At 68.3% G+C, this 57,671-nt stretch carries 43 protein-coding genes, 5 tRNA genes and 1 pseudogene (1 of these 49 running past the window's edge); 13 read left to right on the top strand and 36 right to left on the bottom strand.

Going from position 1 to position 57,671, the window contains the following annotated elements; genetic code table 11:
- Both edd and VGN58_RS00240 read left to right on the top strand, forming a co-directional pair.
- Positions 1-1,060: the 3' portion of a phosphogluconate dehydratase gene (gene edd, locus VGN58_RS00245; protein WP_327480468.1), read on the top strand. It extends 851 nt beyond the left edge of the window; only the last 1,060 of its 1,911 coding nucleotides appear in the window; its start codon lies beyond the left edge, outside the window; it ends in the stop codon at positions 1,058-1,060.
- Positions 1,061-1,209: 149 nt separating this feature from the next.
- Entirely contained in the window at positions 1,210-1,866 is a 657-nt protein-coding gene (locus tag VGN58_RS00240; RefSeq protein ID WP_327480466.1) for a bifunctional 4-hydroxy-2-oxoglutarate aldolase/2-dehydro-3-deoxy-phosphogluconate aldolase, read from the top strand.
- Positions 1,867-1,995: 129 nt separating this feature from the next.
- On the opposite strand, the gene VGN58_RS00235 is transcribed toward VGN58_RS00240, so the two are convergent.
- The 11 genes from VGN58_RS00235 to VGN58_RS00185 all read right to left on the bottom strand — a co-directional run bounded on the left by VGN58_RS00235 (position 1,996) and on the right by VGN58_RS00185 (position 18,073).
- Positions 1,996-2,703, bottom strand: coding sequence for a hypothetical protein (locus VGN58_RS00235; protein ID WP_327480464.1), 708 nt, complete (start codon positions 2,701-2,703; stop codon positions 1,996-1,998).
- A 142-nt stretch (positions 2,704-2,845) separates the two neighbouring features.
- Positions 2,846-6,043, bottom strand: a complete 3,198-nt coding sequence (locus tag VGN58_RS00230; RefSeq protein ID WP_327480462.1) for a discoidin domain-containing protein — start codon at positions 6,041-6,043, stop codon at positions 2,846-2,848.
- A gap of 33 nt (positions 6,044-6,076) precedes the next feature.
- Positions 6,077-6,898, bottom strand: a complete 822-nt coding sequence (locus VGN58_RS00225) for a carbohydrate ABC transporter permease (protein WP_327480460.1) — start codon at positions 6,896-6,898, stop codon at positions 6,077-6,079.
- A complete protein-coding gene (locus VGN58_RS00220) occupies positions 6,895-7,779 on the bottom strand; it encodes a sugar ABC transporter permease (protein WP_327480458.1) in 885 nt (294 codons plus the stop codon). The genes VGN58_RS00225 and VGN58_RS00220 overlap by 4 nt, the downstream gene beginning before the upstream one ends.
- Positions 7,776-8,996 carry a sugar ABC transporter substrate-binding protein gene (locus VGN58_RS00215; RefSeq protein ID WP_414710717.1) on the bottom strand — a complete coding sequence of 407 codons (1,221 nt, stop codon included), beginning with the start codon at positions 8,994-8,996 and terminating at the stop codon, positions 7,776-7,778. Before VGN58_RS00215 ends, VGN58_RS00220 begins: the two co-directional genes overlap by 4 nt.
- Before the next feature lie 144 nt (positions 8,997-9,140).
- Positions 9,141-10,778 carry a glucoamylase family protein gene (locus tag VGN58_RS00210; RefSeq protein WP_327480454.1) on the bottom strand — a complete coding sequence of 546 codons (1,638 nt, stop codon included), beginning with the start codon at positions 10,776-10,778 and terminating at the stop codon, positions 9,141-9,143.
- 93 nt (positions 10,779-10,871) lie between these two features.
- Positions 10,872-13,847 (bottom strand): TonB-dependent receptor, encoded by a 2,976-nt coding sequence (locus VGN58_RS00205; RefSeq protein ID WP_327480452.1) that lies wholly within the window; start codon positions 13,845-13,847, stop codon positions 10,872-10,874.
- A gap of 95 nt (positions 13,848-13,942) precedes the next feature.
- Positions 13,943-14,971, bottom strand: a complete 1,029-nt coding sequence (locus VGN58_RS00200) for a LacI family DNA-binding transcriptional regulator (RefSeq protein WP_327480450.1) — start codon at positions 14,969-14,971, stop codon at positions 13,943-13,945.
- Positions 14,972-15,165: 194 nt separating this feature from the next.
- Positions 15,166-17,424 carry a beta-glucosidase BglX gene (gene bglX / locus VGN58_RS00195; protein WP_327480448.1) on the bottom strand — a complete coding sequence of 753 codons (2,259 nt, stop codon included), beginning with the start codon at positions 17,422-17,424 and terminating at the stop codon, positions 15,166-15,168.
- Positions 17,425-17,507: 83 nt separating this feature from the next.
- Entirely contained in the window at positions 17,508-17,777 is a 270-nt protein-coding gene (locus VGN58_RS00190) for a BolA family protein (RefSeq protein WP_327480446.1), read from the bottom strand.
- Positions 17,774-18,073, bottom strand: coding sequence for a YciI family protein (locus VGN58_RS00185; protein ID WP_327480444.1), 300 nt, complete (start codon positions 18,071-18,073; stop codon positions 17,774-17,776). Before VGN58_RS00185 ends, VGN58_RS00190 begins: the two co-directional genes overlap by 4 nt.
- A gap of 376 nt (positions 18,074-18,449) precedes the next feature.
- On the opposite strand from VGN58_RS00185, the gene VGN58_RS00180 reads away from it, so the two are divergent.
- The 6 genes from VGN58_RS00180 to VGN58_RS00155 all read left to right on the top strand — a co-directional run bounded on the left by VGN58_RS00180 (position 18,450) and on the right by VGN58_RS00155 (position 24,617).
- Complete coding sequence (locus tag VGN58_RS00180) at positions 18,450-19,355, top strand: ScpA family protein (protein WP_327480442.1); 906 nt, start codon at positions 18,450-18,452, stop codon at positions 19,353-19,355.
- 46 nt (positions 19,356-19,401) lie between these two features.
- Positions 19,402-20,244 carry an SMC-Scp complex subunit ScpB gene (gene scpB / locus VGN58_RS00175; RefSeq protein ID WP_414710714.1) on the top strand — a complete coding sequence of 281 codons (843 nt, stop codon included), beginning with the start codon at positions 19,402-19,404 and terminating at the stop codon, positions 20,242-20,244.
- Positions 20,241-21,899: a pseudouridine synthase gene (locus VGN58_RS00170; RefSeq protein WP_327480440.1), complete on the top strand. Its 1,659-nt coding sequence runs from the start codon at positions 20,241-20,243 to the stop codon at positions 21,897-21,899. Before scpB ends, VGN58_RS00170 begins: the two co-directional genes overlap by 4 nt.
- A gap of 138 nt (positions 21,900-22,037) precedes the next feature.
- Complete coding sequence (locus VGN58_RS00165; RefSeq protein WP_327480438.1) at positions 22,038-23,150, top strand: NAD(P)/FAD-dependent oxidoreductase; 1,113 nt, start codon at positions 22,038-22,040, stop codon at positions 23,148-23,150.
- 68 nt (positions 23,151-23,218) lie between these two features.
- Positions 23,219-23,998 carry a ferredoxin--NADP reductase gene (locus VGN58_RS00160; protein WP_327480436.1) on the top strand — a complete coding sequence of 260 codons (780 nt, stop codon included), beginning with the start codon at positions 23,219-23,221 and terminating at the stop codon, positions 23,996-23,998.
- A 67-nt stretch (positions 23,999-24,065) separates the two neighbouring features.
- Positions 24,066-24,617, top strand: coding sequence for a TlpA disulfide reductase family protein (locus VGN58_RS00155; protein WP_327480434.1), 552 nt, complete (start codon positions 24,066-24,068; stop codon positions 24,615-24,617).
- On the opposite strand, the gene VGN58_RS00150 is transcribed toward VGN58_RS00155, so the two are convergent.
- The 3 genes from VGN58_RS00150 to VGN58_RS00140 form a co-directional block, all read right to left on the bottom strand.
- Complete coding sequence (locus VGN58_RS00150) at positions 24,596-24,997, bottom strand: hypothetical protein (protein ID WP_327480432.1); 402 nt, start codon at positions 24,995-24,997, stop codon at positions 24,596-24,598. The two genes, VGN58_RS00155 and VGN58_RS00150, sit on opposite strands and share 22 nt — an antisense overlap.
- A gap of 7 nt (positions 24,998-25,004) precedes the next feature.
- Positions 25,005-25,487: a glutathione peroxidase gene (locus VGN58_RS00145; protein WP_327480430.1), complete on the bottom strand. Its 483-nt coding sequence runs from the start codon at positions 25,485-25,487 to the stop codon at positions 25,005-25,007.
- A gap of 86 nt (positions 25,488-25,573) precedes the next feature.
- Complete coding sequence (locus VGN58_RS00140) at positions 25,574-25,774, bottom strand: hypothetical protein (RefSeq protein WP_327480428.1); 201 nt, start codon at positions 25,772-25,774, stop codon at positions 25,574-25,576.
- 100 nt (positions 25,775-25,874) lie between these two features.
- Here VGN58_RS00140 and VGN58_RS00135 point away from each other — a divergent pair, with 100 nt between their 5' ends.
- Positions 25,875-28,061, top strand: coding sequence for a M3 family metallopeptidase (locus tag VGN58_RS00135; protein ID WP_327480426.1), 2,187 nt, complete (start codon positions 25,875-25,877; stop codon positions 28,059-28,061).
- 219 nt (positions 28,062-28,280) lie between these two features.
- On the opposite strand, the gene VGN58_RS00130 is transcribed toward VGN58_RS00135, so the two are convergent.
- Together VGN58_RS00130 and VGN58_RS00125 are read right to left on the bottom strand one after the other, a co-directional pair.
- Positions 28,281-29,168, bottom strand: a complete 888-nt coding sequence (locus VGN58_RS00130) for a DnaJ C-terminal domain-containing protein (RefSeq protein WP_327480424.1) — start codon at positions 29,166-29,168, stop codon at positions 28,281-28,283.
- A 138-nt stretch (positions 29,169-29,306) separates the two neighbouring features.
- Positions 29,307-29,750: an Hsp20/alpha crystallin family protein gene (locus tag VGN58_RS00125; protein ID WP_327480422.1), complete on the bottom strand. Its 444-nt coding sequence runs from the start codon at positions 29,748-29,750 to the stop codon at positions 29,307-29,309.
- A gap of 148 nt (positions 29,751-29,898) precedes the next feature.
- Between VGN58_RS00125 and VGN58_RS00120 the strand changes: the two genes are divergently transcribed.
- Positions 29,899-30,378, top strand: a complete 480-nt coding sequence (locus tag VGN58_RS00120) for a peroxiredoxin (protein ID WP_327480420.1) — start codon at positions 29,899-29,901, stop codon at positions 30,376-30,378.
- A gap of 3 nt (positions 30,379-30,381) precedes the next feature.
- Positions 30,382-31,128, top strand: coding sequence for a hypothetical protein (locus VGN58_RS00115; RefSeq protein WP_327480418.1), 747 nt, complete (start codon positions 30,382-30,384; stop codon positions 31,126-31,128).
- A 3-nt stretch (positions 31,129-31,131) separates the two neighbouring features.
- Here VGN58_RS00115 and pbpC read toward each other — a convergent pair whose 3' ends face one another.
- From pbpC to VGN58_RS00090, 5 genes are all read right to left on the bottom strand, one after another.
- Entirely contained in the window at positions 31,132-33,483 is a 2,352-nt protein-coding gene (gene pbpC / locus VGN58_RS00110) for a penicillin-binding protein 1C (RefSeq protein ID WP_327480416.1), read from the bottom strand.
- 141 nt (positions 33,484-33,624) lie between these two features.
- Positions 33,625-38,520: an alpha-2-macroglobulin gene (locus VGN58_RS00105; protein WP_327480587.1), complete on the bottom strand. Its 4,896-nt coding sequence runs from the start codon at positions 38,518-38,520 to the stop codon at positions 33,625-33,627.
- A 135-nt stretch (positions 38,521-38,655) separates the two neighbouring features.
- Positions 38,656-41,346 carry a DNA gyrase subunit A gene (gyrA, locus tag VGN58_RS00100; protein ID WP_327480414.1) on the bottom strand — a complete coding sequence of 897 codons (2,691 nt, stop codon included), beginning with the start codon at positions 41,344-41,346 and terminating at the stop codon, positions 38,656-38,658.
- Between the two features lie 290 nt (positions 41,347-41,636).
- Positions 41,637-41,711: transfer RNA gene (locus VGN58_RS00095), tRNA-Val, on the bottom strand.
- Between the two features lie 60 nt (positions 41,712-41,771).
- Positions 41,772-43,394 (bottom strand): FMN-binding glutamate synthase family protein, encoded by a 1,623-nt coding sequence (locus tag VGN58_RS00090; protein WP_327480412.1) that lies wholly within the window; start codon positions 43,392-43,394, stop codon positions 41,772-41,774.
- Positions 43,395-43,552: 158 nt separating this feature from the next.
- Between VGN58_RS00090 and VGN58_RS00085 the strand changes: the two genes are divergently transcribed.
- Positions 43,553-43,699, top strand: coding sequence for a hypothetical protein (locus VGN58_RS00085; protein WP_327480410.1), 147 nt, complete (start codon positions 43,553-43,555; stop codon positions 43,697-43,699).
- Between the two features lie 16 nt (positions 43,700-43,715).
- On the opposite strand, the gene VGN58_RS00080 is transcribed toward VGN58_RS00085, so the two are convergent.
- The 15 genes and pseudogenes from VGN58_RS00080 to VGN58_RS00010 all read right to left on the bottom strand — a co-directional run bounded on the left by VGN58_RS00080 (position 43,716) and on the right by VGN58_RS00010 (position 56,744).
- Positions 43,716-43,802: transfer RNA gene (locus tag VGN58_RS00080), tRNA-Leu, on the bottom strand.
- A gap of 111 nt (positions 43,803-43,913) precedes the next feature.
- Positions 43,914-43,989 (bottom strand) — tRNA-Gly (locus VGN58_RS00075).
- A 31-nt stretch (positions 43,990-44,020) separates the two neighbouring features.
- Positions 44,021-44,094, bottom strand: a tRNA-Cys gene (locus VGN58_RS00070).
- Between the two features lie 123 nt (positions 44,095-44,217).
- Positions 44,218-44,293 (bottom strand) — tRNA-Gly (locus tag VGN58_RS00065).
- Positions 44,284-44,931 carry a CDP-diacylglycerol--glycerol-3-phosphate 3-phosphatidyltransferase gene (gene pgsA / locus VGN58_RS00060; protein WP_327480408.1) on the bottom strand — a complete coding sequence of 216 codons (648 nt, stop codon included), beginning with the start codon at positions 44,929-44,931 and terminating at the stop codon, positions 44,284-44,286. The genes VGN58_RS00065 and pgsA overlap by 10 nt, the downstream gene beginning before the upstream one ends.
- A 7-nt stretch (positions 44,932-44,938) precedes the next feature.
- Positions 44,939-46,786, bottom strand: a complete 1,848-nt coding sequence (gene uvrC, locus VGN58_RS00055; RefSeq protein WP_327480406.1) for an excinuclease ABC subunit UvrC — start codon at positions 46,784-46,786, stop codon at positions 44,939-44,941.
- Entirely contained in the window at positions 46,783-48,198 is a 1,416-nt protein-coding gene (locus tag VGN58_RS00050; RefSeq protein ID WP_327480404.1) for a hypothetical protein, read from the bottom strand. The genes uvrC and VGN58_RS00050 overlap by 4 nt, the downstream gene beginning before the upstream one ends.
- Before the next feature lie 31 nt (positions 48,199-48,229).
- Positions 48,230-48,694 carry a low molecular weight protein-tyrosine-phosphatase gene (locus VGN58_RS00045; RefSeq protein ID WP_327480402.1) on the bottom strand — a complete coding sequence of 155 codons (465 nt, stop codon included), beginning with the start codon at positions 48,692-48,694 and terminating at the stop codon, positions 48,230-48,232.
- Entirely contained in the window at positions 48,691-49,452 is a 762-nt protein-coding gene (kdsB, locus tag VGN58_RS00040) for a 3-deoxy-manno-octulosonate cytidylyltransferase (protein ID WP_327480400.1), read from the bottom strand. The genes VGN58_RS00045 and kdsB overlap by 4 nt, the downstream gene beginning before the upstream one ends.
- Before the next feature lie 31 nt (positions 49,453-49,483).
- Positions 49,484-50,500: a tetraacyldisaccharide 4'-kinase gene (lpxK, locus tag VGN58_RS00035; RefSeq protein ID WP_327480398.1), complete on the bottom strand. Its 1,017-nt coding sequence runs from the start codon at positions 50,498-50,500 to the stop codon at positions 49,484-49,486.
- Positions 50,497-52,209: a lipid A export permease/ATP-binding protein MsbA gene (gene msbA, locus VGN58_RS00030; RefSeq protein WP_327480585.1), complete on the bottom strand. Its 1,713-nt coding sequence runs from the start codon at positions 52,207-52,209 to the stop codon at positions 50,497-50,499. The genes lpxK and msbA overlap by 4 nt, the downstream gene beginning before the upstream one ends.
- Before the next feature lie 38 nt (positions 52,210-52,247).
- A complete protein-coding gene (locus VGN58_RS00025) occupies positions 52,248-52,670 on the bottom strand; it encodes a biopolymer transporter ExbD (protein WP_327480396.1) in 423 nt (140 codons plus the stop codon).
- 9 nt (positions 52,671-52,679) lie between these two features.
- Positions 52,680-53,345, bottom strand: a complete 666-nt coding sequence (locus tag VGN58_RS00020) for a MotA/TolQ/ExbB proton channel family protein (RefSeq protein WP_327480394.1) — start codon at positions 53,343-53,345, stop codon at positions 52,680-52,682.
- Positions 53,239-55,666 (bottom strand): annotated as a pseudogene (locus VGN58_RS00015) (DNA internalization-related competence protein ComEC/Rec2); the annotation flags it as partial. The gene VGN58_RS00020 and the pseudogene VGN58_RS00015, both read right to left, overlap by 107 nt.
- A 70-nt stretch (positions 55,667-55,736) precedes the next feature.
- A complete protein-coding gene (locus tag VGN58_RS00010) occupies positions 55,737-56,744 on the bottom strand; it encodes an integron integrase (RefSeq protein ID WP_327480392.1) in 1,008 nt (335 codons plus the stop codon).
- A gap of 170 nt (positions 56,745-56,914) precedes the next feature.
- Between VGN58_RS00010 and VGN58_RS00005 the strand changes: the two genes are divergently transcribed.
- Positions 56,915-57,244 (top strand): hypothetical protein, encoded by a 330-nt coding sequence (locus VGN58_RS00005; RefSeq protein ID WP_327480390.1) that lies wholly within the window; start codon positions 56,915-56,917, stop codon positions 57,242-57,244.
- Positions 57,245-57,671 lie beyond the last annotated feature (427 nt).

The following is a 57,671-nucleotide window of genomic DNA, read 5'->3' as shown; positions in this document are numbered from 1 at the left end:
CGACGAGCGCGCCATCGTCAACGCGATGGCCGCGCTGATGGCCACGGGCGGTTCCACCAACCACACGATCCACTGGATCGCGGTGGCGCGTTCGGCCGGCATCGTGCTGACCTGGGACGACATGGACCTGATCGCACAGACCGTGCCGCTGCTCGCGCGCGTGTATCCGAACGGCGACGCCGACGTGAACCGCTTCGCCGCGGCGGGCGGCACCCAGTTCGTCTTCCGCGAACTGCTCGACGCCGGCCTGATGCACGACATCACCACCATCGTGCCCGGCGGCCTGCGCGCCTTCTGCCAGGAGCCGCGCCTGCAGGACGGCAAGCTCGCCTATGCCCCGGGTGTCGCGCAGAGCGCCGACGAGGACGTGGTGCGCCCGGTCGCGCGCGCGTTCGAGGACCAGGGCGGTCTTCGCCTGCTGCGCGGCAACCTGGGCCGTTCGCTGATCAAGACCTCGGCGGTGAAGGCGGAGTACCGCTACATCGAGGCGCCGGCCGTCGTCGTCGACGACCCGCGTGCGCTCAACAAGCTGCATGCCGCAGGCGTATTGCCGCAGGACTTCGTGGCGGTGGTGCGCTATCAGGGGCCGCGTGCGAACGGCATGCCGGAACTGCACTCGCTCGCCCCGCTGCTCGGCCTGCTGCAGAACCAGGGACGTCGCGTGGCGCTGGTGACCGACGGCCGTCTGTCCGGCGCCTCGGGCAAGATTCCGGCCGCCATCCACCTGACCCCGGAAGCCGCGCGTGGCGGTCCGCTGGCGAAACTGCGCGAGGGCGACATCATCCGCCTCGATGCGGAAGCCGGCACGCTGGAAGTGCTGGTCGGGGCCGACGAATGGGCGGCGCGCGAGATCGCACCCAACACGTCGCCGGCCGCGCTCGACCTGGGCCGCAACCTGTTCGCGGTCAGCCGCGACGTGGTCACGCCCGCCGACCGCGGCGCGATGTCGATTTCCTGCGGCCTGCCGTACCACGACGGCACCTGGGAATACGATGCGGAGTACGAGCTGGGCGACGCCGCGCATGCGGCAGAAGCGCCGCATGAGGCGAAGGATGCTTGAGCTTTTTCCTTCTCCCTTCGGGAGAAGGTGCCCGAAGGGCGGATGAGGGGCGAGCGTCAGGGTGATGGTGAACTATCCTGACCTTCGTCGCCCTCTCCCCAACCCCTCTCCCGGTGGGAGAGGGGCTCACTCCAACTGATCGACACATCATGACCATCGAAGCCCGCCAGCAGAAAGCCGAATCCCTCCTCCGCGCCGCCGGCATCCTGCCAGTCGTCACCGTCCACACGCTGGACGAGGCGCGCAAGGTGTCCGAGGCGCTGCTGAAAGGCGGCCTGCCGGCGATCGAGCTGACGCTGCGCACGCCGGTCGCCATGGACGCGCTGGCGATGCTGAAGAAGGAACTGCCCGACATCGTGATCGGCGCCGGCACGGTGCTGACCACCGAGCAGATGCAGCAGTCCATCGATGTCGGCGCCGACTTCCTGGTCACGCCGGGCACGCCGCCGGCGCTCGCCGACGCGCTGGCCGCGGCCGATATCCCGGTGGTCCCCGGCGCGGCCACGCCGACCGAGTTGCTGGCGCTCATGGCGCGCGGCTTCCGCGTCTGCAAGCTGTTCCCCGCCACCGCCGTCGGCGGACTGGCGATGCTCAAGGGCCTGGCCGGCCCGCTGTCGGATCTGAAGATCTGCCCCACCGGCGGCATCACCGAAGACACCGCCGCCGATTACCTGTCGCAGCCGAACGTCGTGTGCATCGGCGGCTCGTGGATGGTGCCGAAGGGCTGGCTCGACAACGGCGAGTGGGACAAGGTCACCGAGAGCTCGGCCAAGGCGGCGGGCATCGTGAAAAGCGTCCGCCGCTGACGCGTCTCCCGACGTGTAGGAGCGACGTGAGTCGCGACCGCGCGTTCACCGGATTTTCGCAACATCCGTAGGCAGAGGAACCGGTCTTCCCTGTTGGGGACAGATCCCCCCTGCCGAGCCCATGGCATTTCATCCTGGCGGTCGCGACTCACGTCGCTCCTGCATCGGATCACGGCTCTTCAGTTCCACGCCAAGGCCTTGCCCTCGCCAGCCCACCGCCAGCACGGCATACCAGCCGACCATCAGCAGGCCGAGCCACCATTCGAAGACGTTTTCCCAACGATCCTTCGCCGCCGGATCGGTCGCGAATTGGCCAGCCGCGACGTTCGCCACACCCAGCATCAGCATCGCGATCGATATCCATGACATCGCCACGATGAGGCGCGGTGGCAGCGCCCTCGACAACGACGCACGCCGCATCAATGCCAACTGCGCCAGATAACCGAAGCCGAAGTACACCACCACGCCATAGCGGCGCAGGAAACGATACGTCTCGCCATCGGTGCCGAGGAAGGTGGCATACACCGCCAGCGCGACAGCCGATACGACGCCCAGCACCCCCATCGCCCTTCCACCGCGCAACCAGCGCTGCGCCAGCAACCACACCAGCGCATGCAGCACCGCGCACGGGATCACCACCAGCCGGAACAGATGATTGCCCCATCCGTGCCGCGCCGCACGGCTGATCGAGACGCAGCCATCCAGGTAAGGCACGCAGGCCGGCACGTGGCCGCCCTGGATCGACAGCAGATAGGCGGCGTGCGCGGCGACCACGAACAGAAGCGTGATCAGCAGAGGCAGCGGCCAGAGCGGCAGACGCGGGCTATCAGCGACCATGGCGACGACAGGGCGGAACGGTGCCCTGCAATGTACTCCGCCCCGCGACGCGACGTAGAGCCGAGCTTGCTCGGCTCATGAAGTAGCGCTGACGCGATGCCTGTCATGGAAGCAACGGAGCAAGCTCCGCTCTACGCAGCGGTCAGCGTGTGCGGATGCTGACCTTCGCCGGCAGCGTGGTGATGCGCAGTTCGCCATCCTTCCACTGCGCCGGCTTGCCGTTGACGCGCGTCTCGCCGGGCGCGTCCCGGTACGGCCACGGCAATACCAGGCCGCCGGTCGGCAGCTTCAGGCCAGCCTTCGCTTCCAGCACGACCTCGTCGCCCTGCCTGCGCAACGAGTAGCCCAGCACGCCGTTCGGCGTACGCAGGCCATCGATGGCGATGCCCTCGCCGTCCAGCCACGTCGCCGGCACGCCGGCCGCCAGCACCAGGCTGTCATCGAGTTCGCGCGAGTAGGCGAACATGTCCAGCGCCGAGCGCACGAAATCCGAACCCACCCAGGCGTGCGGCAGGTCGCCGACGAAGAACGGCGTGCGCGGCGTGCGCGACACCACTTCCGCCCACTGGTTCCACGCCGGCGGCGCGCGGTCCTTGAAGAAGAAGTCCACGACCTCCCACGCACGCTCGCGCCAGCCGAGGCGGACGAACGCGGCCACGTTGCGCCATTCGTAAGGCGTGTAGTCCTTCCATTCGCGCTTGCCGTCGCGACGCTGCACGAACTCGGTCCAGTAGCGCTCGAAGGTGCCGTTCAGCAGGTCCGCCGGCAGCTTGCCCTGCTCGCCGCCCGGCGCCAGCGCGATGGTCGTGGACGTGGGATCGAAATCGCCGATCTCCGCCGCGCCGGGCAGATAGCCGATCCCGTGCAACTTTGTCGCCGCCTGCAGCGACGCGTAGAGATCGTCGCGGAACTGGTCGCGCGAGGCGGCCATGCGCTTCGACGCGGCGGTCTCACCCAGCGCGTCGGCGATCTCGACCGCATCCTTGTAACCGCGCAGCGCCCAGAAGTTGTCCCAGTACGAATGCATCGGCTTGGCCGAATAGCCCTCGTGGCTGATCGACGCCGGCATCATGCCGTAGAACGCGGCATTGACCGCGCGGTTCGCCTCGGTCCGCTCGCTCAGGCGCAGGACGTCCATGTAGTCGAACGCACCCTGCACGTGCGGCCACATCCTGCGCAGGAAGGCCTTGTCGCCGGTGTAGCGGTAATACTCGGCGATGTTGAAGATCAGTTCGCCGTGGCTGTCGTTCTCCGGCACCGGATCGCTGCCGCGGTCGTCGACGCAGCACGGCACCTTGCCGTTCTGGAACTGGTACGGCGCGTACCACTCGACGTATTCCTTCACCACTTCCGGGCGACCGAGGCGCAGCAGCCCCTCGGAAATCATCGCGCCATCGCGGATCCAGCTGCGCGAATACGAACGCGTACCCGGTTGCAGGCGCGGACCGATGCGCGAGATCAGCATGTGCGCCAGCGCGGTACGCAGGGTGTCGGCGATGGCCTGGCCTTCGGCCGGCACCTGCAGCTTCATCTCGCCGAGCTTGCCGCGCCACATCGCCGCGGTGGCCTGCTGGTCCCGTGCCGCGTCGACCGTCGCCGGCAGCGTGCCTTCGAGAGGCGCGACCCAATCGACATCGCGGCTTTCGCCGGGCGCCAGCGTGATGCGGTACAACACGGCGGCGGAGGCGAGCCCGCTCGCCTCTCCTGTCACACGCACGTCGGCACCGTCGCCCATCGCCTCCATCGATGCCAGCCGTTCGCGCACCAGTCCCTCATCGAAGCGCGATGCCAACGACGCATCAGGCCTGGCGAACCGCAGGCTGTCGCGACCGTTCACGCTGACCACGCCGGCGCGGATCGCCAGATCGTTGATCGGGCTGAAGCCGCCCGTGGTGTTGAGGAACTGGCTGGGCGGATTGACCTGCCACGGCTGCACGGCCAACGCCAGCACGTACTCTCGTGGCGTCCTGCCGGTGTTGGTCAGGCGATGACGCGCAACGACACGCGAGTCGCCGGGCCTGCCCGCCGCGAACGCCGTGGTCGTCAATGCGAAGTCGGCGTGCGTCCACGCCACCGTCGGGATGGGCAGGTAACCGTCCTGCAGCGACTGCGTCGCCTGCACGTCCGACCAGCCGATCCAGCGTCCGTCGACCCGCACGAACGGTTCGACACTGACGCCGCCCTTGGCGATCTCGATGGCACCGTCTTCGCCGATCAGCCCCTGCTCGCGCCCGCCATCCAGTCCCACGATGGTCCAGTACGGCTGCTCGCCGCTGAAACCACGCGGGAACCAGCCCTTCGGCGCTTCGGACGCCATCGCCTTGATCAGGTCGTTGGGATGCGCGGCGAAGGCCAGTGGCTTCACCTCCAGCTCGGCCAGTGCGAACGAGCGGCCCGGTCCGTCGCCGATGGTGAGCCGCACGTAGCGCGCTTCCGATTCCGGCAGCGCCAGGTAGTCGTTGCCGCCGTTGCCGTCGACCACGGTGCGGACATCACGCCACTGCAGGCCATCGTCGGAGAGCTGCACCAGATAGTCGGAGGCGTGCTGATCGGGCTTCCAGCGCAGCACCAAGCCACCGAATTCGCGCGCCTTGCCCAGGTCCAGCGTCAGTTGCGGATCGGCATCGCCGTGCAGGTCCGCCGACCAGGCGGTGCCGGGCTTGCCGTCCACCGCCATGCGCGCCGCGCCGGCGGGAAACGCCACCGAGGCACTCGCCGCGCCCGTCAACGGCGCACCATCGTCGACCGGCAGCGCCTGGAACGTCAGCTGGTCGAAGCAGACCGAGCCCTTGCCACCGGCGTTGTTGTAGACGGTGAACTCGAACTTCTCGCTCCGGCGCAGCACGCGGTCCGGGTCGGGACCCCACGCCTTGTCGATATGGCGCTGCTTGTAGCGCACCGGCGTCCACACGGTCGGATACTCGTACTTCGGTCGATTGACCCACCAGACGTTGTCGCCGCTGGCATCGACCACCTTGAACTGCAGATCGTTGCGGGGCGACGCCCCGCGCAACTGGAAACCGAACTGATAGTTGGCCGGATAGTCCAGCGGCAGGTCGCGCTGGATACCGGCGTAACCGGATACGCCGTTGAAATCGTAATCCAGGCACAGCGCCTTGCCGTCCACGCCGTCGGCCGCACGCAGCGTGCCGCTGACCTGGTTGGAGGTCACCACGCGCCATGCGGACGCATCGCTGAAGTCGTCGAGGATACGGACGCCCTCTTGCGCGGCGAAGGCGGGCGTGGCGCACGACAGCAGCACGGCGCACGCCAGCGCTGCCTTGCGGGAAACGACGTCACGCGGTTCCGGCCCGTGCGTCAACGAGGGTTCGATCTTCATGGTGATTCAAGCTCCGCGACGACCCGGCCGGGGTCAGCCTTTGACACTGCCCAGCAACAGGCCCTGAATGTAATAGCGCTGCAGCACGAGGAACAGCAGCAGCACCGGCAGGATGGTGACGACCGACCCGGCCATCATCAGTTCGTAGTCCATGACGTGCTCGCGCGACAGGCCCGCCAGCGCGACCGGCAGGGTCTGCAGGCTGTCGTCGCTCAGCACGATCAGCGGCCACATGAAATCGTTCCATGCGCCGAGGAAACTGAAGATCGCCAGCGTCACCAGGATCGGCTTCAATCCTGGCAACACGATCTGGAAGAAGATGCGCGCCTCGCTGGCGCCATCGATGCGCGCGGCTTCCAGCAGTTCGTCCGGAGTCGAACGCGCGTACTGGCGCACCAGGAAGATGCCGAAGATCGCCGCCATGCCCGGCACGATGGCGCCGGCATAGGTGTTGACCAGGCCCATCTGCTTGAGCAGCAGGAACAGCGGCATCATCGCCACCTGGGCCGGGATCACCAGCGCCGCCAGCAGCGCGCGGAACGTGCGGTCGCGCCCCCTGAAGCGCAGCTTGGCGAAGGCATAGCCGGCCATGGTGTTGAACAGCAGCGACAGCAGCATGACGCTGGTCGACACGATGACGCTGTTGAGCAGGTAGCGGCCCATGCCCGCGCGCACGAACAGCTCGCGGTAGTTGTCCAGCGTGGGCGCGGACGGCAGCAGCGGCGGCGGGAAATGGCCGGCCTCGCCGGTCTGCATGAAGGACACCGACAGCATCCACAGCAGCGGGCCGATGCTGACGATCGCCAGTGCGACCAGCAGTGCATTGACGACGACGGTGGCGAGGCGCCGGTTCATTCCACGCCCCGCTTGCGCGCGAACCACAGCAGGCCGCTGGTCACCACGGTCATCAGCAGGAACAGCAGGAACGCCACCGCCGACGCGTTGCCGAGGTTCCACCACTTGAAGCCTTCCTCGTACATCAGGTACAGCACGCTCTTGGTGCTCTCCAGCGGACCGCCCTGCGTCATCACGTAGGGTTCGGCGAACAGCTGGAAATAGCCGGCCATGGTCAGGATGCCGACCAGCAGCAGCACCGGCCCCAGCTGCGGCAGCGTCACGTGGCGGAACTGCGCCCAGCGCGAGGCGCCATCGATGCGCGCGGCCTCGTACAGGTCTTCCGGAATGCTCTGCAGGCCGGCCAGGAAGATGATCATGTTGTAGCCGAAGTTCTTCCACACGGCGAACAGGATGATGGTCGGCATGGCCCAGGCGGGATCGCCGAGCCAGTCGATCGGATCGATGCCGACCCACGACAGCCCCCAGTTCACCAGACCGTACTTGGTGTGGAACAGGTAACGCCAGATCACCGCGACCGCGACCACGGTGGTCACCACCGGCGCGAAGAACGCGGTGCGGAAGAAGCCCTTGAGTCGGCCGAGCTTCGAATGCAGCAGCAGCGCGGCGCCCAGCGACAGCGCGACCGACAGCGGGACGCCGACGACGACGAAATAGAGGGTGTTGCCCAGCGACTTCCAGAACATCGGGTTCTGCAGCAGGCCGATGTAGTTGTCCAGACCGACGAAGCGCAGGTTGCCGATGTCGGCCAGCGCATAGATGTCGAAGTCGGTCAGGCTGAGCGCCAGCGCGGCCAGCACCGGCAGGCCGAAGAACACCACGATGACCGTCAGCGCGGGCGCGGCGAACAGCCAGCCGGCGAGCGAATGTGTGGACCTCATGGCGCCGCTCCCGCCTTGCCGGCGTGGTCCAGCATCCAGCGCCGCTTCTCGAGGATGCGGTCGGCGCGGCGATCCAGCTCCTCGGCCGCCTGGTCCACGCTCATGCGGCCGTTGGCGACCTGTTCGCCGACCAGTCGCATCTCGGTGGCGATGCGTTCCCACTCCGGCACCTTCGGCGTGGAGACCGCGCGTTCGAGCTGCTCGCGAAAGGCCTTGGTGTACGGGTCGTTCGCCAGCGCAGGCGTCTGCCAGGGCGAACGACGCGGCGGCAGGTCCCCGGTCAGGGCATGGAACTCGGCCTGCACGTCCGGCGAGGACAGCCAGGCGATGAGCTTCCACGCCGCGGCCTTGTTGGGCGAATCCTTGAACACGACGAAGCTGGTGCCGTTGGCCAGCGATGCGCCGGGACCCTCCGGACCCGGCAGCGGCATCGTCGCCCAGTCCTTCTGCTGCGTGGCCGGCAGCCGCTCCTTGAACTTGGCGATGTTCCAGGGGCCGGAGATGTAGAACGAATAGAAGCCCTTGCCGAACTCGTCCCACACATTGGAGATCTGGTTGTTGGTGACGACCGGCGCCCATCCCTGTTCGAACATCTCCTTGTAGAACCCCAGCGACTGCCGGAAACCTTCGCTGCGGAAATTGCCGTAGCGGCCTCCGTCGCGCAGCAGCGGTTCCGGCTGCTGGATCGCCAGGCTGAGCAGCGGCTCGAACTCGTTGAGCGGTAGCAGGATGGCGTAGTTGCCCGGGCCCGCGACCCGCTTGACCTCGCGCATCGCCACGCGCCACTCGTCCCAGCTCGCCGGCAGCGTCTCCACGCCCGCCTTGGCCAGCATGTCGCGCCGGTAGAACGGCAGGCGCGTTTCCACATACCACGGGACCGCATACGCGCGCCCCTCGATCACGCCGGTGTCCCAGACGCCGGGAAAGAAATCCGCCTGGTCGAAGCCGGGCGTCGCCGCGATCTCGTCATCCAGCGGTTCCAGCGCACCCAGCGCGGCAAACTCCGGAATCCACGTATTGCCGATCGGGCTGACGTCCGGCAACGATTCACCGGCGAAGGCGGTCAGCAGTTTCTCGTGCGCCGACAGCCAGGGCACGATCTGCAGGTCGACCTGGATATCGGGGTGCAGGCGCTCGAATTCGGGCAGCAGCCTGGCGACGACCTCGCCTTCGTAGCCCATCACCCAGAACCGCACCGTGGTGCGGTCGTCCTGCATGCGCGCACAACCGGCCACCAGCGCGAGCGCAACGATCAGGATCGCGAGGAAACAGCAGCGCACCAGGGCCCTCCTTCCACCGGAGAAGGCCCTGATGCGTGCCGGAGAGACCTTTGCTGGCGCACGCCGATCCATGCGGACAGCTTACTCGGGCTGCTGCGGACGCGTCGCCTCGGGCTGTGAGGCCTGGTTGGCGCGCGATTCCGCCGTACCCAGTGCGCGCGCCGCGGCGGCATCCAGGTCCGGCGGCGCGGTCGGCGCGACCACCGCGCTGCCGCCGCTCGCCTGTTCGGCCGTCGCATCCAGCCAGCCGCCCCGGAAACCGGCCTTCTTCAGGCCGTCGCGGATGTACGGATTCTTCTTCATCACGCTCCAGACGAAGTCGCTGCGGTAGTTCGCGATCATCGCCAGGATCGGGCCCTGGTCGATGCCGATGTAGTCGCTGGCCACCCATCCCTTGCCCGGCACGATGCGACCGGTCTTCAGCGGAATGTCGTAGTCGAAGCTCGGATTGAACGAATCCAGGAAGCCGTAGCTGGAGTACAGATAGTCGCCGTAACGACGATGCATTTCCTCCGTGGCGGGAATGACGATCTCCGGCGCGAAGGGCAGCGAGGCGATGGCGGCCGTCGGCGCGATGGTGCCGTCGTCGAAGTTCTCGCGGAAGCCGGCGCCGCGCGCGGAGTAATGGCGGAACGGACGCTGCTCGCCGCGGTACTCCTGCATGGTCTGTTGCGGCCCGTCGGAGGCGGTCAGGCCCCACACGTTCGCGCCGTAGTCCTTCCACTTCATCGGGTTCTCGATGGCGTAGGCGCGCTGCGCATACGTGGCGCGGCGGCTGTTCTCGAAGTAGTCCATCCCGCGCTCGCGCATGTACGCGTCCTGGATGCCGCGGAAATCGATCCAGACATGGCTGTACTGGTGGCCGAAATGGGGCGCGAACGTCAGGTATTCCTGTCCCTGGAACACGCCCCACAGTTCGCTGTAGCTGCGCGTCCACACTTCCCAGGCCTCGGGGCCCACCGGATGGGTCGGCGAGGCCATCGCCAGCACGTACACCATCATGGCCTCGTTGTAGCCTTTCCAGTCGTGCGGGATGACACCGCTCTCGGGGAACCAGCCCATCGAGATCAGCGGCTTGTTGTTCTGCAGGAACGTCCAGTCGACGCGCTTGTAGATGGTGTCGGCGAGCGCGCGGATCTCCTTCTCGCGCGCGTCGTCGCGGTCGTAGTAGGACTGCGCGAACAGCACGCCCATCAGCAGCAGCGAGGTATCGACGCTGGAGAGCTCCACCCAGGTATTGAAGCGGTGGCCGGTGTTCATGTCGAGGAAGTGGTAGTAGAAGCCCTTGTAGCCGCCCTTCCCTTCCTTCTGCGGTCCCTGCGGGATGTCGCGCAGGAACTTCAGCGTGGTCAGCGTGCGGTCGACCGCCTGCGTGCGGCTGACCCAGCCGTTCTCGATGCCGATGGGATACGCGGTCAGGGCGTAGCCGATGGACGCGATGCTGGCGAACGGACGCGACGGATAGCGATCCGGCGTCATGCCGTTCACTTCGTTGGTGGTGTCCCAGAAGAACTGGAACGTGCGACGCTCGATGTCGCGGAACAGCGGCGGCAGTTCCGGCTTCGCCGGTGGCTCCGGCTTGGCGGCCACCGCGGGCGTGGCGGGTTTCGCGGCGGGTGCGGCGCTCTCTTCCGGCGCCTTCTGGCAGCCGGCGATCAACAGAGTCAGCACGACGCCGATGAGCCAGGGCGCGCGCGGGGCTGGGGTGATCTTGTTCAAAACATTATCCCGTTGTAACCGATTACAGAAGAGCGCAAAACAAACCCGCCGGTCAGGCGGCGCCCGGAGGCGCCGCCCGAGGGCGGGTTTGTATTACCAGTCGAAGCCGAACGACAGCTTGAACGTGCGGGTGGGCCAGAGGATGCCGTTACCGGTGCGCTGGCCGAAGTTCGGATTGGCCACGCCCGGCGCGCCGCGCCAGTCGTCGAAGTCCGTCCAGTTGCGCCAGTTGAAGGCGTTGATCAGATCGGCGCGGACTTTGAACTTCAGATCGGTGCCGGTATCCCAGACCTTCTGCAACGCAATGTCGAACTGCTTGAAGCCGATGGTTTCCGAACGCTCGTAGGGATCGAAGAAGCAGTTGTCGTTGCTCGGCGCATCGAAGCAGTTGGTGGCACTGCGAGGCGTCGGGCTTTCCAGGATCAGCTTCGCCGAGAGCGTCACATCCCACGGAAGCCCGTAGATGCCTGTCGCAACCAGACGATGCTTCGGCACGCCATTGGACAGGTAGAAGGTGTCGCCTGCGTCGGGATAATCGAAGACGTAGGTCTCGCCGTTCGACGCATTGACGCGGTTCTCCTTCGCATCGCTGTAGGTGTATGCCAGCGTCACGCCCCACGGCGACTGCTCGGTGTACGGCTTGTCGACGGACAGCAGCAGCGAATTGAGCTTGCTCTCGATACCGTTCTGGCCAAGGATCAGGCTGCCGTAGCCCGGAATGGCCTGGCCCCACGGCTGGCGACCCCACGTGGCGTTCGGGAACGCCGGATCGCGGAAACTGCCGCCGGGATAGCGGTTGCCGAGGCGGAAATAGATGCCTTCCTTCGCCCGGATGTGCGCGACCGTCGCGGACGTGTTCCAGTCGTGGCCCCACACCGTGAAGGTGTTGCGCATGCCGATGCTGAACTGGTCCGAATACGGCGTCTCCAGATCATTGGAGAGCAGATTGACTTCACCACCTGCCGTGGGGTTCGCCGCCGCGAACGCGGCCAGACCTTCGGGCGTCAGCAGGGCCGGATTGAACGGAATGCAGGTCGGGCTGGGATTGCACGGGTGATTCACGTCGGGGAAATTGATGGTGTACGTCGTGAACGCACCGCCGTAGAACTCACGCGCCATGTAATCGAACAGATTGCGATCGTAGGACCGACCGATACCACCGAAGATCACGTGACGCTGGTCACCGGCGAGATCGTAGGAGAACCCCAGGCGAGGCGCGAAGTTGTCCTTGTCGCTCTTGCGGTTGCCGCCATCGCTGATGTAGTTCTCGATGTCGTAGTCGGTGTTCTGGATGTTCGTCCAGCCACGCAAGGCGGTCGCGATCGCCGGATCGAGCACATAGTCCTTGTACGCGCCCATGTCCTCGTAATCCCAGCGGATACCCATGTTCAACGTCAGCTTCTCGTTGACCTGCCAGTCGTCCTGGATGTACAGGCCGAACTGCTTGTTGCCGGACTCGACGAAGGGCGTCCGGCCGACCCGGGCCGTCGTGTATTCGATGCGATAGGGCTGACCCGGGTTGACCGCCACGTCGTAGATGTAACGCGGATTCGGCGGGAACTGCTGGAACGCGGTGAGCTCCACGTCCTTGTACTTCACACCGGCCTTGACGGTGTGGTCCTGCCATCCGTACCAGGTGAAGTCGTTCTGCAGGCCCCAACCCTTCTGGCCCTTGTCCTGGAAACTGCCGCCACCACCCGTGTTGAGCAGCGTGATGTCGCCGTCGTTTGCCTGGTTGCGGGCGGTGTAGCGGATTATCGGCGCGTTCACCAGCGGGGAGGGATTGTAGGACGACTCCTCGAAGGTCAGGTGGGCGTCGTTCATCCAGGTTTCGGCCGAGTACAACGAACGCAGGTCGTAGCGCTTCTCGTCGTTGTTCAGTGCGGTCGCGGCGCTCTGTGCGTTCACGCCACCGACGTCGAGGATACCGACCTCCTCGCGGACACGCGCCGAGAACTCGACCAGGTGCTCGTCGCTCGCCTGCCAGCTCAACTTGCCGAAATAGACGTCCTGATCGAAGGGACGGCTGGTCGGCCCGTACTGCGCCAGGATGTTCGCCGGAATGTTCACGTGTCCCGTATTGTTCGGACGGGTCACCATCTCTGGCACGATGAAGTCCTTCGCCTCATACGTCACGAAGAAGTGCAGGCGATCGCGGATGATCGGGCCACCGAAGGCGACGCCGTACTGCTCGGTGGTTTCTTCGCTTTTCCGGCCGGCCGCTTCCTCGCCTGGCGTGGGCTCTCGCCAGTTGTCGCTGTAGCGGTCCCAGATGAAACTGCCGGAGAAGTCGTTGGTACCGGAGCGTGTCACCGCCGTGACCGCCGCGCTGCTGATCTGGTCGTACTCGGCCTTGTAGTTCGAGGTGATGACCTTGTATTCACCGATCGCGAGCTGCGGGAACGGGTTGCCGCGACTGTCGTCCTGGCCGGTGATGCCGCCGGGCGTGACGTAGTTCTTCTGGCCGACGCCATCAATGAAGACGTTGATCTGGCTGGCGCCCTGAGCACCGCTGCGCAGCTGCGATTCGTTGCCGTTGCCGCTGGTCACGAAGCGCATGCCCGGCACCGTATCCGCGAACGCGAGGAAGTTGCGCGAGTTCTGCGGCAGCAGTTCGATCTGCTTGTTCGACACGTACGTGGCCACTTCCGACGTCCTGGTTTCCACCAGCATCGGCGCGGTCACGCGCACGGTGTCCAGATTAGTCGCATCGGCCGCCGGGGCGGACACCGGCGGTGCGTCCTGCAGGTTCAGCGTGGCGGTCTGGCCTACGGCCAGGGTCACCGCACGGCTGCTGGTCTGGCCGCCGGCATTGACGTCGATCCGGTACGTGCCCGGCGGCAGGCCGCCGATGTTGTAGCTGCCGTTGGTCGCTTTCGCGGTACGGGTGAGGCCGGTATCCACGTTGGTGACGGTGATGGTGGAATCCGCCGTCACCGCGCCACGCAGCGTGGCGGACGTGGACTGCGCCATCACCTGCGGCGCCGCCATGGCCAGGCAGCTGGCCAGCGCGCAGGACAACAACCTGCGATTGGGTCGGAATGCGGTGGTGCGGTTGCGCTGTTTCATTGGCTCTCCCTCCAAAGATTGATGTACTGCAAATCGGCTCGATGCCGCTTGTAATCGATTACAACCCGCTCCAAAAAAAAGCGGCCCCGCGTTCCCTATGTCGCTGCGTGGCGGCCTTCTCCCACGCTTGACGCCCTGACGATCAACTCCGGCGTCAACATGGCCGAAGGCGCCACGCGCGCACCATCGGATTCGATCGTGTCCAGCAGACGGCTCATCGCCTGCCCCCCAAGCTCGGCAATACTGACGCGCATCGTGGTCAAGGTCGGGTGAACGAAGCGCGCCAGCGGAATGTCGTCGAAACCCGCCAGCGCCACGTCCTGCGGCACGCGCACGCCGGCCTCGTTGAAGGCGTACAGACAGCCCAGCGCGGTCATGTCATTGGCAGCGAACACCGCCTGCGGCCGGTGCGTCGCATGCGCGATGTGCCTGCCCGCGTCGTAGCCTGCGGACTCGCTGAAATCGCCGGAAAATTCCTGCAGCGGCGCGCCTGACGACAGACGCGCCATCGCATCGCGATAGCCGCGCAAGCGCTCGCGCGCATCGAAGTTGCCCTCCGGACCACCGATGAATGCGATGCGGCGGTGGCCGGCCTGGGCGAGGTGCTCGACCATCGCCACGGCTGCGCTGTAGTTGTCGATGGTCAAGGCGGGGTAAGGCGAGTCCTGCACATCGGTATTGATCAGCACCACCGGCAGCGACGACGGCAGGTTGTCGACCAGGAAGCCCGGGCGGTCGGTATACGGCGACAGCACCAGCAGCCCGTCGACGCGGCCACGCATCGCGCGCAGCGCTTCGCTCTGCTCTTCGGGATGGCCGTGGTAGCTGGACACCAGCAGGTGCTGGCGGCGCGCGCGGGCGACCTGGTCGATGCCGCGGATCAGTTCGGAGAAGAACTCGCCATACAGGTCGGGCAACACGACGCCGACGGTCTGCGTGCGACGGCTGCTGAGACTGCGCGCGGCGGCATGCGGCTGGTAGCGCAGGCGGTCGGCGGTGGCCAGGACCTGCTGGCGGACGGATTCGGCGACGTTCTCGTGTCCGTTCAAGGCACGCGACACGGTGGCGACGGAAACCCGCGCCTCGCGTGCGACATCCTTGATGGTGACCGAGGTTCTCGCCATTCCCCGCCCCTCCGCGGTGATGACAGCCTTGAGTGGCGCGGACTGTAACCGTTTTCACGGAAACGTGTAAAGCCCGCGTTAGTTGGTCCGGAATATGTCGTGAATTCAGTCGCTTGCGTGAGCACTCGGCTCACAAAAGATATTGCGACGCAGCATCGCCGATGCCGCGTCGCCGTCGCCGTCGCCGTCGCCCATCAGCGTGCTGCCACCGAGAACGCGGCCTGCTGCGTGCGGTCCGAGCTTCCGCCCACGAACACCGTGAACGTGCCCGGCTCCACCACCTGCTGCATGCGGGCGTCGTACATCGCCAGATCCTCGAAGCCGAGGTCGAAGGTGACGGTCTTCGACTCGCCCGGTTGCAACGCGACGCGCTGGAAGCCGCGCAGCTGCTTCACCGGTCGGGTGACGCTGGCCACGTCGTCGCGCAGGTAGAGTTGCACCACTTCCTCGCCCGCGCGAGTGCCGGTATTGGTGACACGCACGCTGACCTGCTGCTGCAGCGCATCCGGGGCCAGCGTCTTCTTCGCCACCACCGGCGTGTCATACCGGAAGGTCGTATAGCTCAGTCCGTGGCCGAAGGCGTACAGCGGCGTGGACGGCGCATCCAGGTACTTGCTGGTGTATTTGTCGGTGTCGCTCGGCGGACGGCCGGTGTTGCGATGCGCGTAGTAGAGCGGGATCTGCCCCACATTGTGCGGGAACGTCACCGGCAGCTTGGCCGACGGATTGACGTCGCCGAACAGCACGTCGGTGATGGCATGTCCGCCCTCCACGCCCGGGAACCACGCCTCCAGGATCGCCGGCACCTTGCCTTTCAGCGCGCCGATCGACAGCGGTCGGCCGTTCAGCAGCACCACGACCACCGGCTTGCCGGTCGCCGCGACCTGCAAGGCCAGCTGTTCCTGCACGCCGGGCAGGTCCAGCGTGGTGCGGTTGTGCGCCTCGGCGCTCATGTCGGGATGCTCACCGAGGAACATCACCACCGCATCGGCCTGCTTGGCCGCGGCGATCGCCTCGGCGAAGCCCGAGGTGTCCTGGCCTTCGATCTCGGCACCCTTGGCGACGATCAGCCGCGTGCCCGTGCCCAACGCGGCCTTCAGGCCCACCACCGGGGTCACCGCGTCCTCCTCGCGCCCGGCCACCGCCCAGTTGCCGAGCATGGCGCGGCGATGGTCGGCCAGCGGGCCGATCACCGCCAGCGTACGCACGGACTTGGACAGCGGCAGCACGTTGCGGTCGTTCTCCAGCAGCACCAGCGACTTCTGTGCCATGCGGCGTGCGGCCGCGCGGTGTTCCGGCGTGAGGGTCAGCGCACGCTCGCGTGCGCCGTCGTCGGTGCAGTAGCGATAGGGATCATCGAACAGGCCCAGGCGGTATTTGGCGTTCAGTACGCGACGGACGGACGCGTCGAGCTCCGCCATCGGGATCTTTCCGGCCTTCACCGCCGCCGGCAGGTCCTTCACGTAGATCTGGCTGACCATGTCCACGTCCACGCCGGCACGCAGGCCCAGGATGCCCGCCTCCTCGCGATTGGCGGCCACGCCGTGCGGCATCAGCTCCATCACGCCGGTGTAGTCGCTGACCAACAGGCCGTCCCAGCCCCACTGCTTGCGCAGCACGTCCTCGATCAGCGGCCGGTGCGCGTGCATCGGCACACCGGCCACTTCGTTGAAGGCGGCCATGATCGACTGCGCACCGGCGTCGACCGCCGCCTTGAACGGCGGCAGGTACACCTCGTGCAGCGCGCGCTCGGAGATGTCGGCGACGTTGTAGTCGCGCCCCCCCTCGGCCGCACCGTACGCCACGAAGTGCTTGGCGGTGGCCAGCACGGTGTCCGGCGAACGCAGGTCGTCGCCCTGGAACCCACGCACGCGCGCGGCGGCCAGCACCGACCCGAGATACGGGTCCTCGCCGGCGCCCTCGACGATGCGGCCCCAGCGCGGGTCGCGGGAGATGTCCACCATTGGCGCGTAGGTCCAATGGATGCCGTGCGCCGCCGCCTCGACGGCGGCGACGCGCGCGGCGTGCTGCACTTCCACCGGATCGAAGCTCGACGACTCGCCCAGCGGCACCGGGAACACCGTGCGGTGGCCGTGGATCACGTCGAAGCCGAACATCAGCGGGATGCCGAGCCGGGACTCCTCCACCGCGATCCTCTGCAGGCGGCAGGTCAGCACCGCGCCCTGGGTCCCCAGGTAAGTGCCGATCTCGCCCTTGCGGATCTGGTCCTCGTTGCCCGTCATGGCCGCCGGCCCGGTGTTGTTGCCCACGCCGGCCGGCTGGTTCAGCTGGCCCAGCTTCTCCTCGACCGTCATCTTCGCCATCAGGGCGTCGACGAAGGCTTTCTCCTGCGGCGTGGCATACACCGGTGGTGCGGCCGCGGCTGGCGCGGCCAGCAGGGTGGCGATCAGGCCGGCCAGCAGCGGCCGCGACGAAAGGTGGTTGGTGGACATGGCGCCCTCCCGGCGTGATGGAAGGGGGCGAATGTAAACGTTTTCATCGACCGGCGCATGTCGCGCTGCCAAAGACAATGACGTCAGCCGGCTTCGTCCGGTGTGCGGGCCTCGATGGCCAGGGCGTGGATGTCGGTCTGCATCATCTCGCCCAGCGCGGCATACACGGCCCGGTGACGGGCCAGCGGGGCCTTGCCGGCGAACGCGTCGCTGGTGATGCGGACGGTGAAATGTCCGCGCCCGTCGCGGGCGCCCTCGTGGCCGGCATGCTTGTGGCTGTCGTCGAGTACCTCCAACAACACCGGCTGCAGGGCAGCCTGCAACGCGTCGCGGATGCGTTCGACCCGGCTCACGGCAGGACCTTGCGGAAGGGCCGCACGTCGACGCGGGTGTAGACCCTGGCCGACATGTAGGGATCGGCATCGGCCCAGGCGCGGGCATCGTCCAGCGAATCGAATTCGGCGATCACGATGCTGCCGCTGAATCCGGCCGGGCCCGGGTCTTCGGCATCGATCGCCGGACACGGACCGGCCAGCAGCAGCCGGCCTTCGTCGCGCAGCGCGGTCAGCCGCGCCAGATGCTCCGCGCGCGCGGCGAGACGGCGGGCCAGCACGTCGGGGCCGTCATGGCCTTCAATGGCATACCACATGGTGTTCACTCCAAAGTCGAAGCCTGAATTGTACGGGCGCGGCCCCTTGCCGGCGCTGGACACGGTCGAAGTCAGGGCTTACCCTGTGCCTCATTGCACGGCCGGAAGCAGCGGCCCGTCCAGGGGAAGATCCGGCCACGCCGACCTACCTGCCCCATCGAGGGTCCACCGGGACGTTCGATTCGCTGCCCCCACCCGCCCGCGCCCGACGACCTCTCGCTGTCCGCCACCGCAGTCCTGCGGTGTGCTTTGCTGGTTGCTGTAAGGGAAGCGTTCGCCCTGCGACGCATGATGATGATGGTTGGTGCATTGCCGGTGCCGCGCCGTCCTGCCACGTGCAGGTCCGCAGGGTGACCCGCACGATGGCTGTTTCTTGATGAGCCCAGAACTCGCGTCCGACGCGAACCCACAAACCCCGACCAACCACCCGCAGCAGCAGGAAATGCCGCTGGCGGTGGTGCATGGCCAGCCGGTGCTGCAGATCCCGCAGGACCTCTACATCCCGCCGGACGCGCTGGAAGTCATCCTCGACGCCTTCGAGGGTCCGCTGGACCTGCTGCTGTACCTGATCCGCCGGCAGAACCTGGACATCCTGGACATCCCCGTCGCCGAGATCACCCGGCAGTACGTGGACTACATCAACGTGATGCAGGAGCTGCGGTTCGAACTGGCCGCCGAGTACCTGCTGATGGCCGCCATCCTGGCCGAGATCAAGTCGCGCATGCTGCTGCCGCGCCCGGTCACGGAGGAAGGCGAGGAAGGCGACCCGCGCGCCGAGCTGGTACGCCGCCTGCAGGAGTACGAACGCTTCAAGCAGGCCGCCGAGGATCTGGACGCCCTGCCCCGGCTGGACCGCGACACCACGCCGGCGCACGCCGACGTGCCGGACCGCGCCGCGGTGAAGCTGCCGCCGCCGGTGGAGCTGAAGGAGATGCTGCTGGCGCTGCACGACGTGCTCAAGCGCGCCGAGCTGTTCACCGGCCACGCGATCAAGCGCGAGGCGCTCAGCGTTCGCCAGCGGATGGGCGACGTGCTCACCCGGCTGGAGGACGGCAGGTTCCACCGCTTCGAGAGCATGTTCACCCCCGAGGAAGGCAAGCTCGGCGTGCTGGTGACCTTCCTGGCCATGCTGGAACTGGCCAAGGAGCAGTTGCTGGACATCGTGCAGGAAGCCCCGCTCGCCCCGATCTACATCAAGTCGCTGGCGCTGAACAACACCAACGAACCGCTGCAGTTCTCCAGCGAGTTCGACGACAGCGACGCCGCCAACGACAGCCCGTGACGCGGCCGGGCCGAACGCCCGCCGCCTTTCCGAACGACAGGACCGCATGGATCAATCGCTCATCAACCGCATCGTGGAGGCCGCCCTGCTGGCCGCCACCCAGCCGCTGACGCTGGCGCAGCTGCATGGCCTGTTCCCCGAGGACGAGCCGGCGCCGGAAGGCAGCGTCGAGGCCGCCCTGCAGCACCTGGCCGACGCCTGCGCCGACCGTGGCGTGGAACTGGTCGAAGTGGCGTCCGGCTACCGCTACCAGGTCAAGGCGGACGTGCACGCCTGGGTCGCGCGCCTGTGGACCGAGCGCAAGACCAAGTACACGCGCGCCACGCTGGAAACGCTGGCGCTGATCGCCTACCGCCAGCCGATCACCCGCGGCGAGATCGAACAGGTCCGCGGCGTGGCGGTCAGCAGCAACATCATCCAGGCGCTGGAAGAGCGCGAGTGGATCCGCGTGGTCGGCCATCGCGATGTGCCGGGCAAGCCGGCGCTGTTCGGCACGACCAAGGCCTTCCTCGACTACTTCGGCCTGAAGCGCCTGGACGAACTGCCGCCGCTGTCCGAACTGAAGGACATCGGCGAACTGGAACCGCAGCTGCCGCTGGACGGCGCCCCGCTGCCGGTCAGCATCGCCAGCGGCGACGCCGCCGATGCGGCTCAGGAAGGGAACGCGTCCGACAGAAGCACGCCTGACGAAAGCACGCCCGTCGCGGACGACGACGGCGACACGGACGACGAACAGCACGACACCACGGCATCGGACGATGCCGACGAAGACACCGCATCCGATGACGCCGGCAACGACGCCGGCGACCACGATGAACCTCAACCCAAAGATGACGACGCCGCTGCTTCCGACCAGGAAGACCGGGCACCGTCGGAGCAGAAACAATGAGCAACACCCCCCCGAAGAAGACCTCCCTGGGCAAGCTGTCGCTGAAGCGCGGCGAAAGCGCCGACGCACCGGAGACGAACCGCCTGGAAGAGCGCCTGCACAAGGTGCTGGCGCAGGCCGGCCTGGGCTCGCGCCGCGCGCTGGAACAACGCATCGCCGACGGCCTGGTCAAGGTCAACGGCGAAGTCGCGCAGACCGGCATGTCGGTCAAGGGCGGCGACCGCGTCGAGCTGGACGGCAAGACCTTCGTCGCCAGCGCACTGACCGAGCCCTCGCGCGTGCTGATCTACAACAAGCCGGAAGGCGAAGTCACCACCCGTGAAGATCCCGAAGGCCGTCCGACGATCTTCGAGGCGCTGCCGGCGCTGAAGGGCGCACGCTGGATCGCCATCGGCCGCCTGGACATCAACACCACCGGCCTGCTGGTGCTGACCACCGACGGCGAACTCGCCAACGCGATGATGCATCCCTCGTACGAAGTCGAGCGCGAGTACGTCGTGCGCGTGCGTGCGCCGGAAGGCCAGGAAAGCGTGCCGGACAACGTCGTCGACCGCCTGCGCCGCGGCGTGGCGCTGGACGACGGCCCGGCCAAGTTCGACGAGATCGAACGCATCGGCGGCACCGATTCGCACGACTGGTTCCGCGTCGTGGTCAAGGAAGGCCGCAACCGCGAAGTGCGCCGCCTGTGGGAATCGCAGGGTTGCCAGGTCAGCCGCCTCAAGCGCGTGCGCTACGGCAAGATCAGCCTGCCGCAGCCGCTGCTGCGTGGCCAGACGCAGGAACTGCCGGACGCACAGGTCGAAGCGCTGCGCAAGGACCTGGGCCTGGAGGTCGGCACGCCCGCCGCGCTGACGCTGCAGCCGGTGATCGGCCAGCGCAAGGCCGCCAAGTCCACGCTCCACGTGGGCGGCGGCCGCAGCGGCAACGCCTATGTCAACGGCCACCACGCGGCCGACGAAGGCCGCGAGCTGCGCCGCTTCGACCACGTGCGCGAAGACCGTGGCCGTGGCGGCCGCGGCAAGAAGCCGCACGGCGGCCTGACCGTCAGCGGCGAGCAGGCCGCGAAGCAGTCGCAGCGCCCGTTCAAGCAGCGCACGCCGAAGGGTCCGAAGCCGTTGCCGGAAGGCAATCCGGCCGCGTTCCGCAGCTGGTACGTGCCGGACGGCGTGGACACCGGCCCGGCCGGCCACCGCAACGCCGGTCCCGGCGGCCCGAAGAAGCCCTACGGCGGCAAGCCGGGCGGGCGTCCGGGCGCCGGCGGCAGGCCCGGTGGCGGCGCGGGCAAGCGTGGCCCGGGCGGCGGTCCGGGCGGGTTCGGCGGCGACCGCTTCGGCAACGAGCGGGGTCCCGGCGGCTTCGGTGCCGAGCGCGGGCCGCGTGGCGCACAGGGCGCCGGCAAGCCGCAGCGCGCGGCGCGTCCGTACGGGCATCCCGCCAGCGCACCCAGCTTCCCGTCCGACCATGCCAACCCCGGCTTCAATCCCTACGGCCAGCCACCGCGCGGTCCGCGTCCGCAGGGACGCCCCGGCGGTGGCGGCAACCGTCCGCAGCACGCGGGCCCGCGTCCGGGTGGCCGGCCGGCCGGCGGCCGCGGTCCCGGCGGTCGTCCCGGCGGCGGTGGTCAACGCGGCCCCCGTGGCGGCGGCAACGGTTGAGGCAACACGAAGAAGGCGCCCATGGGCGCCTTCTTCGTTTCCGGAGGTCGCGCCCGACGACTTCATCCCGACTTCATCGCCGCTCCCCGTGGCGGCTGCAGGCTGCCCGTCTCTTGAAGACGGAGCGCGTGCGCCACGATGCAGGATCCCCGTTATGACGTCATCGTCGTGGGCGCCGGTTTCGCCGGCCTCGCCTGCGCGCGCGAACTCGCCGTCCGTGGCCCGCGGGTCTGCGTGATCGACCGCAAGCAGGACCTCGGCGAGCGCATCCACACCACCGGCATCCTGGTGCAGGAAGCCTGCGATGCGCCGCTGCTGGCGGGGCTGCCGCCCTCATTGCTGCGCGCCGTGCCCCACGTCCGCGTCTATGCGCCGAACCTGCGCAGCGTGCGGCTGGGTGCGCACGGCTACCGCTTCCACACCACCGACACGCCCGCGCTGATGCGCTGGCTCGGCGAACAGGCGGAAGCGTGCGGCGTCGAAGTCCGGCGCGGTCTGGCCTTCCGCGACGCCACGCGCACGCCGACCGGATGGCAGGTCGACGGCGTGGGCCCTACGCGCGTGCTGGTCGGAGCGGACGGTGCGCGATCGCGGGTCGCACGCCGTCTCGGCCTGGGCCAGGTCACGCAATTCCTGTACGGCGTGGAATACGAGTTCGACGGCATGACGCTGCGCGAACCCGACGCCCTGCACTGCTTCCTCAGCAAGCGCTTCGCGCCCGGCTACCTGGGCTGGGTGGCGCAGACCCCGACCGGCGTGCAGGCCGGCCTGGCGCGACGCTACCGGGCCGGCGGCACGCCGGCGCCGGACATGGCGGGCTTCCTCGCGCATGTCGCTCCCATGACGGGACTGGATGCCGCGCGGCGGCCGGACAGCATCCGCGCCGGCCTGATCCCGTGCGGCGGTCCCGTGGCGCCGATGCGGGCCGATGGCGTGACCCTGGTCGGTGACGCCGCTGGCATGGTCTCTCCACTGACGGCGGGCGGCATCCATTCGGGCCTGCGCCATGGGGCCGCCGTCGGCCGCATGCTGGCCGCCCATCTGTCCGGCCGCGCGACGTCGAGCGTGCCACCCACGCCACCGGTGCCGGGCTTCGCCTTCAAGCGCCTGCTGCGCTGGGCGTTCGACCACGCTCAGTGGGACCTTCCGATCGATCTCCTGCTGACGGCACCCCCCATGCGGCGCATGGTCGAGCAACTGTGCTTCCACCAGCGGGGCGAACAGGTCCCCGATCCGGCCACTGCCGATTGAGCACGATCAAGGCCGCGCCCGGCCCGTCGGCTACAATGGCGCGTCGATTCAATCGCCCACACTCCCCCATGTCCTCTGCGTTCGGCACCGAGACGGTGCTCGACGTCCGTCACTGGACGGACGCCTATTTCAGCTTCACCACCACCCGCGACGACGGTTTCCGCTTCGAGAACGGCCAGTTCGTGATGATCGGGCTGGAGGTCGACGGCAAGCCGCTGCTGCGCGCCTATTCGATCGCCAGCGCCAACTGGGAAGAGCAGCTCGAGTTCTTCAGCATCAAGGTTCAGAACGGGCCGCTGACCTCGCGCCTGCAGCACATCAAGCCCGGCGATACCGTGCTGATCGGGCGCAAGCCCACCGGCACGCTGCTGATCAGCGACCTGCATCCCGGCCGCAACCTGTACCTGCTGGGCACCGGCACCGGCCTGGCGCCGTGGCTGTCGATCATCAAGGACCCGGACACGTACGAGCGCTTCGACAAGGTCGTCCTGACCCACGGCGTGCGCCATGCCGAAGACCTGGCCTACCGCGACTACTTCGAGAAGGAACTGCCGCAGCACGAGTTCCTCGGCGAGACCATCCGCGAGAAGCTGCTGTACTACCCGGCCGTCACCCGCGAGGACTTCGTCCACCAGGGCCGCCTGACCGACCTGATGGCCAGCGGCGTCATGATGGACAGCCTGGGCATCGAACCGCTGGATGCGGCGCACGACCGCGCGATGATCTGCGGCAGCCCGCAAATGCTGGCCGACTTCCGCGCCCTGCTCGACGGCCGCGGCTTCACCGCCGCCCCGCGCATCGGCACGGCCGGCCAGTACGTGTTCGAGCGCGCCTTCGTCGAGAAGTAATGCGCGCTCGCCCCAGGGCCGCGACGGGTGCTAGGCTGCGCCCACGACGTCCTGGGGAGGACACGCCGTGATCCGGAATCTGCTGCTGGCCGCACTGCTGGCCCTGAGCCCATGCGCGTATGCGGGCGACGCCGTCGAGCAACCCGGCATCGGCGACGTGCCTCCGCCCATCGCCATGAAGGACCGCAAGGGCGATCCGGTCGACCTCGATGCCCTCAAGGGCAAGGTGGTCGTGGTGACGTTCTGGGCTTCATGGTGCGGACCCTGCCGGCGCGAGCTGCCGATGCTCGGCCATGTGCAGAAGCTGGTCGGACGCGACTATCTGGAAGTCATCGCCATCAACATGAAGGAGCCGCGCAGCGATTACCTGAGCGTGCTGCGGGCCAACAAGGACCTGGACCTGACCTTCGTCCACGACGTGCGGGGTGTGGTCACCGACCGCTACGGCGTCACCGCGCTGCCCAACATGTTCATCATCGGCCAGGACGGCCGCATCGTGCGGACGCACCGCGGGTATTCCGAGGAAGTACTGGAATCCTTCGCCCGCGAGCTGATGGCGCTGCTGCCGGAAGAGGCGCTGCAGAAGCGCCAGTCCGCTCAGCCGCCGCGCTCGCCGTAGCGCAGCCAGCGCACCGCGTCGGCCTCGGTCGCGAACACCCGCGCATCGAAGCCATGCTCGTTCGCCAGCAGGCCGGCCCACTCCACTTGCGGAATCTGGTCGGCGTCGCGCTCGACGTAGGCGATGCGCACGGCCTCCATGCCCTGCCCCCGCATGGCCTGCACGAACTGCAGCAACTGCTCCGGCGGCGGTGGCAGGCCGTCCATGTCGTCCACCACCAGCAGGGCGCGCGGTGCGTGCTGCCGCACCGCGTCGGCGATGGCGCGCCAATAAGCGAGCGTCGTTTCCAGCGTACCGTTGGTGCCGGTCACCCACGCGCGCAGCCCGTAGTCGGTGCTGCCGAACTCGATGTGGAACGCGCGTGCATCGGCCCCGCTCATGGCGTGCTCAGCCCAGCGCGGCGCGGATGTCGCCCGCCAGCGACTCGGGCGTGTCGGTGGGTGCGTAGCGCTTGATCACCTTGCCGTCGCGGCCGACGAGGAACTTGCTGAAATTCCATTTGATCGCGCCGATGCCGAGCAGCCCGCTTTTCTCCTGCTTCAGCCACGCCCACAGCGGATGCGCATCGCTGCCGTTGACGTCGACCTTGGCGAACATCGGGAAGGTCACGTCGTAATTGAGCGAACAAAAATTGCGGATCTCCGCCTCGTCGCCCGGCTCCTGGTGGCCGAACTGGTCGCACGGGAAGCCCAGCACCACCAATCCCTGCGGACCATACTCGCGCCACAGCGCCTCCAGCCCGGTGTACTGCGGCGTGAACCCGCACTTGGACGCGACGTTGACGATCAGCAGGACCTTGCCCTGGTACTCGGACAACGAACGCTCGCGACCATCGAGGTCCTGGGCGGAGAAATCGTAGGCGGTGGTCATGGCGGGCTCCGGGAAAGGCGCTATCAGACACCTCCGGCGCGGATGGGGCAAGCGACTGCGCGACTCAGGCGCCCGTGGGAGCGACGTCAGTCGCGATAAAGGCGTCCTGATCTCTCATCGCGACTGACGTCGCCCTCACATCCAATCCCCAGCGCGCCGTGGATCGATGCCGGCGGGTGCGCGCTGCCGCCCTTGATGACCCGTGCCAGCGCGCCGAACTGCCGCAGCGCAGGACCGAAGGCGACCACCGGCTTCACTAGTTTCTCCGGCAGGGCCGCATAGGCCATTCCACTGCGACGGGCGGCCGCCCATGCCTTTCGTCATGGGTCCGGCCTTTCCCCCTTGGGTTACCCTTGGGAATCCACCTTTGTAAGGACGTAGCGCTCCATGACCACCCGCCTCGCCATCGCGCTTGCCGCGACCCTCGGACTCGCCATGCCCGCCTACAGCCAGGCCGCCACGCCGGCCACCCAGACCGCCCAGGCGGCCAACCCCTTCTTCGCCGAGAGCCCGCTGCCGCTGCACTATCCGCAGTTCGACAAGATCAAGGACAGCGATTTCGCCCCCGCCTTCGATGCCGGCATGGCCGAGCAGCTGAAGGAAATCGACGCGATCGCCAACAATCCGGCCGCGCCGACCTTCGACAACACCATCATCGCGCTGGAGAAGTCTGGCCAGGTGCTGGACCGCGCCACCACGGTGTTCTTCAACCTGGTGGGCACCGACACCAACGACGCGCGCAACAAGCTGCGTGCAGACTACTCCGCCAAGTTCGCCGCGCACGGCGATGCGATCAGCCTGAATCCCAAGATGTTCGCCCGCATCAAGGCGCTCTACGACCAGCGCAACGCGCTGGGCCTGGACGCGCAGGGCGTGCGCCTGATCGAGCGCTACCACACCAGCTTCGTCCGCTCCGGCGCCAACCTCAACGACGCGGACAAGGCCAGGCTGAAGGCGATGAACGCCGAGCTCGCCTCGCTGGGCACGCAGTTCAGCGATTTCGTGCTGAAGGAAGTCAACGCCTCGGCCATCGTGGTCGACGACGTCAAGCAGCTCGACGGCCTGACCGAAGGCCAGATCGCCACCGCCGCCGAAGCGGCCAAGAAGCGCGGCCTGGAAGGCAAGTACGTGCTGACCCTGCTCAACACCACCGGCCAGCCGCCCGAGTCCCAGCTGACCAACCGCGCCCTGCGCCAGCGCCTGCACGAGGCATCGGTCAAGCGCGGCAGCCGTGGCGGCGAGTTCGACACCACCGCGCTGGTCTCGCGCATCATGAAGCTGCGCGCCGACCGCGCGAAGCTGCTGGGCTACCCGAACCACGCCGCCTACGGCCTGGAAGACCAGACCGCGCGCACGCCGGAAGCCGTCAACGCGATGCTGGGCAAGCTGGCCCCGGCAGCCGTGGCCAACGCCAAGCGCGAAGCGGCCGACCTGCAGGCGATGATCGACCAGGAGCAGAAGGCCAAGGGCGAACCCACGTTCAAGCTGGAGCCGTGGGACTGGGCGTTCTACACGGAGAAGGTCCGCGCCGCGAAGTACGACTTCGACGAGTCGCAGCTCAAGCCGTACTTCGAGATGAAGAACGTGCTGGAGAACGGCGTGTTCTTCGCCGCCACCCAGCTGTACGGCCTGACGTTCAAGGAACGCACCGACCTGCCGAAGTACCACGCCGACACCTGGACCTACGACGTGTTCAACGCCGACGGGTCGCAGCTGGCGATCTTCATCTTCGACCCGTATGCGCGCGACTCCAAGCGCGGCGGTGCGTGGATGAACTCGTACGTCTCGCAGTCCGGCCTGAGCGGCGACAAGCCGGTGGTCGCCAACCACCTGAACGTGCCGAAGCCGCCGGCCGGCGAGCCCACGCTGATGACCTGGGACGAAGTGACCACCACGTTCCACGAGTTCGGCCATGCGCTGCACGGCATGTTCTCCGACGTGAAGTATCCGTACTTCAGCGGCACCAGCGTGCCGCGCGACTTCGTGGAGTATCCGTCGCAGGTCAACGAGATGTGGGCCGACTGGCCGTCGATCCTGGCCAACTACGCCAAGCACTACAAGACCGGCGAAGCGATGCCGCAGGCGCTGCTGGACAAGGTGATCGCCGCGTCCAAGTTCAACCAGGGCTTCGCGACGACCGAGTACCTGGGCGCCGCGATGCTCGACCAGCGCTGGCACCAGATCACCGCCGACCAGGTGCCCGACGCCGACGGCGTGATGAAGTTCGAGGCCGCCGCGCTGGCCGCCGACGGCATCGACTACGCGCCGGTGCCGCCGCGCTACAAGACGCCTTACTTCAGCCACATCATGGGCGGCTATTCGGCCGGTTACTACGCCTACATCTGGTCCGAAGTGCTGGATGCCAACAGCGTGGAATGGTTCAAGAGCAACGGCGGCCTGACCCGCGCCAACGGCGACCACTTCCGCAAGACGCTGCTGTCGCAGGGCGGCAGCCAGGATGCGATGAAGCTGTTCCGCGACTTCGCCGGGCACGATCCGAAGATCGAGCCGCTGCTGGAGAAGCGTGGCCTGACCGCGCCGGAAAACACGGCGGCGAGCAAGCCGGTCAAGTAAGCGCCGGACGCATCCGGGCCGTTCCCGTCACGCCACCTTCGGGTGGCGTGATGGTTTCCGGAAACCGGAAAGCGGTGGTGGAGCGCCGGTTTTCCACAGGGCATGTGGATGACGCGTGCATCAATCTGTGGATAACCGCGTGCCCGCCTTGGGCCACGGACCTGTCAAGATCGGTGGCGAAATTTTCGCCAGGATCCGCCCCTCAGGCCGGCAGGCGCCTCACGCCTGGCCGAAGGCCTTGGCAAGCCTGGCGTAGGCCTTGCGCTGCTCGTCGGTCTCCGCGCGCGGCGCGCTGATTTCCAGTTCCACGATCTGGTCGCCCGGCGGCGTGCCGGGAAGGCCGCGCCCCCGCAGCCGCAGTTTGCGGCCGGTGTCGGAATCGGCCGGAATCTTCAGCTCGACCTCGCCCCCCAACGTCGGCACGCTGACGGTCGCGCCCAGCGCAGCCTGCCACGGCGTCAGCGCGAGCACATGGATGATGTTGCGGCCGTCGACCTCGAACTGCGGATGCGGTGCGTACTCGACTTCCAGCAACAGGTTGCCACCCTGGGTGCCCTGGCCGGTCAACCGGATCACCTGCCCGGGTTTGACGCCTTTCGGCACCTTCACGTCCAACTGCCTGTCGTTGACGTTCACGCGCACGCTGCCGCCGTCATGCACCGCCTGCAGCGGTACGGCGAGCTTGGCGCGCGAGTCGCGCGTCGGCTGCGGACCCCGCGGCCCGCCCTGATCCGCGCGCGCGCGCCGGCCGAACAGCCCTTCGAAGAAGTCGCTGAAGCCGCCGCCTCCGCCACCGGCACCACCGAAGATCTCCTCGAAGTCGAACTCCTGCGCGCCGGCGCCGCCGCGCCCAAAATCCGGCGGCGGCCGGAACTCCTCGCCCGGCCGGTAGCCGCGTGCACGCAACTGGTCGTAGGCCGCGCGCCTCTGCGGGTCGCGCAGCGCCTCGTAGGCCTCGTTGACCGCCTTGAACTGGTCCTCGGCGCCGGCCTCCTTGCTGACATCGGGATGGTACTTGCGGGCCAGCCGGCGGTAGGCCGTCTTGATCTCGGCATCGCCGGCGGAGGGCTCCACGCCCAGCACCGCGTAATAGTCCTTGAACTGCATGGAATCTCCGCAGGATCACGCGGATGCGCGCAGACGCACGACATCCGGAAAAAGAACGGCCCGCGACGCGGGCGCCACGGGCCGATTCTATCGCTACGCCCGTGGCCCCGCCGTGGAGCCACGGCGGGGACGCGCGGGTCACTGCACCTGGATGCGGCGCGGCGTGGTTTCCGGCTTCTTCGGAATGTCGATCTGCAGCACGCCGTGCCGGCCGCTGGCGGTGATGCCGTCGGGGTTGGCGCTGTCCGGCAGCGAGAAACGGCGGTAGAACGTGCCGTAGACGCGCTCGACGCGGGAGAAGCGCGTGCCGTCCTCCTTCTTCTCCGCGACGCGCTCGCCGCGAAGGGTCAGGATGCCCTTGTCCATGTGGATCTCGATGTCCTTGGGATCCACGCCGGGGATGTCGGCCAGGATCACGAAACGGTCCGCGTCTTCGCGGATGTCCACGCGCGGGGCCCACTGGCTGGTCACCACGTTGGACTGGTCGGCGTCGGCTTCGCCCAGGAAGCGGTCGAAGACCTGCTTGATCTCGTCCTGCAGGCCGCGGGCGTTGCCCCAGGGGTTGTACTGCACGATGCTCATGTCGGTGTCTCCTCGGGAAGTGGCGCCGGGCAGCCGGTCGCCGATGCCCGGGAAAATAGGCGCGCGCCCCGGCCTTTCAAGCCCGTCACGGCGGCATGACCCGTGCGCGCTACACTGCATTCAGTTTCCATCCACACAAGGCAATCCCATGAGCATCCAGGTTGGCGAGCGCATCCCCGAAGTGACCCTCAAGCGCATCCGCGAAGGCGTGGAAACGGTGGACACCACCACCCTGTTCGACGGCCGCAAGGCGGTGCTGTTCGCGGTACCGGGCGCATTCACTCCGACCTGCTCGGAGAAGCACCTGCCCAGCTACGTGCAGCATTTCGACGACTTCCGCAGCCGCGGCATCGAGGTCTTCTGTGTCTCGGTCAACGACCCGTTCGTGATGCAGGCCTGGGGCAAGACCCAGCACGTGCCGGACGGCCTGCAGATGCTGGCCGACGGCAATGCCGACCTGGCCAAGGCGCTGGGCCTGGAGATGGACGCCAGCGCCTACGGCATGGGCATCCGCGCCAAGCGTTTCGCCCTGTACGCCGAGGACGGCGTGGTGAAGCACGTGTTCGTGGAAGCCCCGGGCGAGTACAAGGTATCCGGCGCGGAGCACATGCTGGAACAGTTGGGCTGACGCATGCGGCGTCGTGACGGATCGCACGACGCGTCGAGATCCCTGGTCGCGGCACGGGTCAGCGTGCCGCGGCTGCAGATGAGCCTGCTGGTGCTGCTGACCGCCGCTACCGGCTTCCTCGCCTCGGTGGTGCTGTCGGCGGTCGGCATGGAAGCACTCTGGCTGCGTTATCCGGTGTGTGTCCTGATCGCCTACGGCGCATTCCTCGGCCTGGTCTGGATCTGGCGCCGCCATCGCGAATGGGATCTGGGCGTGCCCGATGGCGACGATGCGTCGTCGACACCCACCCCCGCGAAGGGCGATTGGCAGGGTATGGGCGGCGGTTCCGGCGGCAGTGGCGCCAGCGCGTCCTTCGATGCCCCGGCAACGCCCGCGTCCTTCGCCGCACTCGATCCGACGCCGCCGTCGGTCGAACTGCCGTCGCTGGGCGACACTTTCGAGGCCGCCGAGTCCCTGCCCGTCATCCTGGTGATGGTGGTGCTGGGCGGCGCATTGGTCGCGGTGTGCTGGGTGATCTGGATCGCCCCCGCGCTGCTGGCGGAACTCGCGCTGGACGCGGCCCTGTCGGCCGGTCTCTACCGGCGCCTGAAACGTCCGGCTGGCGACGCCGACTGGCTCTCGACCACGCTGCGGCACACGGTCAAGCCGTTCCTCGTCGCGACGTTGTCCCTGCTGTTGGCCGGCGCACTGATGAACCTGCTGGTGCCGGGCGCCACGTCGCTGAGCGCATTCCTCGCCCACTACCGCTGATCGTCAGCGCAATACCTTGAACCTCACCCGCGCCCACGCGCCGCTGTCGGCGAGCGCGGTGAGCTGGTGTTCGCCGATCTCCATGAAGTCCTGCTGGAACGTCTGCGGGCCGCGCGTCTCGGCGATCCAGCGACCGTCCAGCAACCATTGAACGCGCATGTCGGTGCCGAGTGCGCGCAACTGCAGGCGAACGCCGTGTTCGCTACCGGGCGCGCGGGCCAGGGTGGCGAGATCGTTGAGCCCGTCGATGCGCAATTCCTCGGCCGCATCGCGACCATCGGGCTGGCAGTCCGGGGAGAGGGGCGGCAGGCGCGATGCCGCGCGTTCGCGCGCAGGCAACCATGGAGACGCCAACGCCGGCCAGCGCGCGATCTCGGTACTGCGGGCCTCGTGCGGACGGGTGCAATCGCCGGAGAGTCGAAGACCGGTGCCTGCATCGACCTCGAACCGCTCGCGTCCGGCGCTCCACAGGCGCGCATCGCGTTCGGCGAACGTCGGCGGCACGTTGCCGCCCAGGATCCAGGCATCGCGCTTTCGCTGGCACAGTGCGGGCGACTCCGCTTCGGCCAGCGTGCCCAGCGGCCAACAGATCGCCTGTTCGAGCACGCCGGCCGGCGGCGGCACCGGACCGGCGTCACCGGGTGAACGCGGCAGGCTGTCGATCACCTCGAACATCAGCGGCAGCGCGGTGACCGCACCGTACTGGCCGGGCAGCGGTGTGCCGTCCGGACGACCCACCCATACGCCGACCGTGTAACGGCGCGTGCTGCCGAGCGCCCACGCGTCGCGGAAGCCGTAGCTGGTGCCGGTCTTCCAGGCCACGCGCGGACGGTTGCCGGTATCCAGCACACCGCTGCCGTAGCCGGGCCGCGGGTGCGCCTCCAGCACCTCGCGGATGATCCATGCCGCACCGGGCGACAACAGGCGACGGTCCGAAGCCGGATCCTGCGTGGTGTAGCGCACGCGGCCCGACAATCCGCCGCGGTTCAGACCCGCGTACGCACCCACCAGATCCTCCAGGCGCGCGCCGGTGCCGCCGAGGATCAGCGACAGGTTCGGTTGCGCGCCGCGCGGGTAGCGCAGCACCAGGCCGTTGTTCGCCAGGCGTGCGGAAAAACGCGACGGGCCGACGCGATCCAGCAGGTCCACCGCCGGCACGTTGAGCGACAGGCGCAGCGCGTCGGCGGCGCTGACCGGGCCATTGAAGGCGGCGTCGAAGTTGCCGGGACGGTAACCGCCGAACGACTGCGGCGCGTCCACCAGCAGGCTCTCGGAATGGATCAGTCCGTCGTCCAGCGCCAGCCCGTACAGGAACGGCTTCAGCGTCGATCCCGGCGACCGCCAGGCCTGCACCATGTCGACGTGACCGAGCCGCTCGCGATCGCCGAACGCCACCGACCCGACATAGGCGCGCGCTTCCATCGTGGCGTTGTCGACCACCAGCAGCGCGGCGGACGTACGCGCAGGCAGTGCGGAGAAGTAGCCCTGCACGCGTTCTTCCAGCGTGCGCTGCAGGCCGGCGTCGATCGTGGACGTGATGCGCGAGGCGCGCGGCTGCTTCTGGCGCAGGCGTTCGGCCAACAGCGCCGCGCTCATCGGCGCCTGCAGGCTGCGGGCGACCACGGGTTCGATGCGCGCATCCTCGACCTCGGCCTTCGACCAGACACCGAGATCGGCCATGCGCTGCAGCACCTTGTCGCGTGCGACACGGGCGGCGTCGGGGTGGCGATCCGGGCGCAACCGGCTGGGCGATTGCGGCAAGACGGCGAGCAGCGCGGCCTCGGCATGCGACAACCGCGACGCCGGCTTGCCGAGATACGCCCAACTGGCCGCGTCCACGCCTTCGATGGTGCCGCCGAACGGCGCGCGCTCCAGGTAGAGCGTGAGGATCTCGCGCTTGGACAGGTGCGCTTCCAGTTGCACCGCCCGCAGCATCTGCTTGGCCTTGCCCCACGGCGTGCGCGAGTGGCGGTCCAGCATGCGCGCGACCTGCATGGTCAACGTGGAGCCACCCGAGACTACGCGCCCATGCTGCGCGAACTGGCCGGCCGCACGCACCAGTGCCCACGGATTGACGCCGGGATGTTTCCAGAACCAGCGGTCTTCGTAGTTCAGCAGCGCCTGGAGGTAGAGCGGCGATACGGTGTCCGGCGTGGCGGGATAGCGCCACACGCCATCGCGGTCGGCGAAGGCGCGCAGCGGCGTGCCGTCGCGCGCGACGACCAGCGTGCTGGTGTCGCGGGTCTTCGGCAGCGGGGGCGGACATACGAAGTCCAGGATCAGCAACGCCACGAGCACGACGACGGTGGCCCAGCGCAGCCAGGTCAACAGTGCGGAGAAACGTCGCGTTTGCATGAAGGATTGCGGCACTGCATGTGGCGGTGGGAGCGACGCGAGTCGCGATGAGGCGTTACCGGCAATCCGTCGCGACTCATGTCGCTCCCACGGCACCCTGGGATGTTGCCCTCCTCCCCGCGCGCGGGGAGAAGGAATGGACTACGGCTGCACCACCGTGATCGTCGCCGGCGACGCCCTGCCGACACCGCGGATGTCCGGACGGTACATGTCCTCCACCAGCGACGGCGGCACGGTGTATGTGCCCGGGGTCACCGCGCGGACCAGGTAGAACAGCTTGGCGGTACCGCGGCGCTCCAGCTTCAGCGCGGCCACGTAGCGGTCGTCGCGGAACTCCTCGTGCTTGACGTCCGCCGCGCTGCCGCGGTCGCTGATCGCGATGCCGTCGACCACGACCTCGGCCCATTGCTTGGCGTCGCCGAGATTGAAGTTCTCGATTTCCAGGCCCGCCGGCAGCAGGTCGGTGAACAGCGCATCGGGGATCGCGACGTTGGCGGTGATGCCGACCCGCACGATCAGCGCCTCGCCCTCCTTCAGCGTGCCGCCCTTCCACTCCTGGCCATCGGTCGTGTAGTAGCGGCGCTCGATGCCGATCTGGCGGTCGTCCGGCGCCGGTGCGCTGCGCGGAATGCCGGCCACGTCCAGCGAGGCGTACAGCGGCGGCGAACCTTCCGGCGTGAATCGCAGGCCACGTGCGAGCGTTGCGTGATCGACGCTGCGGCCGAACAGGCGGACCGGCGCAATCGCCTCGGCGTCTCCACCGATGCTCCACTGGCCGGACACCAGCTTCTTCTGGTCCACCATCAACGCCTTGCCCAGACGGGCCAGCGCGACCTGCTCCTGCGTACTCAGCCACATCCAGCCGCTGTTGCGGCGGGCATCCAGCTCGCGGCCCAGCGAGATCGCACGGCGGTCGTACTCCGGCTTGGCCAGCTTGCGCTCGTGCACCAGAGCGATCATCAGCGCATCATCGCGCAGCTTGGTGCCGTAATCGCCCAGGTACTCCGGACGGTCGCCGGTCTTGGCGAAGCCTTCGGCGATCGCCTTCGCGCCGCGCGTCTTGTCGCCCTGCAGCGACAGCGCGATGCCCAGATGCACCAGCGGCAGGCCGGTGAGGGTCTTGCCGCGCTCGTTGTCGTACAGCGCGCGCAGCGTGCCCAGCGGGGCACGGTTGACGCGCGCGAGCACGTAACCGGCGTAGGCCTGGTTGGCGAACTTGAGGTGGTCGCGCCGGTCGTAACCGTAGAACTGCGCGCCGCCGGCCAGCAGGTCCTCGCTCAGGCGGGTCAGTGCCTTCTGCAGCACCGCGTCCGGCACGGCGAAGCCGCCTTCGCGCGCGTCCAGCAGGAACTCGGCGATGTACGGCGTCAGGCCCGGGTTGATGTAGTCGTCGTTGCCCCACATCGAGAAGTGGCCGTTCGCCACCTGCATCGATGCCAGCCGTCCGAACGCGCCTTCCATGCGCTCGCGACGCTTCTTCACTTCCAGTCCGTCGATGCCCAGCAGCTTGGCGGTGGCGTCGTCGAGTTCCAGCGCCGCGTAACCCTTGCTGGTGGTCTGCTCGGCGCACCCGTACGGATACTCCAGCGCGCCCTTCAGCGCACTGGCGAACGGAATCGGCGGCAACGCACTGACGGTCATGCGCGCGGTCACCGAACCCGGCATCAGTCCGTCGGCGAAGCCCGCCCCCATCTCCACGGGCACCAGGCTGTCCAGCACCTGCGTGCGCGAGCGCAGCACCGCCGGCCAGCCCGCGCGCACCGGCACGTCGTAGCGACGGTCGACCCTGAAGCCGTTGCCCTCCACGCGCACGCGCACCTGCGCGGTGGTGTAGCCCTCGCCCGCGGTGATCGGGAACGTCAGCGTGCGCTTGGCGTCCACCGACAGGTCGGCGGTCCTGCTGCCTTCGCCGATACTGAGCGGGCCTTCGCCGTTCACCAGTACCTTGAAGGCGCCCGCCTTGCCGGTGAAGTTCTGCACGTCCAGCGTCACCGTGCTCCTGTCGCCCGGCGCCAGCACGCGCGGCAGGCTGGCTTCGGCCACGATGGGCGCGCGCACGACGGTCTCGCGATCACGGTTGCCGTAGCGCGTGTCGGAATAGACCAGCGCCGACACGCGCAGCGTGCCGTTGAAGTCCGGCACCTTGAGCGCGACGCGTGCATTGCCCTTGCCGTCCAGTCTTACCGGACCGGAGAACAGGTCGACCGTCTGCACGCGCGAGGTCGGCCGCTTCGCCTGCGGCAGGGCCGACAGCGCCATGTCGCCGCCGAAGCGCATCTTCGCGCTGCCGCCCTCGAAGCTCTCGATCACGCGTCCATAGATGTCGTACGCGTCCACGCCCAGCCTGCGCTGCGCGAAGAACTGCGCGTTGGCATCCGGCACCGGGAAGCGGGTGATGTTGAGGATGCCCACGTCCACGGCGGACACGGTGACGTGCGCCATCTTGCCGGCGAGTTCGGGAACGCTGACGGTGACCGGCAGGTTCTGCTCCGGCCGCATCTGCTTCGGCACGGACAGACCGACGGCAACGCGGCGGTCGCGACGGTCCATCGGCACGTGCGCCACGCCCACGGCGCGTGCCGGCGTGATCTTGCTGGGCGCCGAGCCGCCACGGAACACCAGTGCGGTGACGTAGACGTCGTGGCGCTCCCAGTCCTTGGTCACCGGAATGGAGAACGTGCTGCCGGGCTTGGCGTCGATCGCCTGCACGTACAGCATGCGGTCGCTCTCGACCATCAGCAGGCCCTTGCCGGCATGCGGCGGGGTGACCGTGACGTTCAGCGTGTCGCCGGCCTTGTAGCCGGTCCTGTCCAGCGCCAGCTTGACCTTGTCGGGGCGCGCATCCAGCCCGCGGTTCTGGTCGTCCCAGCTCCAGCCGGCGCGGAACGGATAGCGCGTGGTCAGGCCGGTCGCGGGATCGAACACGTCCAACCGGTACTCGCCCCACTCCACCGGGAAGTCGATCTTCGACGCGCCCGTACCGACATCCAGCGTGCGCGTCTCCTTGTTCTCGAAGCGGCGGGTGAAGTCGTAGTCCCAGCCGCCGTCGTCGGAATGGTTCCAGTGGTAGTCGCGCAGTTCACGCACCAGCGTCGCCTTCAGTCCCTTGCCGGGCTTCGGCTTGCCGGCGGCGTCCATGCGCACGACCTCGAAGCCGGCATTCGCGTTGGCATCCGCGCCGTCCTTGTCGTCGAAGAGCGGACGGACGCCGACCAGCGCGTCGGCCGGCCACAGCACGCGCTTGAGCGTGCGGTTGACCGTGCGTCCGCCGGTCTCGTAGACGCTGCCGGAGACGATGGCGGCGATGGGACTGCGCGGCTTGGCTTCCGCCGGCAGCGCGATGTCCTCTTCCAGCACCCCGGTCTCGCCGAGCGTGGTGTCGATGACATCCTTGGCCTCCTTCGGCAGTTCCATCGTCGGGTCGCCGAAGAAGTAACCGGGCAACTGCTCCAGCGGATGCTGTTCCACCGCCACCGCCAGCTTGGCGGTGAAGCGGTTGCCGCTGGCCGGCGCGCCGTACAGGTAGGCGGCCGTCGCCTTGAGCTTGAGCGGCTGGCCCGGCTTGAGCACCGGCGCGGCGTCCAGGTCCAGCTTCATGCGCTCGGGCAGGAATTCCTCGATGCGCAGCGTCATGCCCTGCACCGCCTCCTTGCTGGCCGGGTCGGTGCGGAACTCCACCTGCCAGCGACCCGTCGGCGCTTCCGCCGGGATCGCCTGCTCGAAGCTGAAATAGCCCTGCGCGCCCGGCTGCAGGCGCGTCTCGCGGAACACCTTGCCGTCGGGCTGCTTCAGGCGCAGGAACACGGGCTGGCCGCCGCCCTGCTTGGGCGCCGGCACCGGCTTGCCGTCGTTGTCGCGCAGCAGGGCGGAGATGCGGACGGTCTCGCCAGGCCGGTACAGGTCGCGTCCCGACCAGGCGAAGACGTCGAACCACGCCTGCTCGCGGCCGGCGACAGCGAACTCCGACAGATCCAGCGCCGGCTGGTTGAACGGCAGCATCGACACGTCCTTGCCGCGCGTGGCCACCAGCACGTGACCGGCGTCCAGCGTGTAGTTCAGCAGCGCATTGCCGTTGCCGTCGGTCTTGCCGGCCAGGATGGCTTCGCCACGGGCATCGAGCACCTTCAGTTCGACGCCGCCGGTGGCCGAGCCGTCCTGCAGCGAGGCGGTGTGGACGAACAGCGTGTCCTTGTACGCGCGCGTGTGCAGACCGATGTCGCTGACGGTGAAGAAGGCGGTCTCGAACTCGCCGGCGAACTTGCCCGTTCGCTTCATCACGGCGAAGTACAAACCGGGGTCCTGCAGCTCGCGGATGTCCTGGATGGGCAGGTAGGTCAGCACGCGTTCGTTGGGCTTGCCGCCCAGCACGAAGCGGTTGAGGTAGACCGGCTCGGCCAGCTTGCCCAGCGGCGTGCTGTCGCCGTAGTCGCTGTCCAGGTCCCAGCTGCCGCGACGACCGCCGCGCTGGTACTCGGCGAAGAACTTGGGCAGCTGCTTCTCGGTGACGCGCAGGAACTCCACGTCCACTTCCGGCACGTTGATCGACACCACCGGCAGGCCCCGGCTCTCGCGCGCCGGCAGCACGCTGCCCTGCGAGGCGAAGCCGACCGCGGGTTCCAGCTCGCCGGTGTGGACCTTGCGCGTGTCGTCCTTGCCCAGGCGCGTGCCATCGGCGGCGGACAGGCCGGCCTTCAGGGTGACCTCGTAATCCTTGGCCGCTTCAACCGACGGGAAGCGCAGCACCAGACCCTTGTCGTCCAGCACCCAGCTGCCTTTCACCGCCGCGCCGTTGGCGTCCTTCACCACCAGCAGCGTGTCGAAATCCTGCGAACTCACCAGCGGACGGCTGAACTCCAGCGCGATGGCGAGATCGCCGTCATGCTGGTCGGGATAGGCGCCGACCAGGGCGAAGCCTTCCACCTTGGCGGCCTGTGCCTTGATGGGCTCGCCGCTCGCTTCGGGCAATTGCCCGGACTCGTTGCGCTTGCAGCCGGCCAGGGCCGTCGCTGCCAGCAGGCCAATAAAAAACGCGCGCATCCAGCGGCTGCGCGCGTTGTTGCCGTTCCCGTCTACCGATCCCATCTGCCATTCCCTGCCGTGGTCGTACCGGCAGTATAGAACGCGACAACGAAAGCGGCGGGGTCATTCCCGCACGCCTTCGATGATTGGGCATCAGGCCTCGGGCGGCGAGTCCGTCGCCTCGGGTGTCGTGGCGACCACGCCGGGTACGCCCTCCGCGCCTTCGTCGTCGTCCAGCGACGCGTCCAGACGCTCCACCGCCTGCAGGGTCTCGCCATCGGCCAGGCGGATCAGGGTGACGCCCTGGGTGTTGCGGCCCACCTGCGAGATTTCCGCCGCGCGCGTGCGCACCAGCGTGCCGCCGTCGGAGATCAGCAGCACCTCGTGGTGGTCGGAGAGCTGGATGGCACCGACCAGGCGGCCGTTACGTTCGGTGGTCTTCAACGCGATGACGCCGCGGGTGCCGCGGCCCTTGCGCGGATAGTCGGCCACCGGCGTGCGCTTGCCGTAGCCGCGCTCGCTCGCGGTCAGGATGTCGCCTTCGCCATCGACCACCACCAGGCTGACCACTTCGGAGCCGGTGTCGGCGATGACCGCCGCGCCCTCGCCGTCGCCCGCCTCGCCCTCGTCCTGCTCGCCCTCGACGTCCGCGTCCGCGCCTTCGGCCAGGCGCATGCCGCGCACGCCGGTGGCGGTACGGCCCATCGCGCGCACCAGCGACTCGGAGAAGCGCACGGCGCGGCCGTTGGACGCGAACAGCATGATGTCGCGCTCGCCGTCGGTCAGGGCCACGCCGACCAGCGCGTCGCCTTCGTCCAGGTTGATCGCGATCTTGCCGCGCGCCAGCTTGAACGCGAATTCGGTGAGCGGCGTCTTCTTGACGGTGCCGTTCTTCGTGGCGAAGAAGACGAACTTGCCCTCCTCGTAATCGCGCACGGGCACCACGGCCTGGACCTTCTCGCCCGGTTCCAGCGGGATCCAGTTGATGATCGGACGGCCGCGCGCATTGGAGCCGGCCTCGGGCAGCTGGTACACCGGCAGCCAGAACACTTTGCCGCTGCTGGTGAAGGTGAGCAGCGTGTCGTGCGTGTTGACCAGCCACAGCTGGTCGATGAAATCCTCTTCCTTGGTCGCCGCCGCGCTGCGGCCGCGGCCGCCGCGCTTCTGCGCGCGGTAGGCGCTGGCCGGCTGGCGCTTGGCGTAACCGGCGTGCGACAGCGTGACCACCATGTCTTCCGGCGCGATCAGGTCCAGGATGTCCAGGTCTTCTTCGCTGTGGCGGATCTCGCTGCGACGCTCGTCGCCGAACTCGGCCTTGACGTTCAGCAGTTCGTCGCGGATCACCTGCAGCAGCACGTCCGGGTTCTCGAGGATGCGGATCAGGCCGGCGATGGTCTCCAGCAGCTGGCGGTATTCCTCGGTCAGCTTTTCCTGCTCCAGGCCGGTCAGGCGGTGCAGGCGCATTTCCAGGATCTGCGTGGCCTGCGCCTCGCTGAGCTGGTAGCGGCCGTCGACGAAACCGATCGCGGCCGGCAGGTCTTCCGGGCGCGACGCTTCGGCGCCGGCAGCGGCGAGCAGCGAGCCGACCAGGCCCGGCTCCCAGGTCTTGGCCAGCATGCGCTCGCGCGCTTCCTGCGGGTTGGCCGAGGTCTTGATCAGCTCGATCATCTCGTCGATGTTGGCGAGCGCGACCGTCAGGCCTTCCAGGATGTGGGCGCGGTTGCGCGCCTTGCGCAGTTCGAAGATGGTCCGGCGGGTCACCACTTCGCGGCGGTGGCGCACGAACGCTTCCAGCATCTGCTTCAGGTTGAGCAGCTGCGGACGGCCGTCGACCAGCGCCACCATGTTGATGCCGAATACCGATTCCATCGGCGTCTGCAGGTACAGGTTGTTGAGGACGACCTCGGCCGATTCGCCGCGCTTGACCTCGATGTAGATGCGCATGCCGTCCTTGTCGGACTCGTCGCGCAGCTCGCTGATTCCCTCGAGCTTCTTCTCCTTCACCAGCTCGGCGATCTTCTCGATCAGCCGCGCCTTGTTCACCTGGTACGGGATCTCGGTGACGATGATCGATTCGCGGCCGTTGTCGTCGTTGACCTCGATGTCGGCCTTGGCGCGCATGCGCACGCGGCCGCGGCCCGTGCGGTAGCCGGCGATGATGCCGGCAGTACCGTTGATGATGCCGCCGGTGGGGAAATCCGGGCCGGGGATGTACTGCATCAGGCCATCGACATCCAGTTCCGGATTGTCGATCAGCGCGATCAGGCCGTTGACCACCTCCGACAGGTTGTGCGGCGGGATGTTGGTGGCCATGCCCACCGCGATGCCGGCCGACCCGTTGACCAGCAGGTTCGGAAAGCGCGTCGGCAGGACCGTCGGCTCCTGTTCCTTCTCGTCGTAGTTGGGCTGGAAATCGACGGTTTCCTTGTCGATGTCGGCCAGCAGCTCGTGGGTGAGCCGGGCCATGCGCGCTTCGGTGTAACGCATGGCGGCGGCGGAGTCGCCATCGACCGAACCGAAGTTGCCCTGGCCGTCGACCAGCATGTAGCGCAGCGAGAACGGCTGCGCCATGCGCACCAGCGTGTCGTAGACCGACTGGTCGCCGTGCGGGTGGTACTTACCGATCACGTCACCGACGATGCGGGCGGACTTCACGTGCGGCTTGTTGGCGTGGTTGCCCAGTTCGTTCATCGCGAACAGGACGCGCCGGTGGACAGGCTTCAGGCCGTCGCGGACATCCGGAAGCGCGCGCCCCACGATCACGCTCATCGCGTAATCGAGATAGCTGCGGCGCATCTCGTCTTCGAGGTTGACGGGGATGATTTCCTTGGCGGTATCGGCCATTCGGGTTCCGTGTTTCTCAGGTTGTCTCGGGCCGGAATCGCGGCCAAAACGGACCTAGCCGGCGTGGGCCGGCGAGGCAGCGACAGGCGGGGATTCCGGCGGGTTCTGCAGCGCGCCGAGTGTACCACAGCGGACCCGGTGACCGGGCCGTTTCGGCCCGAGAAACAAGCACTTATGCCATCGATCGGAACCCGCGACCGATGACGGTGCGCATCACCGCCGGCCGCTCTACGGGCCCCCGGCCTCCGGACGCGAAAAAGCCCGGCCAAGGCCGGGCTTTTCGCTGGAACTGGTGGGCGGTACAAGGTTCGAACTTGTGACCCCTGCCGTGTGAAAGCAGTGCTCTACCGCTGAGCTAACCGCCCGAAATCGTCGGGGCGCGAATCATAGCCGCGGACCGGGGCAGCGGTCAACGCACCGCCCGGTCACCGGTCCTTGGTATCGCACAGCGAACTGACCCGGCGCGGCGGCGCGAAGCAGTCGCTGCGCGCATCCGGCCAGAAGTCGCGGAACACCGCATGCGTCGGCGTGCCGTGCAGCAGCTCGCCCGGTGCCAGGAACTTGTACAGCGCCGCCAGCGAACGCACCTCGATCGGCGACACCCGCCGCAGGATGTGCTCCGGCCCCAACTGCTGCGGATGCTCCAGCCCCGCCGCGCACAGCATGTCGCGCAGCGCCTTGAGCGTGTTGTCGTGGAACTGCTGCACGCGCACCGACTTGTCGGCCACGTCCAGGTGTTTCCAGCGCCTGGGATCCTGCGTGGCGACGCCGGTCGGGCAGCGGTCGTTGTGGCAGCTCTGCGCCTGGATGCAGCCCAGGGCGAACATGAAACCGCGGCCCGCATTGCACCAGTCGGCACCCATCGCCATGGTGCGGGCGATGTCGAAGCCGCTGATGATCCGGCCGGCCGCGCCGATGCGGATGCGGATGCGCAGGTTCAGCCCGACCAGCGTGTTGTGGACCAGCAGCAGCGCTTCGTGCATCGGCACGCCCACGTGGTCGATGAACTCGGCCGGCGCGGCACCCGTGCCGCCCTCCGCACCGTCCACCACGATGAAATCCGGCAGCAGCCCGGTCTCGTGCATGGCCTTGGCGATGCCGAACCATTCCCACGGGTGCCCGATCGCCAGCTTGAAGCCGGTCGGCTTGCCGCCCGACAGTTCCCGCAGCCGTGCGATGAACTGCAGCAGTTCCACTGGCGTGGAAAATGCGGAGTGCTTCGCCGGCGACACGCAGTCGTGCCCCATCGGCACGCCACGGGTGGCGGCGATCTCGGCGCTGACCTTCGCCGCCGGCAGTACACCGCCGTGCCCCGGCTTGGCGCCCTGGGACAGCTTCAGTTCGATCATCTTCACCTGCGGCGACTGCGCGTTCTCGACGAAGCGCGCTTCGCTGAAGCGACCCTGCTCGTCGCGGCAACCGAAGTAGCCGGAGCCGATTTCCCAGACCAGGTCGCCGCCCTTCTCGCGGTGGTAGGCCGAGATCGAGCCCTCGCCGGTGTCGTGGTAGAAGTTGCCGCGCCGCGCACCTTCGTTGAGTGCGCGCACCGCGTTGGCCGAAAGCGAGCCGAAGCTCATCGCCGAGATGTTGAACACGCTGGCCGAGTACGGCTGTGCGGTGTTCGCACCGATCACCACGCGAAAGTCGTGCGAATCCACGTGCGTCGGCGCCATCGAGTGGTTGATCCACTCGTAGTCCACGCCATACACATTCTGCTGGCTGCCGAACGGCACCACGTCGCTGACGCCCTTCGCGCGCTGGTACACCAGCGCACGCTGCTGCCGCGAGAACGGCACCTCCGCCGTATCGCCTTCGATGAAGTACTGGCGGATCTCCGGCCCGACCGATTCCAGCCCGTAGCGGAAGTGCGCCAGCACCGGATAGTTGCGGCGCAGCGTGCTGCGGGTCTGGAGCATGTCCCACGTTCCGAGCAATGCCAGCGCGCCGAACACCGCGACACCCCACCACGCCGCCGGCCACGCCAGCGCCAACCACATCGAGGCAAGGGCCAGCGCGATGCTGCTGGCATAGGCAAGGTAACGCTGCATCGGCGGCAGTCTCCCGTGGGCCAGCGTCGATTCTAAGCGATGCGCTGCGGCGGCATGCCGCAGGCGCCAAGGCGCGCGACGGCAGGGTTGATCCGGATCAATGCCCGCGATGCGGCACGGTGCGACGGTGGCGCCACCACCACCGGAGAGAACACCACATGCATCCGATCCTGCGCGAGATCCTCATGGAACCCGTCGGCTGGCTGGCCATCGGCGGCAGCATCGTCATGGTGGGGGTCGGCGTCTTCGTGGCGCTGTTCGTGCGCCGCAAGGTGCGCGAGGAAGAGGGAAAGCCGAAGCGCTGAAGCGGCAACGCGGGGGTGGTGCCCGGAGCCGGAATCGAACCGGCATGGCCTTGCGGCCGGCGGATTTTAAGTCCGATGCGTCTACCAGTTTCGCCATCCGGGCCCGGGGATAGCCTGCCTCAGTCGTGCGCCCTTGGAAAGCGGCGCCGTCCTCCATGCGGAAACGGCGAAGCCCCGCGAGCGGGACTTCGTGCGTGCTCGCGAGGAGCGTGTATGGAGCGGGAAAAGGGACTCGAACCCTCGACCCCGACCTTGGCAAGGTCGTGCTCTACCAACTGAGCTATTCCCGCATTGGCGATGCGCGCATCACCGGTCTTGCTGTGGAGGCCTCGAGCGGAATCGAACCGCTGTAAACGGATTTGCAATCCGGTGCATCACCACTCTGCCACGAGGCCCAACCTGTACCGACATCTGCCACCGCGCCAGACTGGCGCAATCAGGACGCGTTTTCAAGACGCCCTACAACACAAAACCCCGCGAACGGGGTTTGGTGGACCGTCCCTCTCAGGACGAAAAACTGGAGCGGGAAAAGGGACTCGAACCCTCGACCCCGACCTTGGCAAGGTCGTGCTCTACCAACTGAGCTATTCCCGCGTCGAGAGAGACGAAATTGTAGCGTCTTGTTTGGGCATGTCAACAGGCTTCTTGTCGCCGTCGCGCAGGATCGGCCACGCCGCGAGCAGGTACTGGATGCCGGACCACAGCGTCAGCAACGCCGCGATGGCGAGCAACCAGTCGCCCAGCACGAACACCCAGCGCCCCATCCAGATGTCGGCCAGCGTCTGCTTGCCGGGCGTGGAGGCGTAGAGCAGGCAGGACAGCGCCACCATCTGCACGATGGTCTTGATCTTGCCCAGCGCGGCAACCTTCACCGTGGCGCGCTGGCCCAGTTCCGCCATCCATTCGCGCAACGCGGACACCGCGATCTCGCGTCCCACGATGACCGCGGCCCAGATCGCCATCCACATGGTGGGGTTGTCCTGCACGATCAGGAACAGCGACACCGCCACCATCAGCTTGTCGGCCACCGGGTCGAGGAACGCGCCGAACGCGGAATACAGGTGGTAGCGACGCGCGATCCAGCCGTCCAGCCAGTCGGTGACCGCCGCCAGCACGAAGATGAAGGCCGCCGCGAAATTGGTCCACGAATACGGCAGGTAAAACACCAGCACCAGCACCGGGATCAGCACGATCCGCAGCAGCGTGAGCCAGGTGGGAACGGTCAACGTCATCGCAGGCTTACTCGTTTCCTGCCTCGGGGGACGGCAGCCCGTGCAGGTTAGCGTAGATTCGCTCGGCCAGTGCGGCGTTCACACCATCGACGCGGGCGATCTCGTCGGCACCAGCCGCCTTCAGGCCCGCCAGTCCGCCGAAGTGCTTGAGCAGGCTCGCGCGTCGGCGCGGGCCGATGCCGGGGATGTCCTCCAGCTTGCTGGTCATGCGTGCCTTCTGCCGCTTGCCGCGATGGCCGGTGATGGCGAACCGGTGCGCTTCGTCGCGCACCTGCTGGATCAGCTGCAGCGCCGGCGACGCCGCGCCCGGCCGCAGTTCACGGCCATCGGGCAGGACCAGCGTTTCGTGGCCGGCCCGGCGCTCGACGCCCTTGGCCACGCCGACCAGGGTCACGCCATCCACGCCCAGGTCCGCCAGCGCGGCCTGTGCCTGCGCGAGTTGCCCCGCGCCACCGTCGATCAGCAGCACGTCGGGCAACACGCCGCCCTCCTCCACCGCGCGCCGGAAACGCCGTTCGATCGCCTGGTGCATGGCGGCGAAGTCGTCGCCCGGCGTGATGCCGGTGATGTTGTAGCGGCGGTACTGCGAGCGCACGGCACCGTTGGCGTCGAACACCACGCACGATGCCACGGTCGCCTCGCCCATGGTATGGCTGATGTCGAAGCACTCGATGCGCCTGGCCACCTCGGGCAGGCCCAGCAGTTCCTTCAACGCCTGGCTGCGCGCCGTCTGTGCATTGCGGCTGCCCAGTTCGGTGACCAGGGCGATCTCGGCGTTGCGCTTCGCCAGGTCAAGATAGCCGGCACGCTCGCTGCGGACGCTCCACTTCAGCTGGACCTTCCGCCCTGCGGCTGCGGTCAGGGCATGTTCGATCAGTTCGGCTTCGGGAATCTCGCGGTCCAGCACGATTTCCTGCGGCGCCGGCTGTTCGGCGTAGTACTGCGACACGAAGGCGCCCAGGACTTCTTCGGCCGAATCCTCGCCGTTGGTCTTGGGGAAGAAGGTGCGCGTGCCCAGGTTGCGGCCGTCGCGGAACGCGAGCAGCAGCACGCAGGCCTGGCTGCCCTGCATCGCGCAGGCCAGCACGTCGAGGTCGGCGGCGTGGCCGTCCACGTACTGGCGCGCCTGCAGCGTGCGGATCGACGCCACCAGGTCGCGCAGCCGCGCGGCCTGCTCAAACTCCAGGTTCGCGGCGGCCTGTTCCATCGCGCTGCCGAGTTCGCGCGTCAGCTCGTCGCTGCGCCCGTCCAGGAACAGCGAGGCACGCCGTACCGCCTCCGTGTAATCCGCCTCCGACACCAGCCCCACGCACGGCGCGCTGCAGCGCCCGATCTGGTACTGCAGGCACGGCCGCGACCGGTTGCGGAACACGCTGTCCTCGCAGTTGCGGATGCGGAAGAGCTTCTGCATCAGGTTCAGCGTCTCGCGCACGGCGCCGGCCCCGGGATACGGGCCGAAGTACCGGCCCGGCACGGCGCGCGCACCGCGATGGAAGGCGATCCGCGGCCATTCCTCGCGGGTGAGCAGCACGTAGGGGTAGCTCTTGTCGTCGCGCAGCAGCACGTTGTAGCGCGGCGTCAGCGACTTGATCAGCTGGTTCTCCAGCAGCAGCGCCTCGGCCTCGGTGCGGGTGACCGTCACGTCCATCCGCGCCACCTGCGACAGCATCGACAGGATGCGTGGCGATTTCGGCGAGCTGGTGAAATAACTTCCCACGCGCTTGCGCAGGGCGCCAGCCTTGCCGACGTACAGCAGCGCGTCGTCGGCGGCGTACATGCGGTACACGCCTGGCGCGGTGCTCAGCCCGGCCGCGAAGGCCTTGCCGTCGAATGCCGCCTGGGGACTGCCGCTCATTCGTCGATCGGAACGTGGCTCAGTTCGCCGGTCGCGATATCGTAGCGCAGCACCGCGTGGGCATCGGTCTCGGCGATCCACACCGCACCCGCGGCCACCGACAGGCCGGCCGGACCGTGCAGCGTGCGCGACAACGCGACGGTGGTCAGCTCTCCGCCACCCAGACGCAGCGTGCGCAGCGTGCCGTTGCCGGTGTCGGCGATCCACATGACCGGGGAATCGGGGCTCAGCGCCACCGCCTGCGGATGCTGCAAGCGGGCACGGTCGCGCGGACCGTCGGCATCGCCGAAACTCCAGGCGCCCTGTCCGAGCAGGGTCTGCACCACGTCGCCACGCAGTTGCAGCGAACGCACCGCCGAACCGACCGCATCGCACACGTAGAGCGTCTGCAGCGTGGTGGCCAGGCTGGCCGGCTGCGCGAACGCCGCCATCGGACCGGCACCGTCGCGGACGTCGAGATGCCCGGCGCCGGCCCGTGCGCGGATCTCGCGTGTGCCCAGGTCGTAGCTCCAGACCCGGTTGTCGCCGGCCATCGCCAGGAAGATCTGGTTGTTGTTGACCACCAGCGCCTGCGGCTGGTTGAGCGCCACGTCACGCGGGGCGCCGACCACACCCTCGGTCGGTTCGCCCGCACGGCCGTTGCCGCACAGCGTGTCCACCGTGCTGGTCGGCAGGTTGACACGGCGCAGGGCGTGGTTTCCGGTGTCCGCCACGTAAAGGGATTCGCGCACCAGCGCCAGGCCCTGCGGGCGGCGGAAGGCCGCATGGTTCAGCTCGCCGTCGGCGAAATCCGGCGTGCCCATGCCGAACTGCCGGATCACCCGGCCATGATGATTGCACTCCAGCACGCGATGGTGGCCGCTGTCGGCGACGAACAGGCGGTCGGGTGTGGCGACCAGCCCGGTCGGGAAGCACAGCGGCATGCGGGGTTCCGGATGCATCTCGCGGAACGCGCCCAGGTCGTCGTCCGGCGGCTCGTGCAGGCCGTCGCACAGGCGCGCCACCTGCCGCTCCAAGTCCGCCAGTCCCTCGGCACCGGGCGCGCGGTGCTGCACGTTGCCTTCACCGTCGATCAGCAGCACCGTCGGCCAGCAGTCCACCCCGAAGCGCTGCCACGCCACCCAGTCGGCATCGTGCGCCAGCGGCAGCGCCAGCCCGTGCCGGCGCAGGCGCTTCAACGCAGCCCGCGGATCGCGTTCGCTGTCGAAACGCGGCACGTGGATGACCAGCGCCTGCAGCCGACCGACGTAGCGGGCCTGCAGCATCGCCAGGTCGTTGAGCCGCTGCGCGCACCACGCGGACGCGCTGTTGACGAAGGCCAGCGCGACGATGCGTCCCCGCTGCTCGTGCAGCGTGGTCGCGGGCGCGTTGAGCCATTGCAGGCCGCGCGGCAGTTCGGGTGCCAGAGTCATGTGCGTCATCCTCCCTGATTATGCCCCAATCTCAACCGGCGACGAGCCGCGCCACGACCGCCTGTGCGGCCGAATCGACCAGTCGCCAGACCCGCGCGAAGTCCTCCGGTCCGCCCGTGTAAGGGTCGGGAATCTCGCCGTCGGCCTGCACGCCCGCCCAGTCCAGCAGCAGCGCCACCCGGTCGCGTCGCGCCGACGGCGCGATGCGCAGGACATCGCGGATATTGGCGCGGTCGGCGCACAGGATCCAGTCGAACGCGTCGAAATCCTCCCTCGTCAACTGGCGCGCCCGCTGCCCACCGATATCGACGCCCTGCCCCCGCGCACATGCGATGGCACGCCGGTCCGGCGGTTCGCCGGCATGCCAGCCCCCGGTGCCCGCCGAGTCCACGTGCACGCGCCCGGCCAGCGGCGAAGACGCCAGCCGCGCCCGCAGCGCGCCTTCGGCCATCGGCGAGCGGCAGATGTTGCCCAGGCAGACCACCAGCAGCTTCATGCCTGCGCCTGCAGGATCGCCTCGGCGCGGGCCAGGTCCTCGGGCGTGTCGACGCCCGGCGGGAACGGTTCCGGCGTCAACGCCACGGCGATGCGGTGGCCGGCTTCCAGCACCCGCAACTGTTCCAGCGATTCCACCTGCTCCAGTCGTCCCGGCGGCAAGGCGGAGAACCGGCGCAGGAACCCGGCCCGGTACGCATAGATGCCGATATGCCGCAGCCACTGTCCCGGTGGCAGCACGTCGCGCGACTGCGCGAACGCGTCGCGGTGCCACGGGATCGGCGCGCGGCTGAAGTACAGCGCGTCGCCGTTCGCGGCACGCACCAGCTTGACGGCGTTGGGATCGAACAGCGTGGCCGCGTCCTCCACGGGCACGGCCAGCGTCGCCATGGCCGCGCCACTGGCCGCCAGCGTCTCGGCGACGGCGCGGATGCCGGCCGGGGGCGCGAACGGTTCGTCGCCCTGCAGGTTCACCACCAGCGTATCGTCGGGCCAGCCGGCGATGTCCGCGCACTCGGCCAGGCGGTCGCTGCCGGACGCATGCCGTTCGGAGGTCATCGCCACCTGCACGCCGGTGCCCTGCAGGACCTCGCGGATCCGTGCGTCGTCGGTGGCCACCCACACCTCGCGCGCACCGGCGGCGAGGGCCCGGCGCGCCACGTGCACCACCAGCGGCGTGCCGCCCAGCAGCCGCAACGGCTTGCCGGGCAGGCGGGAGGCGGCGTAGCGGGCGGGAATGGCGACGATGAAATCGGTCATCGGTGTCCGGATCCTGAGTGACGGGGGAGCACTACGTCGAGGCGGCACTCGTGGACGACCCCAGCTTCTCCAGCAAGGCGATCCAGAACGCCTCCGGCAGCTTCGCCGCGACCGGCACGCTGTAGAACCAGGCATTGGCGAAGGCGACGCACTTCACCGCGTCCTTCTCGGTCATCAACACGGGCAGCTCGCTGCCGAACGCGAAATCCCCGGCCTGGTAATCGTGGTGGTCGGCGAACGCGTGCGGCACCACGCCGAGACCCCTGGCGCGCAGCATGGCGAAGAAACGGCCCGGGTTGCCGATGCCGGCGACCGCATGCACGCGCTGGCCCGCGAACGCCGACAGCGGCTTCGGCCGGCCGCCGCGCAACGGCAGCGCATCGTCGGCCTGCAGGTGCATCGGCCATTCGCCGAACTGCGCGGCATCGCCGGCGTCAGGCAGGTTGACCACGCGGAAGTCGCATATCGCCGCGCGCGCCGCGGGCTCGCGCAGCGGGCCGGCCGGCATCAGTCGGCCGTTGCCGTAGCGGCGCGCACCGTCGATCACTTCGATCTCCACATCGCGCCGCAGGCGGTAGTGCTGCAGACCGTCGTCGCAGATGACCACGTCGCAACCCGCCGCAACCAGGGCTTTCGCCGCCGCCACGCGGTCGCGATCCACGCGCACGCGGGTACCGGTCTGGCGCGCGATCAGCACCGGTTCGTCGCCGCCGTCGGCGGGCGGCGTGGCCGCATCCACCCAGCGCGCCTGCCCCCCGTCGCGGCGACCATAGCCCCGGCTGGCCACGCCCGGCTTGAAGCCGGCCGCACGCAGGCGCTCCACCAGCGCGATGGTCAGCGGCGTCTTGCCGGTGCCGCCGGCGGTGATGTTGCCCACCACGATGACCGGCACGCCAAGGCGATGCGCACGCAGCAGGCCGACGCCATACAGGAGCCGGCGCAGCGCGACCAGCGTGCCGTACACCCCGGCCAGCATGCGCGTCCACCAAGGCACGGGCCCCTCGCCGAACCAGTACCCGGGAGGCTGCGGCATCGCACGTTTGCTCACCCGGCCTCGCCCTCGCGGAACTGCATCTGGTACAGGTGGGCGTACAGTCCGCCGCGTGCGAGCAGTTCGGCATGCGTGCCCTGCTCGACCAGCCGCCCCTGGTCCAGCACCAGCACCTGGTCGGCATGCTCGATGGTGGACAGGCGATGCGCGATGACCAGCGTGGTGCGGTCGGGCATCAGCTTCTGCAGGGCGTTCTGCACCAGGCGTTCGGATTCGTTGTCGAGCGCCGCGGTCGCCTCGTCGAGGATCAGGATCGGCGCGTCCTTCAGCATCGCGCGCGCGATCGCCAGGCGCTGGCGCTGGCCGCCGGACAGGCGGCCGCCCTTGTTGCCGATCGGCGCCTGCAGCCCTTCCGGCATCTCGCTGACGAACTCCATGGCATTGGCGCCGCGTACGGCCTCTTCCATCGCCACCGCTTCCGCGCCCTGCAGTTCGCCGTAGGCGACGTTGGCGGCCACCGTGCCGTCGAACAGCATTACCTGCTGCCCCACCAGGGCGACCTGCCGGCGTAGGTCGGCCAGCCGGTAGTCCTGCAACGGATGCCCGTCCAGCAGGATCTGGCCCGACTCGTATTCGTAGAAGCGCGGGATCAGCTTGATCAGGGTCGACTTGCCGCTGCCGGAACGGCCGACGATCGCGGTGACGGTCCCCGGGCGGGCGGTGAAGCTGATGCCCTCCAGCGCCGGCCGGCTCTGGCCGGGATAACGGGTGGTGATGTCGCGGAACTCCAGCAGGCCCCGCGCGCGTTCGAGCGGACGCGTGCCCGTGTCCTTCTCGTCGTCGGCATCCAGCACGGAGAACAGGCGCTGCGCCGACGCGACGCCCCGCTGCAGCATGTTCTGCACGTTGGTCAGCTGCTTGAGCGCCGGGATGATCGCCATCATCGAGATCATCAGCGTGACGAAACCGCCCGCCGTCAGCCGCCCCGCCATCGCCTCGCGGCCGGCGAAGAACAGCAGCAGCGCCAGGCCGATGGAGCCCATCAGCTGCACCATCGCCGAGGAGATGCTACGCGTGGCTTCCACTTTCATCGCCAGCCTGAGGTTGGCGTTGGCCAGGCTTTCATAGCGTGCCAGTTCGCTGCCCTGCGCGCCGTAGACCTTCACTTCCTGCTGGTTGGACAGGGTCTGGTCGGCGGCCTGCATCATCTCGGCGCCGCTTTCCTGGATGCGGTGGCTGATGCGCCGGTAGCGCTTGGCCACCTTGTCCATGATCCACGCCAGCGGCGGCGCCATGATCAGGATCGCCAGCGTGACCTGCCAGCTGGTCCAGAACATCACCACCAGTGCGGCGATGATCTGCAGCACCTGCTGCAGCATCACCTTCATCGCATCGACGGCGGCCTGCGCCATCTGGTCGGCGTCGGAGCCCAGCCGCACCAGCATCGCCGGCACCGGCTCGGTGTCGAAGCGCAGCCCGGGCAGCCGCAGGTACTTGCCCAGCACGTTGACCCGGACATCGCGCGCGATGCTGCGTGCCGCCTTGCCCATGCCCATGTCGGTCACGTAGCCGGCGATGCCGCGGATCACGAACAGCCCGACGATCGCCAGCGGCAACAGCAGGCTCTTGGCCCTGTCGCGGTCGATGAAGGTCTCGTTGACCACCGGCTCCATCAGCTTGCTGAAGGCGCCGCCCGCCGCTGCTTCGATCAGCATGCCCAGGCCGGCCAGCACCAGCAGCATGCGATACGGACGCGCGAACCCCATCAGCCGCCTGTAGACCTGCCACGGCGATTCCGTTCCGCTCACCGCGGCGCCTCCGGCGCGGTGGCGATGTTGATCCTGCGGAAGCCGAGCTGGCCCAGCGCATCCAGCGCGGTCACCACCGACTGGTGCGGGGTGCGGGCGTCGGCGCGCAGCAGGACCGGGCGGGTGCGGTCCGTGCCGGCCACCTGCTGCAGGGTCTGCTTGAGCGCATCGATATCCGGGCGCAGCACTTCCTGTTCGTCGACGAAGTAGCGCCCGTCGGCATTGACCAGCACGCTGAGCGCCTTGACCTGCGCGGCCACCGGTTCGCCGGTGGCGCTGGGCAGCTGCAGTTGCAGCATCGAGCGGGTGTCGAAGGTGGTGGTGATGACGAAGAAGATGATCAGCACCAGGATCACGTCGATCAACGGCACCAGGTTGATCTCGGGTTCTTCCTGCGAGCGGTCGTCGCGGATACGCATGCGCCGGCCTCAGGCGCTGGTCGGCGCCGCGACCGGCGCGACCGTGCCGGCCGGGCGTGCGGCGGGACGCGGATGACGGGCTTCCAGCGCATCGACCAGCGCCGTGGCCTCCTTCTCCATCTCCATCACGTAACCGGTGACCTTGCCGCGGAAGTAGCGGTGGAACAGCAACGCCGGGATGGCCACGATCATGCCGGCCGCCGCGCACACCAGCGCCTTGCCGATGCCGCCGGCCAGCGCATTGACATCGCCGAGGCCGCTGTCCTGGATGCCCAGGAACATCTGGATCATGCCGACCACGGTGCCCAGCAGGCCCAGCAGCGGACCGGCCGAGGCGATGCTGCCCAGCGCATTGAGGAACTTCTCCATGCGGTGCACCACGTGGCGCCCGGTGTCCTCGATGCGCTCGCGGATCTGGTCGCGCGGCTTGTTGCGGACGTCCAGCGCCGCCGCCAGCACTTCACCCAGCGGCGAGTTGCGCCGCAGGGACTCGATGTGGGCCGGTTCCAGCTGGCCACGTCCGGCCCAGGCGCGGACTTCCTCGCCCAGGCCGGGCGGCAGGATCTCCTTGCGCCGCAGGGACCAGAACCGTTCCACCACGATGGCCAGGGCCAGCACGCCGAGCAGCAGCAGCGGGATCATCGGCCAACCGCCGGCCTTCACCAGTTCCAGCACGTTCAGTCCTCCGGCGCATCGGGCCGTTCGTCTTCCAGCCGATAGGATAGCCCACCGGCCCGCTGGCGCCGTACGGCGTCCCACCAGTGCGCACGGTCGTGACGCCGCTCACGCACCTGCAGGCCCTCGGCGCCCAGCCACGCGTGCAGGGCACCGCCGCTCTGGGTATCCAGCACCTCCGCACCCTGCCGACGCCAGCGCGCCACCACCTCGGCGCGCGGATGGCCGAAGCGATTGCCCGCGCCGCTGGCGTTCAGCACCAGGCGCGGCGAGGTCGCGGCCACGAAGGCGGGATCGGAAGACCCGGCACTGCCGTGGTGCGGCAGCACGACCACCTCCGAGCGCAGGGCCGCCGCATCGCGGTGGACCAGTCCCCGCTCGACGATGGCGCCGATGTCTCCCGGCAGCAGCAGGTCGCCATGGGGACTGTCCACCTTCAACACGCAGCTGGCCTCGTTGCCCAGGTAGGGGAAGTACAGGCCGGGGTGCAGGAAACGGAAACGCACGCCATCCCAGGTCCATGACGCACCCGCGATGCAGGCCGCGCGGGCGTCCACCGGACTGCCGGGTGGTGCCAGCACGGTGCGTACCGGCAGGCTGTCGCGCACCGCATCGACGCCGCCGGCGTGGTCGTTGTCGCCATGGCTGACCACCAGCGCGTCGAGGCGGGGCACGCCGAGTGCGCGCAGCGCCGGCACCACGGCACGCTCGCCGGCATCGAAGCCCTCCTCCACCGCCGGCCCCGCATCGAACAGCAACGCGTGGTTCGCCGTGCGCACCAGCGTGGACAGCCCCTGCCCCACGTCGATCACCACCAGTTCCACTTCGCCGGCGCGGGGCCGTTCGCGGTCTGGCCACAGCAGCGGCAGCCACAGCAGCAACGCCAACGGTTTCCCCGGAACACCGCGCGGCAGCAGCAGCCAGAAGCCACCCGCCAGCGCCAGCCACAACGCCCACGCCGGACTCTCGGGCAACCACCACAGCGAATACGGATGCGCCGCGACGCGCTCGAACACCTGCCAGCTCGGCGCGAAGTAGGCCGACGCCGCCCGCCAGGCCCACGCGCCGGCGCCCGAATGGACCGCCTCGAGTCCCGTGCCCAGCAGCGACAGTGGCACGATGACCAGACTCCACCACGGGATCGCCAGCAGATTCGCCACCGGACCGGCCAGCGATGCCTGCCCGAACAGCACCGCCGTGAACGGCAACAGCCCGACGGTCGCGACGGCCTGCGCCGGCAGGAACGCCTTCGCCCAGTGCATCGATGCCGGCAGGCACCAAGCCAGCCAGGCCACGCCGCCGAAGCTCAGCCAGAAGCCGGCGGCCAGCAGCGACAGCGGATCGACCACCAGCACGGCCAGCATGGCCAGCGCCAGCGTGTCCACCACCCTGACATGGCGTCTCGACACCCGCGCCACCACGACCACCGCGATCATCAGTACGGTGCGCACCGTCGGCAGGGCGAATCCGGCCACCGCCGCATACGCCACCGCGCCCAGCAAGGCCGCCGCGCCCGCCGCCTGCGGACGCGGCACGCGGCGCGCGATTGTCGGGCACAGCCACCACACCGCCCCGACCAGCAGTGCGCACGCACCGGCCACCATGCCGACGTGGAACCCGGAAATCGCGATCAGATGCGTCAGGCCGGTGGCCCGCAGCACCTGCCAGTCCGCGTCGTCGAGGCCGCGCGTGTCGCCCAGGGCCAGCGCCTGCACGAAGCGCGCATGCCGATCGGGCACTCCCTGGGCGATCCGCGCCGCCATGCGGCTTCGCCACGCATCGATGCCCCGCCCCGACGACAGCCGGCGCGCGCGCGTCGCGTCGCGCACATAACCGGTCGCGCTGATCCGCTGCGCCGCCGCGTAACGCTCGGTGGGCACGCCGCCGGGATTGGCCAGACCACGCGGCGCACGCACGCGGATCCGGAACTGCCACCGCTCGCCCGCGCCCACCTGCACGCGCGGCCCGGGCTCGGTGGCACCGAACTCGTCGTACCACGCCAGCCGCAGCACGCGTCCCCGCAGCGGCGCCGGCTGTTCCGTCGCATCGTCGACACGGAACAGGAACCGCGTCCGACGCGCCTGCGGCTCGGGCAAGCCCACCACCTGCCCCCTGACCACCACCTCGCGACCTTCCCACGACACCGGCAACTGCACGCCCATGCTCCAGGTGGCATGCAGTCCCGCCCACGCCGCCCCCGCAAGCACCGCACCTATCCAGCGCCAGCGGCACGCGGTCCACCACAGTGCCAGCCCGGCGGCCAGCAACAGCCACAGCACGAGCGCCGCCGGCAACGCCGGTTGCCACAGCATCGCCACCATGCCGGACAACAGCGCGGCCACGCAGGCCAGCCCCAATGGAGCCGGCCCGTCCCTCCGACGCGGCTCCACGTCAGCGATCCAGCGGACTGAGCACGGCGCCCGCGCCGCGGTTCAGGACATGTGTATAGATCTGCGTCGTGGCGACATCCTTGTGCCCGAGCAGTTCCTGCACCGTGCGGATGTCGTAACCGCTTTCGATCAGATGGGTGGCGAACGAATGCCGCAGCGTATGCGCGGTCACCGGCTTGGCAAGGCCAGCCGCGATCCGGGCGCGCTTCAGGGCGCGAGACAGCATCGCCTCGTCCACGTGGTGACGCCGCCAGCGTCCGTCGCGGGGATCCAGACTGATGTTGCGCGCAGGGAACACGTACTGCCATCCGAATTCGCGCGCCGCCGAAGGATACTTGCGCGAGAGCGCATGCGGCAGCCAGACCTCGCCGACGCCGCGCTGCAGATCCTGCGCGTGCAGCACCCGCACCCGCTCGATCTCCGCTTTCAGCACCGGCACCAACGATCCCGGCAACACCGTCCGCCTGTCCTTTCCGCCCTTGCCTTCGCGCACGGTCAGTTCGCGTCGCTCGAAGTCCACGTCCTTCACGCGCAGGCGCACGCCTTCCATCAAGCGCATGCCGGTTCCGTAAAGCAGTTGCGCCAGCACCGCCATGCGCCCCTCCATGTGGACCAGCAGCGCCCGCACCTCCGACTGCGACAGCACGGTGGGCAGCCGCAGGGGGCGCTTCGCCCTGACGACATCGTCCATCCACGCCAGCTTGACGCCCAGCACATCGCGATAGAGGAACAGGATCGCCGCGAGCGCCTGGTTCTGCGTGCTGGCCGCCACCCGGCCCTCGACCGCCAGCCCGGTCAGGAACGCCTCCACGTGTACGGCGCCCAGCTCGCGCGGATCCCGCCCCGGATGCGCCAACAGGAATCGCCTGATCCACCCCAGGTACGCGCGTTCCGTACGCAGGCTGTAGTGCGCCACCCGCATCCGACGCATCGACGCCTCCAGCAGCGCCTCCACCCGGTCGCCGCCCTCATCCCCCGATATCACCCCAACCCACGGCTGATAATCCATGAACACACATCCCTGCGAATAACGCGTCCACCCTCGCGCCACGCACTGCGCCACGCCATCAGGCAAGGCATTGACGTCACATAGGAAATCCCTGATTGACGCCCCTCCGCCAAGGTTCAATACTCGGTGTTATCACCCCATGCTTGGGGTCTACTAGGTGTTAGGCCTTGATGGAAACGTTCGTGGGCATCGTATTCCTGCTTTCCGCGCTCGCGGTGCTGCCTGCATTCGCGGCATCCATCCATTGCTCTAGCCGCTTAAACAGCTACCTGCGGCAAAGGCACCCGAGCACCTGGGCCGAGATCGCGCCAGACTCACTCTCCGAGCCCTCCCTTTCCGCTCCGGCGACCAGATTCGTCACACAGCGTGCCTATCGAGAGATCGACGACGCTCAACTCAATGCGCTAGGAGATAGCTGCTTTCGGCTACTCTACGTTGCGGCCACAATCTTCTTGGTCTTCGTGCTTTCCGGGCTGACTTATGGTGCACTCAAGGCCTAACAATTCATTCAAGCCGAACCCGCTTCGCGGGTCGGCTTAATTCTGGTGTTATGCGTGGGTTGGCGTATTGATGTTGTCGGCCTCGGTGTTGCACTGACCTCGGCTGCGTCACCGGCTTCGGCGCTGGTCGCTCGCTGACTCATCCGGACCACTGGCAGTTCCGCACTTCGCTTCACTCAGCTTCGGGCGCATCGCGTTCGTGCCGCTCGGCAAAGGATGGCTTCATGACCTTCGGACTTGCGGCACTGTCGGCTTCGGTCTTTGCTGGCCTCGACCCGCTACGTGCTGGCGGATGCTTTGTCCGTGCTCCCTGGCTTTCCGGACCCGTTGCGAGTCGCGGGCTTCGGGTTTACCTTGGCGCGCATAACAATTCATTCAAGCCGAACCCGCTTCGCGGGTCGGCTTAATTCTGGTGTTATGCGTGGGT

The sequence above is a fragment of the Pseudoxanthomonas sp. genome (assembly GCF_035999195.1).
GTDB lineage: Bacteria > Pseudomonadota > Gammaproteobacteria > Xanthomonadales > Xanthomonadaceae > Pseudoxanthomonas_A.
Note: the sequence above shows the minus strand (reverse complement) of the source record. Positions and strands in the feature narration are given on the sequence as shown.

Bases quoted from the DNA above. Each gene is read 5' to 3' on its own strand.
- VGN58_RS00240 (WP_327480466.1), top strand. From the start codon at position 1,210: ATGACCATCGAAGCCCGCCAGCAGAAAGCCGAATCCCTCCTCCGCGCC.
- VGN58_RS00235 (WP_327480464.1), bottom strand. From the start codon at position 2,703: ATGGTCGCTGATAGCCCGCGTCTGCCGCTCTGGCCGCTGCCTCTGCTG.
- VGN58_RS00230 (WP_327480462.1), bottom strand. From the start codon at position 6,043: ATGAAGATCGAACCCTCGTTGACGCACGGGCCGGAACCGCGTGACGTC.
- VGN58_RS00225 (WP_327480460.1), bottom strand. From the start codon at position 6,898: ATGAACCGGCGCCTCGCCACCGTCGTCGTCAATGCACTGCTGGTCGCA.
- VGN58_RS00220 (WP_327480458.1), bottom strand. From the start codon at position 7,779: ATGAGGTCCACACATTCGCTCGCCGGCTGGCTGTTCGCCGCGCCCGCG.
- VGN58_RS00215 (WP_414710717.1), bottom strand. From the start codon at position 8,996: ATGCAGGACGACCGCACCACGGTGCGGTTCTGGGTGATGGGCTACGAA.
- VGN58_RS00205 (WP_327480452.1), bottom strand. From the start codon at position 13,847: ATGAAACAGCGCAACCGCACCACCGCATTCCGACCCAATCGCAGGTTG.
- VGN58_RS00200 (WP_327480450.1), bottom strand. From the start codon at position 14,971: ATGGCGAGAACCTCGGTCACCATCAAGGATGTCGCACGCGAGGCGCGG.
- bglX (WP_327480448.1), bottom strand. From the start codon at position 17,424: ATGTCCACCAACCACCTTTCGTCGCGGCCGCTGCTGGCCGGCCTGATC.
- VGN58_RS00185 (WP_327480444.1), bottom strand. From the start codon at position 18,073: ATGTGGTATGCCATTGAAGGCCATGACGGCCCCGACGTGCTGGCCCGC.
- VGN58_RS00180 (WP_327480442.1), top strand. From the start codon at position 18,450: ATGAGCCCAGAACTCGCGTCCGACGCGAACCCACAAACCCCGACCAAC.
- scpB (WP_414710714.1), top strand. From the start codon at position 19,402: ATGGATCAATCGCTCATCAACCGCATCGTGGAGGCCGCCCTGCTGGCC.
- VGN58_RS00170 (WP_327480440.1), top strand. From the start codon at position 20,241: ATGAGCAACACCCCCCCGAAGAAGACCTCCCTGGGCAAGCTGTCGCTG.
- VGN58_RS00165 (WP_327480438.1), top strand. From the start codon at position 22,038: ATGCAGGATCCCCGTTATGACGTCATCGTCGTGGGCGCCGGTTTCGCC.
- VGN58_RS00160 (WP_327480436.1), top strand. From the start codon at position 23,219: ATGTCCTCTGCGTTCGGCACCGAGACGGTGCTCGACGTCCGTCACTGG.
- VGN58_RS00150 (WP_327480432.1), bottom strand. From the start codon at position 24,997: ATGAGCGGGGCCGATGCACGCGCGTTCCACATCGAGTTCGGCAGCACC.
- VGN58_RS00145 (WP_327480430.1), bottom strand. From the start codon at position 25,487: ATGACCACCGCCTACGATTTCTCCGCCCAGGACCTCGATGGTCGCGAG.
- VGN58_RS00140 (WP_327480428.1), bottom strand. From the start codon at position 25,774: ATGGCCTATGCGGCCCTGCCGGAGAAACTAGTGAAGCCGGTGGTCGCC.
- VGN58_RS00135 (WP_327480426.1), top strand. From the start codon at position 25,875: ATGACCACCCGCCTCGCCATCGCGCTTGCCGCGACCCTCGGACTCGCC.
- VGN58_RS00130 (WP_327480424.1), bottom strand. From the start codon at position 29,168: ATGCAGTTCAAGGACTATTACGCGGTGCTGGGCGTGGAGCCCTCCGCC.
- VGN58_RS00125 (WP_327480422.1), bottom strand. From the start codon at position 29,750: ATGAGCATCGTGCAGTACAACCCCTGGGGCAACGCCCGCGGCCTGCAG.
- VGN58_RS00120 (WP_327480420.1), top strand. From the start codon at position 29,899: ATGAGCATCCAGGTTGGCGAGCGCATCCCCGAAGTGACCCTCAAGCGC.
- VGN58_RS00115 (WP_327480418.1), top strand. From the start codon at position 30,382: ATGCGGCGTCGTGACGGATCGCACGACGCGTCGAGATCCCTGGTCGCG.
- pbpC (WP_327480416.1), bottom strand. From the start codon at position 33,483: ATGCAAACGCGACGTTTCTCCGCACTGTTGACCTGGCTGCGCTGGGCC.
- VGN58_RS00105 (WP_327480587.1), bottom strand. From the start codon at position 38,520: ATGCGCGCGTTTTTTATTGGCCTGCTGGCAGCGACGGCCCTGGCCGGC.
- gyrA (WP_327480414.1), bottom strand. From the start codon at position 41,346: ATGGCCGATACCGCCAAGGAAATCATCCCCGTCAACCTCGAAGACGAG.
- VGN58_RS00090 (WP_327480412.1), bottom strand. From the start codon at position 43,394: ATGCAGCGTTACCTTGCCTATGCCAGCAGCATCGCGCTGGCCCTTGCC.
- VGN58_RS00085 (WP_327480410.1), top strand. From the start codon at position 43,553: ATGCATCCGATCCTGCGCGAGATCCTCATGGAACCCGTCGGCTGGCTG.
- pgsA (WP_327480408.1), bottom strand. From the start codon at position 44,931: ATGACGTTGACCGTTCCCACCTGGCTCACGCTGCTGCGGATCGTGCTG.
- uvrC (WP_327480406.1), bottom strand. From the start codon at position 46,786: ATGAGCGGCAGTCCCCAGGCGGCATTCGACGGCAAGGCCTTCGCGGCC.
- VGN58_RS00050 (WP_327480404.1), bottom strand. From the start codon at position 48,198: ATGACTCTGGCACCCGAACTGCCGCGCGGCCTGCAATGGCTCAACGCG.
- VGN58_RS00045 (WP_327480402.1), bottom strand. From the start codon at position 48,694: ATGAAGCTGCTGGTGGTCTGCCTGGGCAACATCTGCCGCTCGCCGATG.
- kdsB (WP_327480400.1), bottom strand. From the start codon at position 49,452: ATGACCGATTTCATCGTCGCCATTCCCGCCCGCTACGCCGCCTCCCGC.
- msbA (WP_327480585.1), bottom strand. From the start codon at position 52,209: ATGGGGTTCGCGCGTCCGTATCGCATGCTGCTGGTGCTGGCCGGCCTG.
- VGN58_RS00025 (WP_327480396.1), bottom strand. From the start codon at position 52,670: ATGCGTATCCGCGACGACCGCTCGCAGGAAGAACCCGAGATCAACCTG.
- VGN58_RS00010 (WP_327480392.1), bottom strand. From the start codon at position 56,744: ATGGATTATCAGCCGTGGGTTGGGGTGATATCGGGGGATGAGGGCGGC.
- VGN58_RS00005 (WP_327480390.1), top strand. From the start codon at position 56,915: ATGGAAACGTTCGTGGGCATCGTATTCCTGCTTTCCGCGCTCGCGGTG.